42 protein-coding genes (1 of these 42 cut by a window edge) are annotated in these 48,177 nt (G+C 72.0%); 23 read left to right on the top strand and 19 right to left on the bottom strand.

Translation table 11 applies throughout. The features are described from left to right. Positions 1–142 precede the first annotated feature (142 nt). Complete coding sequence (locus tag ACZ5PB_RS13985) at positions 143–793, bottom strand: hypothetical protein (protein ID WP_468690807.1); 651 nt, start codon at positions 791–793, stop codon at positions 143–145. Positions 794–999: 206 nt separating this feature from the next. Here ACZ5PB_RS13985 and ACZ5PB_RS13980 point away from each other — a divergent pair, with 206 nt between their 5' ends. Both ACZ5PB_RS13980 and ACZ5PB_RS13975 read left to right on the top strand, forming a co-directional pair. Further along, positions 1,000–1,770 carry a class I SAM-dependent methyltransferase gene (locus ACZ5PB_RS13980; protein ID WP_468690805.1) on the top strand — a complete coding sequence of 257 codons (771 nt, stop codon included), beginning with the start codon at positions 1,000–1,002 and terminating at the stop codon, positions 1,768–1,770. A gap of 77 nt (positions 1,771–1,847) precedes the next feature. After that, positions 1,848–3,404, top strand: coding sequence for an FAD-dependent monooxygenase (locus tag ACZ5PB_RS13975; RefSeq protein WP_468690804.1), 1,557 nt, complete (start codon positions 1,848–1,850; stop codon positions 3,402–3,404). Here the strand turns inward: ACZ5PB_RS13975 and ACZ5PB_RS13970 are convergent. From ACZ5PB_RS13970 to ACZ5PB_RS13960, 3 genes are all read right to left on the bottom strand, one after another. Beyond that, positions 3,380–3,802, bottom strand: a complete 423-nt coding sequence (locus ACZ5PB_RS13970; RefSeq protein WP_468690802.1) for a DUF3052 domain-containing protein — start codon at positions 3,800–3,802, stop codon at positions 3,380–3,382. The two genes, ACZ5PB_RS13975 and ACZ5PB_RS13970, sit on opposite strands and share 25 nt — an antisense overlap. Before the next feature lie 151 nt (positions 3,803–3,953). Beyond that, positions 3,954–4,715, bottom strand: coding sequence for a bestrophin-like domain (locus ACZ5PB_RS13965; RefSeq protein ID WP_468690800.1), 762 nt, complete (start codon positions 4,713–4,715; stop codon positions 3,954–3,956). A 25-nt stretch (positions 4,716–4,740) separates the two neighbouring features. Further along, entirely contained in the window at positions 4,741–5,367 is a 627-nt protein-coding gene (locus ACZ5PB_RS13960; protein WP_468690909.1) for a hypothetical protein, read from the bottom strand. Between the two features lie 249 nt (positions 5,368–5,616). Between ACZ5PB_RS13960 and ACZ5PB_RS13955 the strand changes: the two genes are divergently transcribed. The 3 genes from ACZ5PB_RS13955 to ACZ5PB_RS13945 all read left to right on the top strand — a co-directional run bounded on the left by ACZ5PB_RS13955 (position 5,617) and on the right by ACZ5PB_RS13945 (position 10,146). Further along, positions 5,617–6,594 carry an SCO0930 family lipoprotein gene (locus tag ACZ5PB_RS13955; RefSeq protein WP_468690798.1) on the top strand — a complete coding sequence of 326 codons (978 nt, stop codon included), beginning with the start codon at positions 5,617–5,619 and terminating at the stop codon, positions 6,592–6,594. 298 nt (positions 6,595–6,892) lie between these two features. Next, the gene (locus ACZ5PB_RS13950) at positions 6,893–7,705 is read left to right on the top strand and encodes an SAM-dependent methyltransferase (RefSeq protein WP_468690796.1); all 813 of its coding nucleotides are present in this window, start codon (positions 6,893–6,895) and stop codon (positions 7,703–7,705) included. Positions 7,706–7,956: 251 nt separating this feature from the next. Then, entirely contained in the window at positions 7,957–10,146 is a 2,190-nt protein-coding gene (locus ACZ5PB_RS13945) for a putative bifunctional diguanylate cyclase/phosphodiesterase (RefSeq protein WP_468690907.1), read from the top strand. Between the two features lie 75 nt (positions 10,147–10,221). Here ACZ5PB_RS13945 and ACZ5PB_RS13940 read toward each other — a convergent pair whose 3' ends face one another. After that, a complete protein-coding gene (locus tag ACZ5PB_RS13940) occupies positions 10,222–11,103 on the bottom strand; it encodes a LysR family transcriptional regulator (protein ID WP_468690794.1) in 882 nt (293 codons plus the stop codon). A gap of 97 nt (positions 11,104–11,200) precedes the next feature. Here ACZ5PB_RS13940 and ACZ5PB_RS13935 point away from each other — a divergent pair, with 97 nt between their 5' ends. The 4 genes from ACZ5PB_RS13935 to ACZ5PB_RS13920 all read left to right on the top strand — a co-directional run bounded on the left by ACZ5PB_RS13935 (position 11,201) and on the right by ACZ5PB_RS13920 (position 16,232). Then, positions 11,201–11,935, top strand: a complete 735-nt coding sequence (locus ACZ5PB_RS13935) for a succinate dehydrogenase cytochrome b subunit (protein WP_468690793.1) — start codon at positions 11,201–11,203, stop codon at positions 11,933–11,935. 1 nt (position 11,936) lies between these two features. After that, on the top strand, positions 11,937–13,889 hold the full coding sequence (locus ACZ5PB_RS13930; protein WP_468690791.1) for a fumarate reductase/succinate dehydrogenase flavoprotein subunit: 1,953 nt from the start codon (positions 11,937–11,939) through the stop codon (positions 13,887–13,889). Next, positions 13,886–14,641 (top strand): succinate dehydrogenase/fumarate reductase iron-sulfur subunit, encoded by a 756-nt coding sequence (locus ACZ5PB_RS13925; protein ID WP_468690789.1) that lies wholly within the window; start codon positions 13,886–13,888, stop codon positions 14,639–14,641. The genes ACZ5PB_RS13930 and ACZ5PB_RS13925 overlap by 4 nt, the downstream gene beginning before the upstream one ends. Before the next feature lie 73 nt (positions 14,642–14,714). Continuing rightward, a complete protein-coding gene (locus ACZ5PB_RS13920; RefSeq protein ID WP_468690788.1) occupies positions 14,715–16,232 on the top strand; it encodes an acyl-CoA synthetase in 1,518 nt (505 codons plus the stop codon). 15 nt (positions 16,233–16,247) lie between these two features. Here ACZ5PB_RS13920 and ACZ5PB_RS13915 read toward each other — a convergent pair whose 3' ends face one another. Together ACZ5PB_RS13915 and ACZ5PB_RS13910 are read right to left on the bottom strand one after the other, a co-directional pair. Continuing rightward, complete coding sequence (locus ACZ5PB_RS13915; protein WP_468690786.1) at positions 16,248–18,623, bottom strand: ATP-binding cassette domain-containing protein; 2,376 nt, start codon at positions 18,621–18,623, stop codon at positions 16,248–16,250. A gap of 54 nt (positions 18,624–18,677) precedes the next feature. After that, complete coding sequence (locus tag ACZ5PB_RS13910; RefSeq protein ID WP_468690905.1) at positions 18,678–19,736, bottom strand: LLM class flavin-dependent oxidoreductase; 1,059 nt, start codon at positions 19,734–19,736, stop codon at positions 18,678–18,680. Between the two features lie 66 nt (positions 19,737–19,802). Here ACZ5PB_RS13910 and ACZ5PB_RS13905 point away from each other — a divergent pair, with 66 nt between their 5' ends. Further along, a complete protein-coding gene (locus ACZ5PB_RS13905) occupies positions 19,803–20,306 on the top strand; it encodes a phosphatase domain-containing protein (RefSeq protein ID WP_468690784.1) in 504 nt (167 codons plus the stop codon). 162 nt (positions 20,307–20,468) lie between these two features. Continuing rightward, on the top strand, positions 20,469–21,680 hold the full coding sequence (locus ACZ5PB_RS13900; RefSeq protein ID WP_468690903.1) for an extracellular solute-binding protein: 1,212 nt from the start codon (positions 20,469–20,471) through the stop codon (positions 21,678–21,680). Between the two features lie 104 nt (positions 21,681–21,784). On the opposite strand, the gene egtD is transcribed toward ACZ5PB_RS13900, so the two are convergent. The 4 genes from egtD to egtA are packed head-to-tail and all read right to left on the bottom strand — an operon-like array spanning position 21,785 to position 26,233. Then, positions 21,785–22,747: an L-histidine N(alpha)-methyltransferase gene (gene egtD / locus ACZ5PB_RS13895; protein WP_468690781.1), complete on the bottom strand. Its 963-nt coding sequence runs from the start codon at positions 22,745–22,747 to the stop codon at positions 21,785–21,787. Next, complete coding sequence (egtC, locus tag ACZ5PB_RS13890; protein ID WP_468690779.1) at positions 22,744–23,529, bottom strand: ergothioneine biosynthesis protein EgtC; 786 nt, start codon at positions 23,527–23,529, stop codon at positions 22,744–22,746. The genes egtD and egtC overlap by 4 nt, the downstream gene beginning before the upstream one ends. Continuing rightward, a complete protein-coding gene (gene egtB / locus ACZ5PB_RS13885; protein WP_468690778.1) occupies positions 23,529–24,872 on the bottom strand; it encodes an ergothioneine biosynthesis protein EgtB in 1,344 nt (447 codons plus the stop codon). Before egtB ends, egtC begins: the two co-directional genes overlap by 1 nt. Beyond that, positions 24,869–26,233 carry an ergothioneine biosynthesis glutamate--cysteine ligase EgtA gene (gene egtA, locus ACZ5PB_RS13880; protein WP_468690776.1) on the bottom strand — a complete coding sequence of 455 codons (1,365 nt, stop codon included), beginning with the start codon at positions 26,231–26,233 and terminating at the stop codon, positions 24,869–24,871. The genes egtB and egtA overlap by 4 nt, the downstream gene beginning before the upstream one ends. A 211-nt stretch (positions 26,234–26,444) precedes the next feature. Between egtA and ACZ5PB_RS13875 the strand changes: the two genes are divergently transcribed. Then, positions 26,445–27,278, top strand: a complete 834-nt coding sequence (locus ACZ5PB_RS13875; protein ID WP_468690774.1) for a TIGR02452 family protein — start codon at positions 26,445–26,447, stop codon at positions 27,276–27,278. 33 nt (positions 27,279–27,311) lie between these two features. Here ACZ5PB_RS13875 and ACZ5PB_RS13870 read toward each other — a convergent pair whose 3' ends face one another. Continuing rightward, a complete protein-coding gene (locus ACZ5PB_RS13870; protein WP_468690901.1) occupies positions 27,312–27,710 on the bottom strand; it encodes a type II toxin-antitoxin system PemK/MazF family toxin in 399 nt (132 codons plus the stop codon). 136 nt (positions 27,711–27,846) lie between these two features. Here ACZ5PB_RS13870 and ACZ5PB_RS13865 point away from each other — a divergent pair, with 136 nt between their 5' ends. Next, the gene (locus ACZ5PB_RS13865; protein WP_468690773.1) at positions 27,847–28,953 is read left to right on the top strand and encodes a glycosyl hydrolase family 18 protein; all 1,107 of its coding nucleotides are present in this window, start codon (positions 27,847–27,849) and stop codon (positions 28,951–28,953) included. Between the two features lie 112 nt (positions 28,954–29,065). Here the strand turns inward: ACZ5PB_RS13865 and ACZ5PB_RS13860 are convergent, their stop codons facing one another. After that, positions 29,066–29,758 carry an alpha/beta fold hydrolase gene (locus ACZ5PB_RS13860; RefSeq protein ID WP_468690771.1) on the bottom strand — a complete coding sequence of 231 codons (693 nt, stop codon included), beginning with the start codon at positions 29,756–29,758 and terminating at the stop codon, positions 29,066–29,068. Positions 29,759–29,899: 141 nt separating this feature from the next. Further along, positions 29,900–31,153 carry an MFS transporter gene (locus ACZ5PB_RS13855; RefSeq protein ID WP_468690768.1) on the bottom strand — a complete coding sequence of 418 codons (1,254 nt, stop codon included), beginning with the start codon at positions 31,151–31,153 and terminating at the stop codon, positions 29,900–29,902. A 199-nt stretch (positions 31,154–31,352) separates the two neighbouring features. Here ACZ5PB_RS13855 and ACZ5PB_RS13850 point away from each other — a divergent pair, with 199 nt between their 5' ends. Further along, positions 31,353–32,378, top strand: coding sequence for a LacI family DNA-binding transcriptional regulator (locus ACZ5PB_RS13850; RefSeq protein ID WP_468690767.1), 1,026 nt, complete (start codon positions 31,353–31,355; stop codon positions 32,376–32,378). 173 nt (positions 32,379–32,551) lie between these two features. Beyond that, the gene (locus tag ACZ5PB_RS13845; protein WP_468690765.1) at positions 32,552–33,742 is read left to right on the top strand and encodes a thiolase family protein; all 1,191 of its coding nucleotides are present in this window, start codon (positions 32,552–32,554) and stop codon (positions 33,740–33,742) included. 75 nt (positions 33,743–33,817) lie between these two features. Here the strand turns inward: ACZ5PB_RS13845 and trxA are convergent, their stop codons facing one another. Next, positions 33,818–34,210 (bottom strand): thioredoxin, encoded by a 393-nt coding sequence (trxA, locus tag ACZ5PB_RS13840; protein ID WP_468690764.1) that lies wholly within the window; start codon positions 34,208–34,210, stop codon positions 33,818–33,820. Positions 34,211–34,336: 126 nt separating this feature from the next. Between trxA and ACZ5PB_RS13835 the strand changes: the two genes are divergently transcribed. The 6 genes from ACZ5PB_RS13835 (at position 34,337) to ACZ5PB_RS13810 (ending at position 42,258) form a co-directional block, all read left to right on the top strand. After that, positions 34,337–35,788 (top strand): dihydrolipoyl dehydrogenase family protein, encoded by a 1,452-nt coding sequence (locus ACZ5PB_RS13835; protein ID WP_468690763.1) that lies wholly within the window; start codon positions 34,337–34,339, stop codon positions 35,786–35,788. A 161-nt stretch (positions 35,789–35,949) separates the two neighbouring features. After that, positions 35,950–36,978, top strand: coding sequence for an L-threonine 3-dehydrogenase (gene tdh / locus ACZ5PB_RS13830; protein WP_468690761.1), 1,029 nt, complete (start codon positions 35,950–35,952; stop codon positions 36,976–36,978). A gap of 184 nt (positions 36,979–37,162) precedes the next feature. After that, on the top strand, positions 37,163–38,356 hold the full coding sequence (locus ACZ5PB_RS13825; protein WP_468690760.1) for a glycine C-acetyltransferase: 1,194 nt from the start codon (positions 37,163–37,165) through the stop codon (positions 38,354–38,356). Beyond that, a complete protein-coding gene (locus ACZ5PB_RS13820; RefSeq protein ID WP_468690758.1) occupies positions 38,353–39,267 on the top strand; it encodes a LysR family transcriptional regulator in 915 nt (304 codons plus the stop codon). The genes ACZ5PB_RS13825 and ACZ5PB_RS13820 overlap by 4 nt, the downstream gene beginning before the upstream one ends. 170 nt (positions 39,268–39,437) lie before the next feature. After that, the gene (locus ACZ5PB_RS13815) at positions 39,438–41,348 is read left to right on the top strand and encodes an ABC transporter ATP-binding protein (RefSeq protein WP_468690756.1); all 1,911 of its coding nucleotides are present in this window, start codon (positions 39,438–39,440) and stop codon (positions 41,346–41,348) included. 43 nt (positions 41,349–41,391) lie between these two features. Then, positions 41,392–42,258, top strand: coding sequence for a winged helix-turn-helix transcriptional regulator (locus ACZ5PB_RS13810; RefSeq protein WP_468690754.1), 867 nt, complete (start codon positions 41,392–41,394; stop codon positions 42,256–42,258). Positions 42,259–42,272: 14 nt separating this feature from the next. Here the strand turns inward: ACZ5PB_RS13810 and ACZ5PB_RS13805 are convergent, their stop codons facing one another. Further along, complete coding sequence (locus ACZ5PB_RS13805; RefSeq protein WP_468690753.1) at positions 42,273–42,722, bottom strand: nucleoside deaminase; 450 nt, start codon at positions 42,720–42,722, stop codon at positions 42,273–42,275. Between the two features lie 203 nt (positions 42,723–42,925). On the opposite strand from ACZ5PB_RS13805, the gene ACZ5PB_RS13800 reads away from it, so the two are divergent. Next, positions 42,926–44,089: a methyltransferase gene (locus ACZ5PB_RS13800; RefSeq protein ID WP_468690751.1), complete on the top strand. Its 1,164-nt coding sequence runs from the start codon at positions 42,926–42,928 to the stop codon at positions 44,087–44,089. Between the two features lie 57 nt (positions 44,090–44,146). Here the strand turns inward: ACZ5PB_RS13800 and ACZ5PB_RS13795 are convergent, their stop codons facing one another. Next, positions 44,147–44,530: a tetratricopeptide repeat protein gene (locus tag ACZ5PB_RS13795; RefSeq protein WP_468690750.1), complete on the bottom strand. Its 384-nt coding sequence runs from the start codon at positions 44,528–44,530 to the stop codon at positions 44,147–44,149. Positions 44,531–44,696: 166 nt separating this feature from the next. On the opposite strand from ACZ5PB_RS13795, the gene ACZ5PB_RS13790 reads away from it, so the two are divergent. Next, on the top strand, positions 44,697–45,662 hold the full coding sequence (locus tag ACZ5PB_RS13790) for a pirin family protein (RefSeq protein ID WP_468690748.1): 966 nt from the start codon (positions 44,697–44,699) through the stop codon (positions 45,660–45,662). Between the two features lie 54 nt (positions 45,663–45,716). On the opposite strand, the gene ACZ5PB_RS13785 is transcribed toward ACZ5PB_RS13790, so the two are convergent. Beyond that, on the bottom strand, positions 45,717–47,279 hold the full coding sequence (locus ACZ5PB_RS13785; RefSeq protein ID WP_468690747.1) for a YfcC family protein: 1,563 nt from the start codon (positions 47,277–47,279) through the stop codon (positions 45,717–45,719). Next, positions 47,276–48,177, bottom strand: partial view of a M20/M25/M40 family metallo-hydrolase gene (locus tag ACZ5PB_RS13780; RefSeq protein ID WP_468690745.1) — the 3' portion only. The gene runs 478 nt beyond the window's last position; only the last 902 of its 1,380 coding nucleotides appear in the window; the start codon falls outside the window, past its right edge; it ends in the stop codon at positions 47,276–47,278. Before ACZ5PB_RS13780 ends, ACZ5PB_RS13785 begins: the two co-directional genes overlap by 4 nt.

The following is a 48,177-nucleotide window of genomic DNA, read 5'->3' as shown; positions in this document are numbered from 1 at the left end:
GGTGACAATTTGGGACGCCACCAGGAGGAGGGGTGGGGGAAGAGGGTGGGGGGGTTTCTTCTTTTGTGTGGGGGGAGCCGATGGGCCCCCCTCCCCCCTCCCACCCCCCCCCCCCCACCGGCGTGCTGTGGCCGCCGCGCGCTCAGTGGCGGTGGCCGTTCGCCGCCCGGCGGCGCACCGCGTAGAGCGAACCGCCGATCGCCAGCGCCACCAGTACCGCGCCACCCGCGACCTGGGTGGGGTCCATGCCGCCGATGCTGCCGCCGAGCCCGCCCCGTACGCCTCGGGCGGAGATCACCGGAGAGGCGGACCTGATGGGCGAGGCGGACGTGACGGGCGAGGGGGACGTGGCGGGGGAGGCGGAGGTGACCGGGGACGGCAGGGAGGTCGAGCTGGTCGTCGGCAGGCCGGAGCCCACCACGGTCAGCGAGACGGATCCCTTGGTGCCGTTGCTGCCGCAGGTGAAGGCCACGTCGTACAGGGCGCCCGGATCGGCGCGCTGACTGACCGTCGCCCTGGCGGGCTGCCCGGGTGGGACGGTGACGGTGCCGAAGGCCGCCGACGAAGCGGTGGCGGTGCCCGGGCAGCCACCGGCGCTGAGCGTGACCTGGCCACCGGCCACGATGCCGGAGGGCGTCACGCTGAACCCGTTGGCGGCACCGCCCGCCCCTGTGTCCGTGACCGCGCCGCCGACGTCGGCGGCGGCCGCCCAGGACTGCGTACCGAGGCCGGTGAGGGCGAGGGCGCAGAGTGCTGCCGCCGCCGAGGTGGACGCGAGGCGTATCGCGCGCATGGTGCTCCTTATGGGGTCCCCGAGGAGCACAGCTGCGGAACCCGTTTCCGCATATACCAGGAAATGCACCTCGATGACCGCGACGCTAGGAGCGCCCGGTGAGCCCCGCGATCACAGTCGCGCGAATGGGGGACGTATGTCCCCCGGTTGGTCCCGGCAGCGCCCGACGGGCGGTCATGGGCGGCTGCCCGGGGAAGGCTTGGGGGATGAGCAGCGTATTCGACGACATCGCGGAGCTGTACGACCGCGCCCGGCCCGCGTATCCGTCCTCGGCGGTCAACGCGCTGGTGGCCGCGACAGGGCTGGTGGACGGCTGTCAGGTACTCGAAGTCGGCCCGGGAACAGGGCAGTTGACACTTCCGCTGGTCCAGATGGGGTGCGCCGTGACGGCGGTCGAGCTGGGTCCCGGACTCGCGGCCGTCGCCCGCCGGAAGCTGGCCGCCTATCCGGCGGCCGAGGTCGTCGTCGCGGACTTCGAGACCTGGCCGCTGCCGCCGGACCCGTACGACGCGGTCGTCAGCGCGACGGCCTGGCACTGGAGCGACCCGGCGCTGCGGGTGCCGAAGGCGGCGCGGGCGCTGCGGCCCGGCGGGCACCTGGCGGTGATCACCACGCACCACGTGGCGGGCGGCAGTGCCCGCTTCTTCGACGAGGTGCAGGCCTCCTACCTGCGCCGGGACCCGGCAACGGTCCCGGGCGCCCGCCTCCCCGAACCGGCCGAGGCCCGCACGGACCTGACCGAACTCACCGCCTCTCCCGCCTTCGGCCCCCCGGTGGTCGCACGCTTCCTCCGCGAGGTCGGCTACACGGCCGAGGAGTACCGGGAGGTGCTCCGCACCCACTCGGGGCCCCTCGCCCTGACGGAGCCGTCGCGCGAAGCGCTGCTCGACGACATCGCCGCACTGATCGACGCCGGTCACGGCGGCCGGGTGACCAAGCTCTACCTCCACGAGGTGATCACCGCCGAACGAAAATAACTTTACCGAGTTGCTTTTCTTCCTCGGTCACGATTTCCTTGTCCCTGTCGACGTCGACCGGAATCCAAGGAGTGGGCATGAGTGGAGTGAGCGGCTTGAACAGCGTGCTGATCGTGGGATCCGGCCCGACCGGACTGACCCTGGCGTGCGACCTCGCCCGGCGTGGCGTGCCGGTCCGCATCGTCGACAAGTCCCCGGAGTTTCCCCGGAGTTCGCGGGCCAAGGGCCCCAATCCACGCAGCCTGGAGGTGCTGGAGGACCTGGGCGTGCTGGACCGGGTGCTCGCCGCGTCGAGCGCGCCGCTGGTGATGCGCAAGTACCGGGACGGAGTGGCCGTCGCCGACACCGACCCGCACGCGGGACAGCGGCCGACGCCCTCGGCCCCGTACGACAGGGGCCGCCTGATCGCCCAGTGGACGCTGGAGGAGATCCTCCGGGACCGGCTGGCCGAGTACGGCGTACGGGTCGAGCTGGGCACGGAGATCGTGTCGTACGAGCAGAACGCCGGCCGGATCACCGCCCGCACAAGCTCGGGCACGGACATCGACGCCGCGTACCTGGTCGGCTGCGACGGCGGCCACAGCTCGATCCGCAAGCTGATGGGCGCCACCTTCGAGGGCACCACCCAGGACACCCAGGTCATGGTCACCGGCGACGTCGAGCTGACCGGCGCGGACGGCCTGTCCCGGGACCACTGGCACCAGTGGTTCGACGAGGACGGCGCCGTGATGCTCTGTCCGATCCCGGGCACGGAGCGGGGCTGGTGGTTCCAGGCCGGAGCGGAGTCCGGGCCCGACGGCGCCCCCCAACTGCCGACCCGCGAGAGCTTCCAGCGGCTCCTCGACCGGCACGCCCGGCTGCCCGGGGTCCGGCTGACCGAGGCCGCGCTGCTCTCCACGTACCGCGTCAACGTGCGCATGGTCGACCGCTACCGCAGCGGCCGGGCGCTGCTGGCCGGTGACGCCGCGCACGTGCACCCGATCGCGGGCGGCCTCGGCATGAACACCGGCATCCAGGACGCCTTCAACCTGGGCTGGAAGCTGGCCGCCGTCCTCACCGGGCAGGCCGGTGCCGCACTCCTCGACACGTACGAGGAGGAACGGCTGCCGATCGCCGCCTGGACCCTGGACACCTCCTCGGACCGGCTCGCCGCGGTCATGGCGGCGATCCGCGAACCCGGCGGCGGACTGGACGCGGGCATCACCGAGGAGACCACGGCCCTGGCCCTCGGCTACCGCTGGAGCTCACTGGCCCGGCCGGGAGCAGCGGACGACGCCCCGCTCAGGGCGGGCGACCGCGCACCGGACGCCCCTTGTCTGAATGCCGCGACAGGCACCCCGACCCGCCTCTTCGACCTCTTCGCGGGACCGCACTTCACCCTGCTGGGCTTCGGCGGGAAGTCGGCCGGGACACTGCGCGAGGTGGCCGCCGCGGCCGGGGACACCGTACGGGCCCACGGGGTGGACGCCGCCCCGGACTCCGGCCTGATCGACGACGAGGGGCACGCCAGGGCCGCGTACGGCATCGACGGCGACGCCCTGGTCCTGGTCCGCCCCGACAACCACGTGGCGCTGGTCACCACTGCCGGGGACGGTGCCGGGGTGCTCGACTACCTCCGGGGGCTGGGGAGTTGACCGGTGCGAGGTGATACGGCCCGAGTCCCGCGCCACGCACCGAGCAGGGCGGTGCCGGTCGTGGTCAGGCCCGCCAGGGCCGCCGCTTCGGCGACCTCGCCCGGATCGAGGAAGCCGGGCCTGCCCGCGACCGGGGTGAGGACCCAGACGAAGCCGTCCTCGGGGAGAGGGGCCGCGGCCTCCTGAAGTTCGTCCGCGAGGTCGCCGTCCCCCTCCCGCCACCACAGCAGTACGGCCTGAACGGCTTCGTCGGTGGCCCAGTCCACCATCGCCCTGCCGGTGGCCCGCTCGATGTCGGCGCGGATCAAGTCGTCGGTGTCGTCGTCCGGGCCCAGCTCCTGGACCACCATGGACCTCGGCACGCCCAACTGCCGTGCGTAGTCGTGTACTTCGTTCATCGCCGCGGCCTCCCTCGCCCCCTCGCCGAACGCCTGCCCTTTCCCGGCCCAAGAGTGCCCTCGGCACCGGAACATGGAAAGGCGCCCGCAGTGCCGCCCCGTCGGACAGGGCTGCACTGCGGGCGCCTCGGTGCCCCGGGTGTGCCGGGGGTCAGCCGGTGTTCGGCAGAAGGTCGACGAAGGGATCGGGGGTGGCCGCGATGCCGTGCCCGAACGGTGCGTCGAGATCCCAGATGAGGAAGAGCAGGAACGCGATCATCACGCTGAACAGCCCCGCCAGGAGGAGTTCGCGCGCGGTGCGGCGGATCTGCAGGGTGAAGATCAGGCCGACCGTGATGAGCGCACCGGTGATGAGACCGAACCAGACGATGGTCGGCATGGTCGCCTCGGTGCTCTCGGCGCGGGTGCTGCGCGCGTCGTCGGCCGCGGCGACCTGGTCGACCAGCGGCTGGTACGCCTGGCCCTCCAGATCGGTCTTGGGCTCGTAGAGGGTGACGTCGTGGCGGACCCGCTCCAGGAGTTCGTCGCCCCGCTCGGAGACGGAGCTCTCGTCGACCATGTACTGCCACTCGGTGTCCACGACATAGGTGACGTAGGCCTCGATGTCCGAGCGGATACGGGCGCGGACCTCGGCCGGATAGACCTCGGCGCGGGCGCTGACCTCGTGCAGCGCCTGGGCCTCCTGGCGTACGGACTCCTGGGCGGCGCCCCGGCCCTCCCAGACTCCGGCGATGGCCAGGCCGAGGACGATCGCGTAGATCACGCCGATCATCATCGTCATGTATTCGAGGACGTCCGGGGTTTGGGTGGGGTCGTCGTCCTCGCCGACCCTCCGGTTGTTGATGACCACGATGGTGAGGACGATCGCGCAGGCCGAGGCCATCGCGATGGTCAGAACAAGCCATTCCGACATGGGTACCTCCGTCGGTGGAACCGCATCAGCGGGAGGAACGGGGACGCAGTACCGCGACGGCGAAGACCGCGGGCGCTGTGATCAGGAGCGTGAGGGTGAGCATCGAGGTGCGGCCCTTGGGGGGCTTGCGGACCGGCTTGCGATAGCTCGGCAGGGCGATTGACCCGGCGGCAGGCGGAACCGGCCGCGTGGACGGCGGGGGCGGGGGTGCGGGCGCGGGCGCCGGGACTTCGGGCGCGGGCAGCGGCTCGGGCGCGACCGGTGCGCGAAGGGGCGGCGGGGCCGGTGGCGCGGGTACGGGGGCAGGGGGAGGCGCGGGCGCGGGCGGAGCCGGTTTCACGGGCGGGGGCTTCGGCCTGGGGGCGGGAGCCGGCGGCTTCGGATCCGGCGGGATCGGCGTCGGCGGTGGGGGCGGCGGAGGTGCCGGCGGCGGGGGAGGCGGCGGCGCGGGCGGCGGCCAGCAGGCGGCCTCGTCACCGCCCGCCACCGCGACCGCCGTCGTCGTCCCGTCGCCCTGGCCCGTGGAGGCGTAGGCGCAACTGTCGGCCGAGGCGGGCACCGAGCCGACCAGCAGCCAGCACAGGGCGGCCGAGGAGAGCAGACGTACGAGGAGCGGACCGGGCTTCCGGCGTGATCCGTACACGAGGGGCATCATGAGTCTGCTAACGAGCGGCACGCGGCAGAAGTATGGGATTCCCCTGATAGATGCAGCCTTCCCGGATTTGCGTTCGGAACGGGATCAGGTGTCCAGGGGTCGCGCTCGGAGGGCGTACGGAGGCCGTGCGAAGTTTTTTCGGCAGGTGTTGAACACGGTGGCGTCTCCCGTACGTACCTAGGGCCGAGCGACGCACTCCGGCGTCGCGCACAGCCCTTCGGGAACCTTCGGGACACGGGAGTCGACATGAACAGCTGGCGGAACGTCTCGCTCGCGCTGACGGCGGCAGCAGTGCTCGCACTGACCACGGCATGCGGGCAGGACACCGGATCCGGCTCGCAGTCCGTCGGCAACGCCGCACCTGCGGGAGCGCCCGCCGACGACGGGTACGGCGGCGGCGACGCGTACGGCGGGAACGAGGCCGCCGCACCCCGGCCGGCCGGGCAGCTCGCCGTGCGGGAGACCGGGAAGCTGGGCAAGGTGGTCGCCGACGGCGAAGGCAGGACCCTCTACCGGTTCGACAAGGACACGGCGAAGCCGCCCAAGTCGAATTGCGACGGCGACTGTGCGAAGGCCTGGCCGGTGGTGCCCGCCGAAGGCTTCACCGCCGCCCCCGGCATGGACCCGTCCGCGATCGGCTCGGTGACCCGGACCGACGGCAGCAAGCAGCTCACGCTGGGCGGCTGGCCCATGTACCGGTTCGCCAAGGACACCAAGGCGGGCGACCTCAACGGGCAGGGCGTGGGCGGCACTTGGTTCGCGTCGGCGCCCGACGGGAAGAAGGCCGCGGCGGCGCCCGCAGCCGCGGCCCCGGATGCCCCCGACACTCCGGGCGCCCCCGACGCTGCCGCGCCCGCCGATCTCCCTGGTATGTCCGTGCGCAAGGACCCGAAGCTGGGCGAGATCGTCGTCGACTCCCGGGGGCGCACCGTCTACCGCTTCAAGAAGGACTCGGCCTGGCCCATGAAGTCCGCCTGCACCGGGGACTGCCTGAAGAAGTGGCCGGTCGTCGCACCCGTACCGAAGAACGACGCCGAAGGGATCCTCAAGAAGGGCTTCGTCGTCTTCGACCGGCCCGACGGCGCCAAGCAGCAGACGATCGACTGCTGGCCGCTCTACACCTTCGCCGGGGACACCAAGGCGGGTGACACCAACGGGCAGGGCGTGGGCGGCACTTGGTACGCCGTCTCCCCGCAGGGGAAGCTGGTGGGGGCCGCCAAGTAGCGATCGGACCCCCCTCGGATCCCCCTCGGGCCCCCCTCAGGGACCGGCGGCTCCCGGCCACCCCGAGTAGGACTCGCACGGCAGTTGCTCATAAAGTTCGGCCCGTCGTCCCCGTACCCGCGGGAACGGCGGGCCGGGCGCGTGCAGGTGCACTTGCCACTGGAGTGTGACGGAGAACGGACGGGCAATTTCCGTTTTCGCTCGCCCCACTGGCGGTGGATCAGTAGCCTCGGCTCGAACACCGGGTGCGGTCATCAGCCGTGCCCGCATTCGTCGCGGCGAGTTGTGGGAGACATTGATGGAGCGTCCCGCCTGGGCACCACCGGGCATCGACATCTCGATGCCCAGCGTGTCCCGCATCTACGACTATTACCTGGGCGGTTCGCACAACTTCGAGGTCGACCGGGACGCGGCCCGCCGGGCGATGGAGTTCATGCCCGGACTGCCCAAGATCATGCAGGCGAACCGGGCGGTGATGCGCCGCGCCGTGCGCCACGCACTGTCCGAGGGCGTCACCCAGTTCCTCGACATCGGCTCCGGCATCCCCACCTTCGGCAACGTCCACGAGGTCGCCCAGGCCGCCGATCCCACCGCCCGCGTGGTGTACGTCGACCACGACCCGGTCGCTGTCGCGCACAGCCGGGCGGTCCTGGAGGGCAACGACCTGACCTCGGTCGTCGCCGCCGACCTCCGCAAACCGCGGGACATCGTCAACAGCCCCGAGGTCGGCCAACTCCTCGACCTGGAACAGCCCGTGGCGCTGCTGCTGGTCGCGGTGCTGCACTTCATCGAGGACGCCGACGACCCGTACGCGGCGGTCGCCGAACTGCGCGACGCACTGGCGCCCGGCAGCCTGCTGATCGTCACCCACGCGTCGTACGAGGGCGTGCCGCTCACGCCCGAGCAGGCGGGCGGCGCCGTGGACGTCTACCAGGAGATCAAGAACCCGCTGGTCATGCGCTCGCGCGCCGAGGTCGCCCGGTTCTTCGAGGGGTACGAGATGGTCGAGCCCGGCCTCGTGCCGCTGGCCGAATGGCGGCCCGAGAACCCGGTGTCGCAGGAGGACCCGTACGCCTTCTCGGGCTTCGCAGGGGTGGGGCGCAAGGCGTGAGCGCGCAGGCGCAGGCACCGGACGGCGAGCGGGACGGCCAGGGCAGCACCGGGACCAAGGGCTCCGGCACCGTTCCGGCCCGGAGCACCGTCCCGCCCCAGAGCACCGTCCCGGCCACCGTCCCCGCCCGGAGCACCGGACCGGGCAAACCGCAGAGCACGGGTGCGTCCCGGGTCACGGCACAGGCCACGGCCACGACCGCCGACCCCGGCGGCGTACCGCGGCAGAGCACCGGACCCGACCGCGAGGCCGTGGAGGGTGTCGATGGCGTCGAGGCCACGGAGTCCTGCGAGGCCGCCGAGGTCCCCGGCGGACCCGAGGACCGGGTGCGGCGGTTCGCGACGATCTGGAGCCGGGCGATCTTCCCGGCCACCGCCACCTCCCTCACCCGCCCCGAGTTCGAGCAGCTCCTGCTGCCGCTCGCCCGGCGGCTCTGCAGGGCCCTGCACGAGCGGCCCTTCGACTCCGCGACCGGGCACGAGGTGGGCTCCGCCCTGATCGACGCGCACTGCACGGACCCGGACGCCCTCGTCCGTACGCTCGGCGTCGTCGAGTCGTACCTCGTGCTGTACTGCACCGACGGCGAGGGGTCCCCGGCCGCCGCCGAGGAGTTCCGGGCCCGCAGCTCCCGCCTCCAGCACGGCATCGCCGCCGGATTCGCCCGCCAGCTGCGCGAGCGCACCCTGCGCGAGCAGGAGGCCATCGCCCGCTCCGCGCTCAGCGCCCGCAGCGAGGCCCAGCAGGCCCTGCACGCCACCGAGGAACGCTTCCGCGCGGTCTTCGAGGGCGCGGCCGTCGGCATCGGCATCGCCGCCCTCGACGGCACCATCCTGGAGGTCAACGAGACCCTGGCCAGGATGTTCGGCGGCCTCGACTCCCAGGTGCGCGGCCGCAAGGTCACCGAGTGGGGGCACCCCGAGGACACCGCGCAGGTCTGGCGGATGTACGAGGAGCTGGTGCGCGGCGAGCGCGACCACTACCGCTGCGAGAAGGCCTTCTACCGGGGCGACGGCACCGTCCTGTGGACCAACCTCACCGTGTCGCTGCTGCGCGACTCCGAGGGCCGCCCGCAGTACCAGCTCGCCCTCATGGAGGACACCACCGAGCGCCGCCTGCTCAACCTGCGGCTGCGGTACGAGGCCACCCACGACGCGCTCACCGGGCTGCCCAACCGGACGCTCTTCTTCGAACGCCTGGAGAAGGCGCTGTCCACCGCCGGCGAGAACGCCCGCTTCGGCCTCTGCTACCTCGACCTCGACGGCTTCAAGGCGGTCAACGACAGCCTCGGCCACTCCGCCGGCGACCGCCTCCTGGTGGAGGTCGCCGACCGGCTCCAGTCCTGCGCCACCGCACCCGGCGAGATGGTCGCCCGGCTCGGCGGCGACGAGTTCGTGGCGCTGACCACAGGCCCCGACACCCGCCGCGAGGTCGACGACCTGGCCGCCCGGATACTGAACGCACTGGCCACCCCGATACACCTGGAGGGCCGCGAGATCACCGTGCGCGGCTCCATCGGCATCGTCGAGGGCCCGGCCGCCGAACGCGGCCCCGCCGACGTGCTGCGCAGCGCCGACATCACCATGTACCGGGCCAAGTCGGCGGGCGGCAACCGCTTCGAGTTCGCCGACGCCGAGGCCGACGAGCGGGCCATCACCCGGCACGGCCTCACCCACGCGCTGCCCGCCGCCCTGGAGCGCGGCGAGTTCTTCATCGAGTACCAGCCGCTGGTCCACCTCGGCGACGGCAGCGTGCACGGTGCGGAGGCGCTGGTCCGCTGGAGCCATCCGCAGCACGGCGTCCTCGGCCCGGACCGGTTCATTCCGCTCGCCGAGCACACCGGTCTCATCGTGCCGCTGGGCCGCTGGGTGCTCCAGGAGTCCGTACGGCAGGCCAGGTTCTGGCAGGAGAAGCACGCCGACGGCGGCCCGCTGCGCATCAACGTCAACCTCTCGCCCACCCAGCTCCACCACCCCGGCCTGGTCGCCGACACCGTGGAGGTACTGGAGCGGGCCGGCCTGGAACCGGGCGCACTGTGCCTGGAAGTCACCGAGTCCGCCCTGATAGGAGCCGACGAGGACCTCCTCAAACCGCTGCGCCAGCTCGCCGAGATGGGCGTCGACATCGCCCTCGACGACTTCGGCACCGGCTACTCCAACCTGGCCAACCTGCGCCGCCTGCCGGTGAGCGTCCTGAAGCTGGACCGGTCCTTCACCCAGAGCATGCAGCGGCTGCCCGCGGACCCCGTCGACGTGAAGATCGTCGAGGGCATCGTCTCGCTGGCCCACAGCCTGGAGCTCGCGGTGACGGTCGAGGGAGTCGAAACGGGCGCCCAGGCCGACCAGTTGCGGGAACTGGGCTGCGACACGGCCCAGGGCTGGTACTACGCCAGGCCGGGAGCACCGGACCGGATCCACTCCCTGGCGCTGACGGACGCGGTCTGAGGCCGGCGGACGTGGTGCGAGGCTGACGGACGCGGCCCGGGACAGACCGAAGCGGTCCGAGGCGTACGCCCGTGCTCAGGCGTGCGCCTCCACCAGCACCCGCTGGAGCTCCCGGGCCGCCCTGGGCGGCGCCACGTCGCTCCGGTGGGCCAGCGCGATCGTGCGCCGCAGCCCCGGTCTGGCCAGCGGGGTGACCCGCAGGCCCGTGCCGGTGCGTTCGGCGACCATGCGCGGGACCACCGCCACGCCCAACCCGGCCCGTACGAAGCCCAGTACCGCGTCCATCTCGCCGCCCTCCACCGTGAACACCGGCTCGAAGCCCTCGGCCCGGCAGGCGGCCACGGTCAGCTCCCGCAGGTCGTAGCCGTGCCGGAACATCACCATCGGGGTGTCGCGGAGATCGGCCACGCGGACCGGGCGGCGCGGGGCGCGCGCGGCCGGCGAGGAGACCACCACCAGATCCTCGTGCAGCAGCTCCACCGTGGTGAGCGCGGGCGAGGGGGTGGGCAGTGGCAGGACCACCAGGGCCAGGTCCAGCGCCCCGCGTGCCAGCTCCCGTACGAGGTCGTGCGAACCGCCCTCCTCGATCAGGAGCTGGATGCCGGGGTGGGCGTCGTGGAAGGTGCGCAGCACGTCGGGGAGCAGACCGGTGCACAGGCTCGGGGTCGCGCCCAGGCGCACCCGGCCCCGGCGCAGCTGGGCCAGCTCCTGCACCTCGCGGCGCGCGGTGTCCGTGTCGGCAAGGATGCGCCGGGCCAGCGGGAGGAGGGCCTCGCCCGCGTCGGTCAGGGCGATGTTGCCGCGTGCGCGGGTGAACAGGTCGGCGCCCAACTCCCTTTCCAGCGCGCGGATCTGCTGGGAGAGCGAGGGCTGCGCCACGTGCAGTTCCTCGGCGGCGCGGGTGAAGTGCCGCGACTCGGCGACGGCCACGAAGTAGCGGAGCTGTTGGAACTGCATGTCCCCAGCGTACGCCCGCCAGATAGGCATTGCCTATGGACTTGAGCCGCACCATGTCTTGGACCTCTGAGGTCCTTCGGCCCTAGCGTCTCTACCTATGGCTCTGGCATCGCGGCAGGACAGCCCGCCCACTCGAAAACCCCCCGTAGGACGCTCCCGGCGGACCCGGCACTCCTTCTGGGGGTCGACCGTCGGCAAGAAGACGGTGATGGCCGTCAGCGGGCTGATCATGCTGGGCTACCTCGTCGCCCACATGATCGGGAACCTGAAGATCTTCTTCGGCACCGACGAGTTCAACGGGTACGCGCACTGGCTGCGCACCATGGGCGAGCCGGTCCTGCACTACGAGTGGGCGCTGTGGCTCGTGCGCGTGGTGCTCCTCGCCGCCGTGGTGCTGCACGCCGTCTCCGCGTACCAGCTCAGCCGGCGCGACATCCGGGCCAGGCCGACCGCGTACGTCCACAAGCGCAAGCGGGCCAGCTACGCCACGCGGACCATGCGGTGGGGCGGCGTCATCCTCGTCCTGTTCATCGTCTGGCACCTGCTCGACCTGACCCTGCTGACGGTCAACGACAACGCCCAGCCCGGGCAGGCCTACCAGAACGTCGTCGCGAGCTTCTCCAACTGGTACGGCAACACGATCTACATCGTCGCGATGCTCGCCGTCGGCCTGCACGTGCGGCACGGCTTCTGGAGCGCCGCCCAGACCCTTGGCGTGGGCAACGCCACCCGCGAGCGCCTCCTGAAGGCGCTGGCCAACCTCCTCGCCCTCGTACTGACCGTGGGCTTCCTCTCCGTGCCGGTCGCGGTCATGACCGGATTGGTGGGCTGACATGACCTCGTCCTACGCCGACTACACCACGGGCGCCCCGCTCGCCGACGCCAAGGCCCCCGCCGGGCCGGTCGCCGAACGCTGGGACACCCGCCGCTTCGAGGCCAAGCTGGTCAACCCGGCCAACCGGCGCAAGCACACCGTCATCGTCGTCGGCACCGGCCTCGCGGGCGGCGCGGCCGGCGCCACGCTCGCCGAACAGGGCTACCACGTCGTCCAGTTCTGCTACCAGGACTCCCCGCGCCGCGCCCACTCCATCGCCGCCCAGGGCGGCATCAACGCCGCCAAGAACTACCGCAACGACGGCGACTCCATCCACCGCCTCTTCTACGACACCGTCAAGGGCGGCGACTTCCGGGCCCGCGAGTCCAATGTGCACCGGCTCGCGCAGATCTCGGTGGAGATCATCGACCAGTGCGTGGCCCAGGGCGTGCCCTTCGCCCGCGAGTACGGCGGACTGCTCGACACCCGCTCCTTCGGCGGCGTACAGGTCTCCAGGACCTTCTACGCACGCGGCCAGACCGGCCAGCAGCTCCTCCTCGGCGCCTACCAGGCGCTCTCGCGGCAGATCGCCGCCGGGACCGTCGAGATGCACCCGCGCACCGAGATGCTGGACCTGATCGTCATCGACGGGAAGGCGCGCGGCATCGTCGCCCGCGACCTGATCACCGGGAAGATCGACACCTACTTCGCGGATGCCGTCGTCCTCGCCTCCGGCGGCTACGGCAACGTCTTCTACCTGTCGACCAACGCCATGAACTCCAACGCCACCGCCGTCTGGCGGGCCCACCGGCGCGGTGCTTACTTCGCCAACCCGTGCTTCACCCAGATCCACCCCACCTGCATCCCGCGCACCGGCGACCACCAGTCGAAGCTGACCCTGATGAGCGAGTCGCTGCGCAACGACGGCCGCATCTGGGTGCCCAAGGCCCAGGGCGACACCCGCCCCGCCCGCGAGATCCCCGAGGACGAGCGCGACTACTACCTGGAGCGCATCTACCCGTCCTTCGGCAACCTCGTCCCCCGCGACATCGCCTCCCGCGCCGCCAAGAACGTCTGCGACGAGGGCAGGGGGGTCGGCCCCGGCGGCCAGGGCGTCTACCTGGACTTCGCCGACGCCATCGCCCGGATGGGCCGGGGCGCCGTCGAGGAGAAGTACGGCAACCTCTTCGACATGTACGCGCGGATCACCGCCGAGGACCCGTACGAGACCCCGATGCGGATCTACCCCGCCGTGCACTACACGATGGGCGGACTGTGGGTCGACTACGACCTCCAGACCACCGTCCCCGGCCTCTTCGCCATCGGCGAGGCCAACTTCTCCGACCACGGTGCCAACCGGCTCGGCGCCTCCGCGCTGATGCAGGGCCTGGCCGACGGCTACTTCGTCCTCCCGGCCACCATCAACGACTACCTGGCCCGGCACGCCCAGCAGGACACCGTGGACGCCACCCACCCGGCCGCAGCCGAAGTCGTACGGGAGACGGAGCAGCGCATCGAGAAGCTGCTGGCCGTCGACGGCGACCGCACCCCCGACTCCTTCCACCGCGAACTCGGCGAGCTGATGTGGGAGTTCTGCGGAATGGCGCGCACCGAGGAAGGGCTGCGCAAGGCCCTCGGCCGGATCCCGGAGATCCGTGAGGAGTTCTGGCGGCGGATCAAGGTGCCGGGCGTGGGGGAGGAGTTCAACCAGTCGCTGGAGAAGGCCAACCGCATCGTCGACTACCTCGAACTCGCCGAGCTGATGTGCCTCGACGCACTGCACCGCGAGGAGTCCTGCGGCGGCCACTTCCGCGAGGAGTCCCAGACCCCGGACGGCGAGGCCGCCCGCGACGACGAGCGGTTCTCCTACGCCGCCGCCTGGGAGTTCACCCCCGGGGGCGGCGCCCCCGTCCTGCACAAGGAAGACCTCGTCTTCGAGTACGTCCACCCCACCCAGCGGAGCTACGCATGAGGCTCACCCTGCGCGTCTGGCGCCAGAAGAACCCGAACACCCCCGGGGAGATGGCGAGTTACGACGTCGACGACATCTCGCCCGACATGTCCTTCCTGGAGATGCTCGACACCCTCAACGAGGAACTGATCCTCAGGGGCGACGACCCGGTCGCCTTCGACCACGACTGCCGCGAGGGCATCTGCGGCGCCTGCTCGCTCGTCATCAACGGTGACGCGCACGGCCCCGAGCGCACCACCACCTGCCAGCTCCACATGCGGTCCTTCGAAGACGGCGACACCATCGACATCGAGCCGTGGCGGGCCTCCGCGTTCCCCGTCGTCAAGGACCTCGTGGTGGACCGGTCGGCCTTCGACCGGATCATCCAGGCCGGCGGTTACGTCAGCGTGCCGACCGGCGCCGCTCCCGAGGCGCACGCCACCCCGGTGCCCAAGGCGGACGCCGACTTCGCCTTCGAGCACGCCGAGTGCATCGGCTGCGGGGCCTGCGTCGCCGCCTGCCCCAACGGCTCCGCGATGCTCTTCACCTCGGCCAAGATCAACCACCTCAACGTACTGCCGCAGGGCGCCCCGGAACGCAAGACCCGGGTACTCGACATGGTCGCGCAGATGGACGACGAGGGCTTCGGCGGCTGCACCCTCACCGGCGAGTGCGCCACCGCCTGCCCCAAGGGCATCCCGCTGCCGTCCATCGCGGCGATGAACAAGGAATGGCTCCGGGCCAACAGGACCCACAGGAAGGCGCGCGGCTGACGGGCGGGGCCGCGCGAATCCGGCGGCGTACGGACTCCTGACGTACCGTCAAAACCGGGGTAGTTTCCCCTTCATGTACCCGGGAGCGTACGACCCCGCGCATCCGGCCGTCGTCACAGCCGACGGCGGCCGGACCCTCACCTACGGACAGCTCGAAGAGCGCTCGCTGCGCCTGGCGAACCACCTCCACGAGGCCGGGCTGCGGCGGGGCGACCACCTCGCCCTCCTCTCCGACAACGACCCGCGCATGCTGGAGGTCTACTGGGCGGCCATGCGCTCGGGCCTCTACCTCACCGCCGTCAACCACCACCTCACCGCCGGGGAAGCCGCGTACATCGTCGAGGACTGTGGGGCGAGCGCCCTGATCGTCTCGACCTCGCTCGGTCAACTCGGGCGTGATGTGGGCCAGTTGGTGACACGTGCCACGCTGCGACTGGAGTACGGCACCGAACTCGGCTCCTACGAGAAGGCCCTCGCCGAGGCCTCCGCCGTGCCGCCCGACCACCAGCCGCTCGGCGCCGACATGCTCTACTCCTCCGGCACCACGGGCCGCCCCAAGGGCATCGAGGGCGACCTCACCGAGGGCGACGTCCGCGAGCAACCCACCCTCTACGTCCAGCTGTTCACCCCGATGTACGGCTTCGGCCCCGACACCGTCTACCTCTGCCCGGCACCCCTCTACCACGCGGCCCCGCTCCGCTTCTGCGGCACCGTCACCGCCGCCGGCGGCACCGTCGTCCTGATGGACGCCTTCGACGCCGAAGCGGCCCTGGCGGCCGTCGAGCGCCACCGGGTGACGCACTCGCAGTGGGTGCCCACCATGTTCGTACGGCTGCTGAAGCTGCCGCAGGAGGCCCGCGAGCGGTACGACGTGTCGTCGCTGAAGGTCGCCATCCACGCCGCCGCCCCGTGCCCCGTCGAGGTCAAGCGCCGGATGATGGAGTGGTGGGGGCCGATCCTGTACGAGTACTACAGCTCCACCGAGGGCAACGGCATCACCTTCATCGGCCCCGAGGAATGGCTCGCCAAACCGGGCTCCGTCGGCCGGGCCGGGCTCCTCGGCGAGCTCCGCATCTGCGGCCCGGACGGGGCGGTGCTGCCCGTCGGCGAGACCGGGACGGTCTACTTCGAGCGCGAGGAGACCCCGTTCCGCTACCACAACGACGACGGCCGCACCCGCGAGGCCCAGCACCCCGACCACCCCCACTGGACCACCACCGGCGACATCGGCCACGCCGACGAGGACGGCTACCTCTTCCTCACCGACCGCAAGGCATTCATGATCATCTCGGGCGGGGTGAACATCTACCCGCAGGAGTCCGAGGACTGCCTCATCCTGCACCCCGCGGTGGCCGACGCGGCGGTGATCGGGGTACCGGACCCCGAGATGGGGGAGGCCGCCAAGGCGGTGGTGCAGCTGGAGCCGGGATTCGCCCCCGGCCCCGAACTCGCCGCCGAGCTATTGGAGTTCGTACGGAACCGGATCGCGCACTACAAGGCGCCGCGCTCCGTGGACTTCGCGGCCTCGCTGCCACGCACGCCCACCGGGAAACTCGCCAAGGGGCCGCTGAGGAACGCGTACTGGCCCTAGGGCGGACTCGGCTCCTCAGGCGCCGGAGGAGGTGAGGCCGTCGGTTCCCGCGAACTCCCTTGCCAGGTACGGGGCGGTGCGGCTCTCGCGGTTGTTCGCCACCTTTCGGGGTGGGCCCGTGGCCACGATTCGGCCGCCTGCTTCGCCGCCGCCCGGGCCCAGGTCGATCACCCAGTCCGCGCCCGCCACCACGGCCATGTCGTGCTCGACCACGACCACCGAGTTCCCGGTGTCCACCAGGCCGTGCAGCTGGCGCAGCAGCACCTCGACGTCGGCGGGGTGCAGGCCGGTCGTCGGTTCGTCCAGGACGTACAGGGTGTGGCCGCGGCGGGTCGTCGCGCGTTGCAGTTCGCTCGCCAGCTTGATGCGCTGGGCCTCGCCGCCGGAGAGTTCGGTGGCGGGCTGGCCGAGGCGGAGGTAGCCAAGACCCACGTCCAGCAGCGCCCGCAGGCTGCGGGCGGCCGCTGGGGTGTCCGCGAAGAAGTCGGCCGCTGCCTCGACGGTCAGGTCGAGTACCTCGGCGATGTTCAGGCCCCGGAGCGTGACCTGGAGGGTTTCCGGGTTGTAGCGGGCGCCGTGGCAGGACGGGCACGGGGTGTACGTACTGGGCAGGAACAGCAGCTCCACCGAGACGAAGCCCTCGCCCTGGCAGGTCTCGCAGCGGCCGCCGCTCACGTTGAAGGAGAACCGGCCCGCCCGGTAGCCGCGCGCCTTCGCCTCCTCGGTGGCCGTGAACAGCTTCCGTACGACGTCGAAGAGGCCGGTGTACGTCGCCAGGTTGGAACGCGGAGTGCGGCCGATCGGTTTCTGGTCGACCGTCACCAGCCGCTCCACGCCCGGGAGTTGGTCGGTGAGTGCGGCGACCAGGGTCGACTTCCCGGAGCCTGAGACACCGGTCACGGCGGTGAACACTCCCAGTGGCAGCTCCGCCTCCAGCGCGTGGAGGTTGTGCCGTGTGACGGGGCCCAGTTTCAGCCATCCGGTGGGCTCGCGGACCTCCCGTACCGGCGCGGGCTCCCGGTCGAAGAGGAAGCGGCGGGTCACCGAGTCCGCCACCTCCGCCAGCCCGGCCGGGGGGCCGCTGTGCAGTACCAGGCCACCCCGGGTGCCCGCCGCCGGGCCGACGTCCACCAGCCAGTCCGCGCGGCGTACGACGTCGAGGTGGTGCTCGACCACGAACACCGAGTTGCCCGCCGCCTTCAGCCGGTCCAGGACCACCAGGAGGGCTTCCGCGTCCGCCGGGTGCAGGCCGGCCGACGGCTCGTCCAGGACATACACGACACCGAACAGGCCCGACCTCAACTGGGTGGCCAGACGCAGCCGTTGGAGTTCGCCGCCGGAGAGGGTGGGGGTGGTGCGGTCCAGGCCGAGATAGCCGAGGCCCAGTTCGGTGACGACGGCGATCCGGGCGCGCAGGTCGTCGGTGAGGACCCGGGCGGTCGGATCGTCCCCGGCGCCTTCGCGGAGCACCTCGGCCAGGGTGGCCAGGGGGAGTGCCGCCAGTTCCGCGATCGTACGGCCCGCGAAGGTCACCGCCAGGGCCTCCGGGCGCAGCCTGCTGCCGCCGCACACCGGGCAGGGGGCGCTGGTCAGGAAGCGTTCGGCCTTCGCCCGCAGCGACTGGCTCTTGGTGTCGGCGAAGGTGTGCAGCACATAGCGCTGGGCGCTCATGTACGTGCCCTGGTACGGGCGTTGGATGCGGCCCGCCTCGCGCACCGGGTGCACGGTGACCACCGGTTGCTCGTCCGTGAACAGGATCCAGTCGCGGTCGGCCTGCGCGAGCTCCCGCCACGGCCGGGCCACGTCGTACCCGAGAGTGTCCAGCACGTCGCGCAGGTTCTTCCCCTGCCAGGCGCCCGGCCACGCGGCGATCGCGCCGTCCCTGATCGACAGCGACGGGTCGGGCACCAGCAGCGCTTCGCTGGTGCGGTGGATCAGGCCGAGCCCGTGGCACTCGGGGCAGGCTCCGGCCGCCGTGTTCGGCGAGAAGGAGTCCGAGTCGAGGCGCTCGGCGCCCGCCGGATAGGTGCCCGCGCGGGAGAACAGCATGCGCAGTGAGTTGGAGAGGGTGGTGACCGTACCGACCGAGGACCGGGAGGAGGGTGCTGACCTGCGCTGTTCAAGGGAGACCGCAGGCGGCAGACCGCTGATTTCGCCGACCTTCGGCACCCCGACCTGGTGGATCAGCCGACGGGCGTACGGTGCCACCGACTCGAAGTAGCGGCGCTGGGCCTCGGCGAAGACCGTGCCGAAGGCGAGGGAGGACTTGCCGGAGCCCGAGACGCCCGTGAAGACCACGAGGGAGTCGCGGGGGATGTCCACGTCGACGTCACGGAGGTTGTGCTCACGGGCGCCCCGGACACGGACGTACGGGTCGTGGGGGCTGTGCATGGGGACTCCGTACGGTGCGAGGGGCAGACAGTCCGATATTCGCTCATTTCGATATTAGGTGGTGGGTGCCGGGTGCACCCGCCGCCCCGTGAGGCCCGACGGACCCGTCAGGCCCGCCACCCCCGCCAGCCTCCGGTGCGAGTCCAGCAGGCCCTCGCGGTCGTACGAGCTGGTGGTGACCAGCACCTCGTCCGCGCCGCTCGCCGCGAGCACCTCCTCCAGGGCCGCCGCGACCTGCTCCTCCGTACCGGCGATATGACCGCGCAGCCCGCTCTCGTAGAAGCCCCGCTCCTTGTCGGTCATGCCGCCCGACGCGCTGTCCGCCGCCGCGAGGCGCTCGATGCGGTCGGCGGGCAGCAGCGGCGGGAACGTGCCGTGGGTGCGCGAGTACGCCATGGACCAGGCCTCCGGGACCAGCAGCCGGCGGGCCGCCTCCTCGGTGTCCGCGACGGCGACCGACCCGGCGATCACCACGTACGGCTCGGCGGCCCATGCGGACGGCCGGAACGCGGCCCGGTAGCGCTCCACGGCGGCCAGCAGCCTGTCCCGGCCCCGCAGGTCCCCGACCACCACCGGCAGCCCCGCCTCGGCGGCGATCGTGGCACCCTCCCCGGTGGCCAGCACGAACGGCGGCACGCGCAGGCCCTCCGCCGGGTAGGCGTGCACCTGCCCGCCGCCGGTGAACCACCCGAGCAGCTCGGCGAGTTGCTCCGCGAACCGGTCCGCGTCGTCCTTGTCCCTGCCCAGCGCCCTGCGCACCCCGTTGGTGAACCCCACCGAGCGGCCGAGCCCCATGTCGATCCGGCCGGGGAACAGCGACTCCAGCACCCCGAACTGCTCCGCCACCACCAGCGGCTGGTGGTTGGGCAGCATCACCCCGCCCGTACCGACCCGGATCCGCGAGGTCGCGGCGGCGACGGCCGAGGCCAGCACCGTCGGCGCGGACCCCGCCACCCCGGGCACGCTGTGGTGCTCGGACACCCAGAACCGGAAATATCCCAGGTCCTCCAGGCGGCGGGCCAGCTCCACCGAGTCGCGCAGCGCCTGCCCGCCGTCCTGCCCCTCGCGGGTGCGGGAGCGGTCGAGTACCGAGAACCGGGTCCGTTCGATCAATGTGCTCACACAGGGTTCAACGCAGCCGCGCCGACAAGATTCCCGGCCGGTCCTTACGCTGTGACCATGACTGATGTGTCCGGCGACGCCGCCCACCGACCGCTCGCCGTGTTCGACCTCGACGGCACCCTCGCCGACAGCTCCCACCGGCAGCACCTCCTGGAGCGCAAGCCGCGCGACTGGGACGCCTTCTTCGCCAAGGCCCCCGACGACCCGCCGCTCGCCGAGGGCGTCGCGCTGGCCCTGCGCAGCGCCGAGGAGTGCGAGGTCCTCTACCTCACCGGGCGCCCCGAGCGGTGCCGCGCCGACACGGTGGCCTGGCTGGCGGAACAGGGGCTGCCCGAGGGGCGGATCCGGATGCGCCGCGACAACGACCGGAGGCCGGCCAGGCTGACCAAACTGGCGGTGCTCAGGGAGCTGGCGCGCGACCGCGAGGTACGGGTGCTGGTCGACGACGACGTCAAGGTCTGCGAGGCTGCCGAGCAGGCCGGTTTCACCGTCGTACGGGCCCGGTGGGCCGCATCCTCGCAGGCGATGAAGGACGCGCAGGAAAGGGACGGACGCACCTGATACCCCCCTTACCGGAGGTTCACAGTCCGATACATTCCGAACAACCCTTGACCCACCGAATGGTTCATGCCAATTTCTTGATCCGTGAACCTCGTACAGAAACGCTCCATAGCTGTTTCCACCGCACTTGTCGCCTGCGGAGCTCTGCTCACCGGTTGCGGAATGCTGCCGGGCTCCTCCGAGGAGGAAGCGACCAAAACGATCACGATCTGGCTGATGAAGGACAGCGCGTCCCGCGAATTCATCAAGAGGTTCACCGAATCGTTCGAGAAGGACCATCCGAACACCCGGCTCGACTTCCAGTTCCAGCCGTGGGCGGGCATCGGCCCCAAGGTGAACAAGGCCCTGGACGGCAACAGTCCGCCGGACGTCATCGAGGTCGGCAACACCCACGTCGCCCAGTACGCCGAGCGCGGCGGCCTGGAGAACCTCACCCTCGAAGCGGTACGCGACTTCGGCGGCGACGACTGGCTGCCCGGTCTGGCCCAGCCGGGCTCCGTCGACAACGCCCAGTTCGGCATCCCCTTCTACGCGGCCAGCCGCGTCGTCATCTACCGCAAGGACCTCTTCCAGAAGGCCGGCATCAAGCAGCCGCCGCGCGACCGGGAGGAGTGGCTGAGCGCCACCAAGAAGCTCAACAAGGACGGCACCCAGGGCATTTACCTGGCCGGGCAGGACTGGTACACGCTGTCGGGCTTCATCTGGGACGAGGGCGGCGACCTCGCCACCGAGTCCGCGGGCAAGTGGTCGGGCAAGCTGCACACCCCCGAGGCGATCGCGGGCATGCGCTTCTACCAGAAGCTCCAGGCGCTCGGCGACGGGCCCAAGGACGCGGACGAGGAAAAGCCCCCGCAGGCGGGCCAGTTCGCCCAGGGTGACATCGCGCAGATCGTCGCGACCCCCGGCACCGCGAACCTCATCGAGGAGAAGAACCCCGAACTCCGGGGCAAGCTGGGCTTCTTCCCGCTGCCCGGCAAGGTCACCAACACGCCCGGCGCGGTCTTCGTCGGCGGCTCCGACCTGGTGATCCCGCAGAACACCGACGAGCGGCGGACGGCGATCGAGGTGGTCAAGGCGCTGGCCAGCGAGAAGTGGCAGACCGACCTCGCCCGCACGATGAACTACGTGCCGAACAAGGGCAGTCTGGCCCACGCGGTGGCAGGCAACGAGGGCGTGGCCGCGATGGCGAAGGGCGCCCTCGAAGGACGGGCCACCCCCTCGTCGCCGAAGTGGGGCGACGTCGAGGCGGACAATCCCATCAAGCGGTACATGACGAAGGTGCTCAGCGGCGCCGACATCGAGGTTTCGGCGAAGCAGGCGTCGGGCGAGATCTCGAAGATCCTCCAGCGGATCGGACGGTCCGAGGAGGAGTAGCGGCGGCGCCGACCCACGGTGGCGGCGGCGCGGACCCGTGGCAGCGACGGCGCGGACCCGTGGCCCGGGAGGCGGCAGCACCTCCCGGGCCACGGGCACGGCGGCTAAGCCACCGTGGACAGCGACAGCGCGAAACGGCCCGCCTCGTCCGTCCACCAGTGGCTCAACTCCAGCCCCGCGCCCGCCAGTTCGTCCCGTATCCCCTCCTCGCGGAACTTCGCGGAGATCTCGGTGCGCAGCTCCTCGCCCTCCTCGAAGGAGACCGCGAGGTTCAGCTCCCGTACCTTCACGACCAGCGAAGAGCGGGCCCGCAGCCGCATCTCGATCCACTCGTGCTCGCGGTTCCAGCGGGCGACGTGGGCGAAGTCGTCCGGGTCGAACTCCGCGTTCAGCTCGCGGTTGAGGACGGCCAGGACGTTCTTGTTGAAGGCGGCCGTCACCCCCGCCGCGTCGTCGTACGCCGCGACCAGGGTGCTCTCGTCCTTCACCAGGTCCGTGCCGAGCAGCAGCGCGTCCCCCGGCAGCAGCAGCGACCGTACGGACTTCAGGAACACGGCCCGCTCGTCGGGGAGCAGGTTCCCCAGCGTGCCGCCCAGGAACGCCACCAGCCGGGGCCCCGGGGTGCCCGGCAGGGCGAGACCACGGGTGAAGTCGGCGATCAGCGCGTGCACGGACAGCGCCGGACGCTCCGCGAGCAGCGACTCGGCGGCCAGCGTCAGCGCGCTCTCGCTCACGTCCACCGGCAGATAGCTGTGCAGTCCCGGGAGCGCGTCGAGGAGTATCCGGGTCTTCTCGGAGGACCCGGAACCCAGCTCGACCAGGGTGCGCGCACCCGTCGCGGACGCGATCGCCTCCGCGCGGGCGAGCAGGATCTCCCGCTCCGCCCGCGTCGGGTAGTACTCGGGCAGCCGGGTGATCTCCTCGAACAGCTCGCTGCCGCGCGCGTCGTAGAACCACTTGGGCGGCAGCGACTTGGGGTTCCGGCCGAGCCCCTGGAGCACGTCGGTGCGCAGGTCGGCGCCGGTCGCGTCCACGGGAAGGGTACGGGTGACGAGGAACGGGCTCACGCGGCAGGCTCCTTGAGAGGGGTCAGCAGTACATCGGTACGGGTGGCGGCGAGCAGGGTGCGGTCGGGGACCTCGGTCCAGTGCGGGTCGTCGTCGTACGGCTCCGAGGCGACCACCGTGGAGCGGCCCGGCAGCGTCAGGTACCACAGGGTGTCGCCCCAGGCGGTCGCGGTGATCGTCTCGCCGTCCGTGAGCAGCAGGTTCAGCCGGGAGGCGGGCGCCGCCCCGGCCACCTCCAGCACCGTGTCGGCCAGTGCCTGCCCCGGCTCGTCGCCGTCGCGCAGCCGGTGCAGTACGAGCGCCCAGACGAGCGCCGAGTCGCAGCGCGCCTCCAGGGCGAGGAGTTCGGCGGCGGGCAGGGCGGCGGCGAGCGGCCCGAGCGAGCCCGGCCAGCCGCGCACCGCCCCGTTGTGACTGAACAGCCAGGGCCCGGACCCGAAGGGGGCCGCCGCCGCCTCCCCGTCCGCACCCGCCTCGGTGGCGTCCCTTACGGCGGCCAGCAGGGCGCCGGTACGGACGACACGGGCGAGGTCCGCGAAGTTCGCGTCCGCCCACATCGGCCCCGTGCGCCGGTAGCGGGCGGGCACCGGATCCGCCTCGGCGCCCGCGACCGCGCCGGCGACTGCGCTCGCGTACCAGCCGACGCCGAAACCGTCCGCGTTGACCGTGCCGTGCTGCTGGAACCGGGGCGCCCACGCCTGCCGGTACAGCCCGTACGCCGGATCGACCAGCACCTCCCTCAGCGGCAACTCGGGGCCCAGATAGGCCAGATGGCGACACATCAGAGATCCCCCTCCGCCGCGTCGCGCGCCGTCCTGAACCCGGCGAAGATCTGCCGTCGCACCGGCAGGTCCCAGTTGCGGAAGGACCCCCGGCAGGCCACCGCGTCCACCGCGAAGGAACCGCCGCGCAGCACCTTGTGCGCCGGACCGAAGAAGACTTCCGAGTACTCGCGGTACGGGAAGGGGACGAACCCCGGATAGGGCAGGAAGTCGGTCGACGTCCACTCCCACACGTCACCGATCAACTGCCGCACACCCAGCGGTGATTCACCTGCCGGATACGCACCGACCGGAGCCGGGCGCAGATGCCGCTGCCCCAGGTTGGCGTGCTCCGGGCCCGGGTCCGCGTCGCCCCACGGATAGCGCGTCGAGCGGCCCGACGACGGGTCGAACCGGGCCGCCTTCTCCCACTCCGCCTCCGACGGCAGCCGCCGCCCCGCCCACCGGGCGTACGCGTCCGCCTCGTACCAACTGACGTGCAGCACCGGCTCGTCGAGCGGCACCGGCTCCGTCACCCCGAACTGCCGCCGCAGCCACTCACCCCCCTCGCGCCGCCAGAACAGCGGTGCCTCGATGCCGTGCGCCCGGACCATCTCCCAGCCCGCCGGATGCCACCAGCGCGGCTCGCGGTAGCCGCCGTCGTCGATGAAGCGCAGATACGCCCCGTTGCCGACCGGCGTCGTGTCGAGGAGGAACGGCGGTACGAGGACGGTGTGCGCGGGCCGCTCGTTGTCCAGCGCCCACGGCTCGACGGACGTGCCCTGGGTGAACGGGCCGCCGGGCACCAGGACTTCGGACGGAAGCCCGGCCGCCGAGTCCGGCGCGGGCGGCGGCGGGGGAGCGGTCAGCGCCGCAGGGCCGCGCCGCAGCTGATGGGTGATCAGCATCGTCTCGTCGTGCTGCTGCTCGTGCTGGGCGACCATCCCGAAGGCGAACCCGGCGGCCACCAGGGGCTCACCGTGCAGCGGGCTCTGCTCCAGTACGTCCAGGGCCCGGCCGCGCACCTCGGCGGCGTACGCACGGGCCTCCTTCGGGGCGAGCAGCGGCAGGGTCGGGCGCTCGGAGCGGGGATGCTCGAAGGCGTCGTACACCGAGTCGATCTCGGGGCGCATCGGATCCCGTCCGGCGACATTGCGCAGGAGCCACAGCTCCTCCTGGTTGCCGATGTGGGCCAGGTCCCAGACCAGGGGCGACATCAACGGCGAGTGCTGGGCGGTCAGTTCGTCCTCGTCGACGCACGAGGTCAGCAGGGCGGTGCGGTCCCGTGCGCGGAGCAGCGCCGCGACGGCGCGGCTGCGAAGCCCCTCGGCATCGGTCTCCGGGGGCTGGGCGGTCTCGGTCATGCGGGAGGGTCCTCTCCGGGGCGCGGGACGATTCCGGGGGCGGGTGTGGATACGGGGGAGGGGGAGGGGGAGGGGAAGAGGGCCGGCGAGGGCGCGTACCGGGCGTCCAGCAGGTCGTCGGCGGGGCTGCGGCCGGGGATGACGTACCGCTCGGTGAACGCGGCGACCGCGTCGAGCACCGTACGGTCGGCGCCCAGTCGGGGCAGCGCCTCGCTCGCCGCCGCGAAGCACGTCACCGCGGCGGCGTGCAGCTCGGGGTCGGCGAGCCCGGTGCGGGCCGCCGACTCCCACAGCGGATTGCGCGGCGCGGGCTGCGAACCCGCGATCTCGGCAAGGGGCTTGACGGTGCGCCAGGCGAGCTCGGCCGCCGCCGGGTCGTCGAACAGGGCCGCCGTCACGGCCACCGGGACGAGCCAGCCGTCCGGGCCCGGCTGCGCGTCGATCATCCGCAGCTCCAGATGGCCCTGGGGGCGCACCGGCGGGAACAGGGTGGTCAGGTGGTACTCCAGATCCGCGCGGCCCGGTGGCCTGCCCACCCGGACCGCGTCACGGAGCCACGCCCGGAACGTCAGCCCCTCCGGCGCGGGCCGCAGTGCCCCGCCCTCGCCCCGTACGCACAGCACCGTCGCGTCCAGGGCGAACCGGGCCCAGGCGGCCCGGGGCTCGACCCCGGTCGGCGGGGCCAGGGAGCGGGCCGCCTCGATCCCCGTCCAGAGCGCCTGCCGGTGCGAACGCCACCCCGTGGCGACGCCCCGCGCGAACGGGGAGTGGGCGAACACGGCGACCAGCACCGCGCCGAGCAGATGGGCCAGCGCCCAGCGCCGGCCGAGCCCCAGCGGCCCCGGCTCCTCGTGCCCGGCGTCCAGGCACACCTGGACCGACGCGGAGGTGCACATCATGGCCATGCCCGAGGGTCCGCCGGTGCGGCCCAGGTGACCCTCCATGGCCTCGTACCTGGGCTCGCGCAGGAAGCGCCGGGGCGGCTGCCAGGGATCCTGGCCGTACCCGGCGAGTTCCAGGGACTGGGGGCGCAGTGCCTCGCGCAGGGCGGCCAGATCGGCGGACACGGTGCGCAGGCAGTCGGTGAGGGAGGCGGCGGGCAGCGAGCTGAGCTCCAGCTGGCCGCCGGGTTCGACGGTGACGGCCGACCGCAGGGGCAGTGCCCTGGCCGTGGCGTGGGCCGAGGCGAGACGGTCGGCGGAAACGGGCAGTTGTGGCTGGTGGGCGTCGTGGACGAGCCATTCGAGTTCGACCCCGAGCGAGCGGGGCGGGCCCGTCTTGAAGCAGATACATCGGAGGAGATCCTCCGCCTCCGTCTCGGAGATCGGCGGTCCGCCCTCCCCGAACGAGTCCTTCGGCATGGCTGTACCTCCTGTCGGAGACCGCGCCGTGGCGGTCGCCCCCGGACCGGTCGGGCCGGGGCACAGCAGACCACCTAAGCGACTGTCCCGGCCTCGCACAAGGGTGCCTTTGAGCCGCGCCGGGGGAGCGGCCGACGCCACCACAGGTAGAACTCCCGTTCGGCGCAAAAGAGTTTGCGCCCGGGCCGACGCGAGGGTGAACATCGGCCCCGTGAGTGCACGACTACGCGGTATCGCGAAAGAGACCGAAGCGATCGTCGGCGCGCGGGAGTACACCGCGCCCGGCGGCCGGACCGTATCCCTGGCCGACGCCCTGGACGCGGCCCTGGCGGGCACCCGGACGTACGGCCCCGGGCCGGTCCCCGCCGAACCCGGCACGGACCGCACCACCCGCTTCGAGGTCACCGCCGAGAGCAGCACGGCGGCCGCCCGCCGGCTGACCGCCGACCCGGCGGCCCCGGTGGCGGTACTGGTCTTCGCGTCCGCCCGCAACCCCGGCGGCGGCTACCTCAACGGCGCCCAGGCCCAGGAGGAGGCGCTCTGCCGCGCCTCGGCGCTCTACGCGTGCCTGCTGAAGGCACCGGAGTTCTACGCCCACCACCGGGCGGAGCGCGACCTGTTCTACACCGACCGGGTCATCCACGCGCCCGGTGTACCGGTGTTCCGCGACGACCGGGGCGACCTGCTGGCCGCCCCGTACACCGTCGGCTTCCTCACCTCACCGGCCCCCAACGCCGGTGCGATCCAACGGAGTTCACCGCAGGAGACGCACCGTATCCCCGGCGCGGTCGCCACGCGCGCCGAACGCGTCCTGGAGACCGCGGTGGCCTGCGGCTACCGGCGGCTGGTGCTGGGAGCGTGGGGATGCGGGGTGTTCCGGAACGACCCGCGGGTGGTGGCCGGGGCGTTCCACCGGCTCCTCACCGGAGAGGGCCGGTTCGCCGCCCACTTCGACCAAGTGGTCTTCGCGGTCCTGGACCGCACGGGCGAGGGCCCGGCCCTCAGTGCGTTCCGCGAGTCGTTCGACACGGCGGCGCGCCGCTAGCTCCACCCGTTCAACCCCCGAGTCGGCACACCGCTAGCTCCACCCGTACAACTCCCCGAGCCGGGCCACCACTTGGTCGAACCGCTCCCGGTCCAGCGCGCACGCCTCGCGCCGCATCCCTTCCTCGTGCACCCGCAGCACCCGGTCCAGGTCGACCCACGAGTCGCGGCCCGCGCTGTCCCAGGGGCCCGACCCGATCGCCAGCCACTCCCGGTCGTGGTCGTGCCGCTTGCTGGACAGGCGTACCGCGAGCAGCGTGCCCGCCTCCTCGCGGGCCACCACCAGTACGGGACGGTCCTTGCCCCGCCCGTCGTTCTCCTCGAACGGCACCCACGTCCAGACGATCTCGCCCGGATCGGGGTCGCCGTCGTGCTCCGGCGCGTACTCGGTGCGGACCGGCCCGATGTCGCGCGGTTCGGCCTCCGTCGTCATCGTCGGGCCGGAGCTGCCCGGCAGGTCCCTGTGGTCGTCGAGTGAAGTCGTCACGCCCGTCAGGGTAGGGGAACCGACCCCTCCGGTCGGCCCAGTCCACCCGGCGGCGCACCGGACTGCCCCGCAGGCTCGGACCATGCGCCACTCCACGCTCCTCGCCGCCCTGACCGCCGCCGCCCTCATAGCCGGACCCGTCGCCTCGCACGCCGACCCGGCGGGCCCGTCCGGCACCACGAGCCTGTCCGGCACCACGAGCCCGACGGGCACCGCGAGCCCCTCCGGCACCACGCTCCCCGCCCCCGCCCGCACCACCTCCGCCTGGCTGCCGTACTGGGACCAGGAGACGGGCTATCAGGACGCCCTCGCCCACGCCCGTCAGCTCCACACCGTCAGCCCCTTCTGGTACGTACTCAAGGCCGCCGACCGGGTGGACAGACACCCCGGCGCCGAGCAGAAGCGCATCGTCGACGGCCTGCATCGCGCCGGACTCAAGGTCGTCCCCACCGTCAACGAGGCACTCCCCGCAGGCCGCCTCGCCGCCCTGGTCACCAGCCCCGCACAGCGCGCCCTGCACGTCCGCACCCTCCTGGGCGTCGCCGCACGCGGTGACTACGACGGGCTCGAACTCGACTACGAGTCCATCGCCCCCACCGGCGACGCCACCTACCGCCAGGTCCGCTCCGGCTACGCCGCCCTCGTCACCGAACTCTGCGCCGCACTGCACCGCCGGTCCCTGACCTGCGCGGTCGCGGTGTCCCCGCAGACCGACGGCAGCGGCCGGATCTGGGACTACCCGGCACTCGGCCGGGCCGCCGACCGGGTCCGCATCATGGGCTACGACCTGCACTGGCGCGGCGGCCCCCCGGGCCCGCTCTCCACCCCCGCCTGGTACGACCGCACCCTCGCGCACGCCACCAAGCTGATCCCGCCCGCCAAGATCGAGATGGCGCTGCCCGGTTACGGGTGGGACTGGTCGCCCGGTACGCCGACCAGGCACGTCACCTGGAAGGAGGCGGAGGCACTGCGCAAGCGCACCGGCAGCCCGTACGCCTTCGACGCGACCGGGGGCTCGCCCCACTTCACGTACCGCGAGGGGCGGACGAAGCGGACCGTCTGGTACCAGGACGCGCGCGGCGTCGCCGCCCACCTCCCGGCGCTGCGCAGGCACGGGGTCACCCAGACCGGGCTGTGGGCCCTGGGCTTCGAGGACCCGGCGGTGTGGGACGCGCTGGCACGCGGCTGACCGGGCCCGGGCTCCCGGGTCCCCGTACTCGTACGACACCGGGAACCCGTACGGACTGCACACGATGAAGCGGCCGGAACCCGCAACGGGGGCCGGCCGCTTCGATCAGGGGTCAGATCCAGCCATCCAGGGACGACATGAAACCGTCGAAGTCGTCGCGCTGAATGGTGTGGCCCGCGCCCTTGACCGTACGGACCTCGAAGCCGCGCTCGCGCAGCAGCGCGGCCCGCTCCTCGTTGATGATCATGCTCGGGTCGGCCAGCTGCACCAGCGAGGGAACGACCGGCTTCGCGGGCAGCAGGTCCCGGTCCGCCAGGTCGGCCAGACCGAGCGCCGAAGCCTCGTCCCAGAGCGCGAGGGTCGCCACCTCGACGTCTACGTCCGCCTCAACCCAGCGCGGGTTCATCGCCGCGATCTGCTCCCGGGGGAACGCCTTGAACTGGGCGAAGACCTCCGGGCCGAAGCCGTCGGGCAGCTCCAGGTGCCACGCCGGGTCGGAGTACACCGCGCGCTTCGGGCGCAGCCGGTCCACGGCGAGCGAGAGGGTGAGTCCGCCCAGCGAGTGACCGATGGCCAGCTCGGCACCGGCCGGGAGGGTCTCCACGAGGTCGTCGGCGAAGAGCTCCGGGGTGTACTCGCCGCGCTCGCTGAGCCCGTGGCCGCGCAGGTCCACGGCGATGACGCGGTAGCCCTTGCCGGCCAGCGCGGGACCGACGGTCCGCCAGGCGCGGTGGTCGGCCATGATCCCGTGGACCAGGAGAGCGATGCGGTCGCCCTCGCCCCAGGTGTGGGTGTTCAGCTGCACGACGATGCCTTTCCGGGTGATACGAGGTGATACGGGTGGGGCAAATGCGGCGCGACGGAGCAGGTGCGACAGCGTGGCCTGGTGGGCCGGGACCGCCACCCCCGGCCGGACCGCGGCCGGGGGTGGCAGGCTGTCACACCGTCAGCGGACGCCCCGGATCGGGCGCACCGCGAGTGCTCCCAGCACCGAGAGGACCGCAGCGGCCAGGAACAGTGCGGTGTAGCCGCCGCTGAGCTGGACGATCAGACCCGCGATGAAGGGTGCGGCGATCTGCGGTCCCGCGTTGGCGACGTTGAGGATGCCCATGTCGCGGGCTGCGTCCTCGGACTTCGGCAGCACCATCGTCACCAGGGCGGTGTCCACGGCCATGTAGCAGCCGAAGCCCAGGCCGTTGACGACACCGAAGAGCAGCATCGCGGTCCAGCTCGTCGAGAGGGCCGGGAAGACCATCGCGAGGGCGGCCAGCATCGCCGAGACGCCGACGAACAGTTTGCGGCGGTTGTACTTGTCCGACAGCCAGCCGCCGAGGACCGTGGAGACCACCGAGGCAACGGAGTTGACCATCGTGAGGATCGCCGCCGCGGCCTCCGGCTTGAGCCCGGCGGGCAGCTCGGTGTGGTCCTGGAGGATGTACAGCTGGAAGCCGAGCACCGCGAAGTAGCCGAGGATGAGCAGCGCCCGGCCGATGAACGCCCAGCGGAAGTCGTGGTTCGCCAGGGCGCTCGCGAACGAGGCCAGCTGCTGCTTGACCGGCGCCGGGGCCTTGCCGGGCCGGCGCTCCTCCCGGGCACAGGTGGTGAACAGCACGGCCGCGGCCGCCACCAGCGCGCCGAACACCAGGTATCCGGTGCGGTAGCTGTCCGAGAAGGCGGCACCGATCAGGGCGCCGATGGTGGAGCCGATCGGAATGCCGAGCCCGACGGCCGCGGAAGCCTTGCCGCGCGAGGCGACCGGGATGCGGTCGGGGACGACCGAGGTGAGGGCGGCCTGGTAGAAGTTCATCGCCGCCTGACCGAGGCACCAGATGATCGTCACCAGCAGGACGGTGTTGACGCTGCCCAGCAGCGCCATCACCACGAGGGCGCCGATGCCGCCGCCGAGGATCCACGGGTTGCGGCGTCCGGAGCGGTCGGACAGCGCACCCGCTATGGGGTTGAAGAGCGTCGCGAAGATCGCTGACACACCGGAGACGACGGTCATGTTGCTGACCTTGTTCGCCGGATCGATGTTGGCGACCTGAAGCGCCATCACGAAGCCGGGAACGCCGATGTAGAGGGCGTACATCACGGTGTTGCCGACGAGCAGCAGCGGAAGCAGCCCACGGGTCGGGCGGGGCGCCTGAGCGGAATCGGTAGTGGCGTCGTTCGTGCCGGTACCGGGGGAGGAAAGGGCCACGCTGCCCTCCAGTGTCAAGAGGAGACGAATGGGATGAGGGGAGAGCTCTGGCCCGGGAATCCTGATGAGGGGTTTCGTGGCGGGAGCTCGGAAAGCTAAGGTGACACGTGTCAGTGACCCGTGTAAACGCTTTGTAGCACCCAATTCCGGCCAACCGCTAGACCCTGGGACGCACTCGTCTGGAAAGATGCCGAACGCGATGAGCCAGACACCGAAGAAGTCAGCCGATCAAACTGTCCCCACCAGCACCGATGTCGCACGCCTGGCCGGAGTTTCGCGCGCCACCGTGTCGTACGTGCTGAACAACACCTCGGCCGTACGGATCAGCGAGCCCACCCGCCGCCGGGTCCGCGAGGCGGCCGAGGAACTCGGTTACGTGCCGCACGCCGCCGCGCGCAGCCTGCGCGCCGGGCACACCCGCATAGTCCTGCTGCCCACGGCGCACATCGCCGTGGGTCCCCTCTACGGCAGGTTCTTCAACGAGCTGCACTGGGCGCTGCGCACCCTGGACTACACCGTCGTGCAGTACGGCAGCCTCGGCCTCACCAGCGACGAGGCCGCCCGCGCCTGGGCCGAACTGCGCCCCGTCGCCGTCGTGTCGCTCGGCGAGATCACCCTGAACGCGCGCGGGGTCGAGCTCCTCAAGCGCTCCGGCGCCAAGGCCGTCATCACCATGGGACCGCAGCGCGTCGAGGGCGCCCACTCCCTGGTGATGGACCAGCGCGAGGTCGGCATCGCCGCCGCCCGCCACCTCATGGAGCGCGGCTACCGGCGGATCGGTGCCGTCGTCCCGGAGGAACCCGGTCTGGACCTCTTCTCCAAGCCGCGCCTGGCGGGCCTGCGCAAGGCGGTCGCCGGTACGGAGGCGAGCGTCGAACCGCTGGGCATGCGCTACGACGAGGAGTCGGCCGCCGCACTCGCCGCGCGCTGGCCCGAGCTGGGCCTGGACGCGGTGTTCGCGTACAACGACGAGTACGCCCAGCTCCTGATGCACGCCCTCCAGGACGCCGGCATCGACGTCCCCGGCCAGGCCGCCGTGATGGGCGCCGACGACCTCCTCATGGGCAAGCTGCTGCGCCCGAGCCTCAGCACGGTGCACATGGAGCTCACGCCGGGCCAGCACCTCGCGGACCTGGTCGACCGGCTGGTGCAGCACCCCTCCGAGGCCGGCCCCGAGAGCCACGACCTGATGGGCGCACACGTGGTGGCGCGCGAATCGAGCTGACGGGTCCCGGGGCGTTGCGGGGTGTCCCGGAGCGCCCCGCTTGCCGTTGACAGCCGACGGGCGGCGGAACAGACTCGGTCGCGGGTGATCAAGGGCGATCACGGGCGGCGGCAGGGATCCGGCGCCGGTGTGGGCCCCGGCCCCAACACCCGCCATCCGGAGGAGAGTTCCCGATGCCCACCAGCATCCGTGACGTCTATGTCGTCGACGCCGTCCGCACGCCGATCGGCAAGTTCGGGGGAGCCCTCTCGGGCGTACGCCCCGACGACCTCGCCGCCCATGTGGTCCGGGCACTCGTCGGCCGCAGCCCGGACCTCGACCCGGCCCGGATCGACGACGTCTACTTCGGCGACGCCAACGGGGCCGGCGAGGACAACCGGGACGTGGCCCGCATGGCCGTGCTGCTCGCCGGACTGCCGGTGACCGTCCCGGGAGTCACTGTCAACCGGCTCTGCGGCTCGGGGCTGGAGGCCGTCGTCCAGGCCGCCCGCGCCATCGCCATGGGCGACGCCTCGGTGGCCGTCGCGGGCGGCGTCGAGTCGATGTCCCGGGCCCCGTACGTGCTCCAGAAGCCCGAGCGGGCCTTCCCCGCCGGGCACCAGCAGCTCCACTCGACGACGCTCGGCTGGCGGATGACCAACCCGGCGATGCCCGCCGAGTGGACGGTCTCGCTGGGCGAGGGCGCCGAACGGGTCGCCGACAAGCACAAGATCGGCCGCGAGGAACAGGACGCCTTCGCCCTCGCCAGCCACCACAAGGCGGCCGCCGCCTGGGCCGAGGGGCTCTACGACGGCGAGGTCGTGCCGTACGAGGGCGTCGCGCTGCTCCGCGACGAGTGCATCCGGGAGTCCTCGACGCCCGAGACCCTGGCCAAGCTGAAGCCGGTGTTCCGCCCGGACGGCACGGTCACCGCGGGCAACTCCTCGCCCCTCAACGACGGGGCCGCGGCCCTGCTCCTCGTCGACGAGGAAGGACTGCGCGCCACCGGCCGCGAACCGCTCGCCCGGATCCGCAGCTCCGCCGTCACCGGCATCGAACCGCAGCTCTTCGGCCTCGGCCCGGTCGAGGCCGTCGGCAGGGCCCTGTCCAAGGCCGGGCGCACCTTCGCCGACCTCACCACCTTCGAGCTGAACGAGGCGTTCGCCGCCCAGTCGCTGGGCTGTCTCGCCGAATGGCCGGACCTGGACCCGGCCGTGGTCAACCCGCGCGGCGGCGCGCTCGCCCTCGGACACCCGCTCGGCGCTTCCGGCGCCCGGCTGGCGGGCTCGGTCGCCCACCAGCTCGCGGCGGCGGGCTCGGGCACCGGACTGGCCGCCCTGTGCATCGGCGTCGGCCAGGGACTGGCACTGGTCCTGGAGCGCTGAAACCGTCCGGACATGCCGGTGGGCGCCGCCTCTTCGAGGTGGCGCCCCCCGGATGCCGCAGCGGGGAAGAGCGGGTCAGCCGGCGTCCTGCTGCTCGCCGGGCCCGTCCGTCTGCGTCTTCTCGATCGACTTGCGGACCTCGTCCATGTCCAGGTTGCGGGCCTGGCCGATGATGTCCTCAAGAGCCGCCTCGGGCAGTGCGCCCGGCTGGGCGAACACCGCGACGTTCTCGCGGACGATCATCAGGGTCGGGATCGACTGGATCTCGAAGGCCGCCGCGAGCTCCTGCTGCGCCTCGGTGTCGACCTTGGCGAAGACCAGGTCCTCGTGACGGCCGGAAGCGCTCTCGTATACCGGGGCGAACTGGCGGCACGGACCGCACCACGAGGCCCAGAAGTCGATCAGGACGAAGTCATTGTCGGTGACGACCGAGTCGAAATTTTCCTTCGTAAGTTCGACAGTGGCCATGTTGTGCTCCTCTTCCGTCATTCAGGGCATCGCCGTTCCGCTCTCAACGGTGCACGACAGTGCCCTATTCCGTCGGACCCCCTTCCCCTCTGGCTGCGGCGCACACCACCCAGCAGACTGAGCTTCATGACACCTGTCACAGGAACCGAAACAGACTCCACGATGCTCGCCTACGACGTGGTGGTGCTGGGCGCCGGACCGGTCGGCGAGAACGTCGCGGACCGGGCCCGCGCGGCCGGGCTGAGCGTGGCGATCGTCGAGGAGGAACTCATCGGCGGCGAGTGCTCCTACTGGGCGTGCATGCCCAGCAAGGCACTGCTGCGCCCCGTCACGGCACGCGCCGACGCCCGCCGCGTCCCCGGGCTCCAGCAGGCCGTGCAGGGCCCGCTCGACGTGCCCGCCGTCCTCGCCCACCGCGACTACTACACCTCGAACTGGAAGGACGACGGCCAGGTCGGCTGGATCGAGTCGATCGGCGTCGCGATCCACCGCGGGCACGGCCGCCTCGACGGCCCCCGCAAGGTCACGGTGGAAGCCCCCGACGGCACCCGTACCACCCTCACCGCACGCCACGCCGTCGCCGTGTGCACCGGCACCCGGGCCGTCGTCCCCGACCTGCCCGGCGTCGCCGACGCCCGCCCGTGGACCAGCCGCGAGGCGACCAGCGCCGAGTCCGTCCCCGGCCGCCTGGTGGTGGTCGGCGGGGGAGTGGTCGGCGTCGAGATGGCCACCGCCTGGCAGGCCTTCGGTTCACAGGTCACCCTCCTGGTGCGGGGCGACGGCGGACTGCTGCCGAGGATGGAGCCCTTCGCGGGCGAGTACGTGACCGAGGCACTGGAGGAGGCGGGCGCGACGGTGCGCCACGGCGCGTCGGTCGCGGCCGTCCACCGCGACGGCGCCACCCTCACCGTCACCCTGGAGGACGGCTCGACGATCGAGGCGGACGAGATCCTCTTCGCCGTGGGACGCGCACCCAGGACCGACGACATCGGCCTGGAGACGGTCGGCCTCGAACCGGGCACCTGGCTGCCGGTCGACGACACCTGCCGGGTCGAGGACTCCGACTGGCTGTACGCCGTCGGCGACGCCAACCACCGCGCCCTCCTCACCCACCAGGGCAAGTACCAGGCCCGGATCGCGGGCGACGTGATCGGCGCCCGCGCCCTCGGCAAGCCCGTCGACGACGCCCCCTGGGGCAAGCACGTGGCCACCGCCGACCACGGATGCGTTCCGCAGGTCGTCTTCAGCGACCCCGAGGCGGGCTCGGTCGGCCTCACCCTCGCCGAGGCCGAGGCGGCAGGCCGCCGGGTACGGGCCGTCGACCACGACCTGGGCGCGGTCGCCGGAGCCGGTCTCTACGCCCACGGCTACAAGGGCCGGGCCCGGATGGTCGTCGACCTCGACACCGAGACCCTCCTCGGCGTCACCTTCGTGGGCCCCGCAGTCAGCGAACTGGTGCACTCCGCGACGGTCGCGGTGGTCGGCCAGGTGCCCGTGTCGCGACTGTGGCACGCCGTCCCCTCGTACCCGACGATCAGCGAGATCTGGCTGCGACTGCTGGAAACGTACAGGTCATGAGGGTGTACGAGCGGGGCGAGCGGATGTGCGAATGAAGCTGGGCTTGGGGCCCGGTTAAGAAAACCTCGATGGACGCGGCCCGTCCCGATCGGCAGATTGGAGCCCACAAGCGATCACCACGGGATCCGTCGCCGGATGCCTCACAGCCTGGAGCCACCGCCATGAGAGCACTCGTCAAGCACAAGGCCGAGCCCGGGCTGTGGCTCATGGACGTGCCCGAGCCCGAGACCGGCCCCGGCGACGTGCTCATCAAGGTGCTGCGCACCGGCATCTGCGGCACCGACCTGCACATCCGCAACTGGGACGGCTGGGCGCAGCAGGCCGTCACCACGCCCCGGGTGCTCGGCCACGAGTTCGTCGGCGAGGTCGCGCACGTCGGCGCGGACGTGGCGGACATCAAGGCCGGCGACATCGTCAGCGGCGAGGGCCACCTGGTGTGCGGCAAGTGCCGCAACTGTCTGGCCGGGCGCCGCCACCTCTGCCGCTCCACCGTCGGACTCGGCGTCGGCGTCGACGGCGCCTTCGCCGAGTACGTCGCACTGCCCGCGTCCAACGTGTGGGTGCACCGCACCAAGGTCGACCTCGACGTCGCGGCGATCTTCGACCCGTTCGGCAACGCCGTGCACACCGCGCTGTCCTTCCCGCTGGTCGGCGAGGACGTACTGATCACCGGCGCGGGTCCGATCGGCATCATGGCCGCCGCCGTCGCCAAGCACGCCGGAGCCCGCAGCGTCGTCATCACCGACGTCAGCGAACCCCGCCTGGAGCTGGCCCGCCAGGTCGGCGCCACCCTCGCCGTCAACGTCGCGCAGAGCTCCATCGCCGAGGCACAGCAGAAGCTGGGCCTCAAGGAGGGCTTCGACATCGGCCTGGAGATGTCCGGCCGCCCCGAGGCCATGCGCGACATGGTCGACAACATGACGCACGGCGGACGCATCGCCATGCTGGGCCTGCCCGCGGAGGAGTTCGCGGTCGACTGGTCGAAGATCGTCACCTCGATGATCACCATCAAGGGGATCTACGGCCGCGAGATGTACGAGACCTGGTACGCCATGACGGTGCTGATCGAGGCCGGTCTCGACCTGCGGCCCGTGATAACCGGCAGTTACGGCTACCAGGACTTCGAGGCCGCCTTCGACGAGGCCGCCACCGCCCGCAGCGGCAAGATCATCCTCGACTGGACTGTCTAATTCCGAGGCTCGGTTCGCCTCCGGGGCGCCCGAGCGGGCGTCGACGGTCGACCGTGCTCGGCCGCTCGTTCCTCCCGGCCTGCGCGCGCTCTTCCTTTCGACGCCCGCGCGCCCCTTCGGTTCACTCGCCGGGCCCCGGCAGACACTGGAACATCCTCCACCGCGACCCCACAGGGAGCTCTCCATGTACGCGTCCGTCCGTGACGAACTGCGCGCCACCCTCGACGAGATCCGCGAAGCCGGGCTGTTCAAGCCCGAGCGCGTGATCACCAGCCCGCAGAACGCCACCGTCGGCGTCACCGCGGACGGGCAGGCCGCCGAGGTCCTCAACTTCTGCGCCAACAACTACCTCGGCCTGGCCGACCACCCCGAGGTCGTCACCGCCGCCAAGGAAGCCCTGGACCGCTGGGGCTACGGCATGGCCTCGGTCCGCTTCATCTGCGGCACCCAGGACGTCCACAAGGAGCTGGAGGCGCGGCTCTCGTCCTTCCTGGGCCAGGAGGACACGATCCTCTACTCCTCCTGCTTCGACGCCAACGGCGGTGTCTTCGAGACCCTCCTCGGCCCCGAGGACGCGGTCATCTCCGACGCCCTCAACCACGCCAGCATCATCGACGGCATCCGCCTCTCCAAGGCCGCCCGCCACCGCTACGCCAACCGCGACATGGCCGAGCTGGAGGCCAAGCTCAAGGAGACCGCGGGCGCCCGCCGCCGCCTGATCGTCACCGACGGCGTCTTCTCGATGGACGGTTACGTCGCCCCGCTGACGGAGATCTGCGACCTCGCCGACCGCTACGACGCCATGGTCATGGTCGACGACTCGCACGCGGTGGGCTTCGTCGGCCAGGGCGGCCGGGGCACCCCCGAGCTGCACGGCGTGATGGACCGCGTCGACATCATCACCGGCACCCTCGGCAAGGCGCTGGGCGGCGCCTCCGGCGGTTACGTCGCCGCCCGCGCCGAGATCGTCGCCCTGCTGCGCCAGCGCTCGCGCCCGTACCTCTTCTCCAACTCCCTCGCCCCGGTCATCGCCGCCGCCTCCCTCAAGGTCCTCGACCTGCTGGAGTCGGCCGGTGACCTGCGCGAGAAGCTGCGCGCCAACACCGAGCTGTTCCGTACGAAGATGACCGAGGCGGGCTTCGACATCCTGCCCGGCGACCACGCCATCGCCCCCGTCATGATCGGCGACGCCGCCGAGGCCGGACGCATGGCCGAGCTGCTGCTTGAGCGCGGTGTGTACGTGATCGGGTTCTCCTACCCGGTGGTCCCGATGGGCAAGGCCCGCATCCGGGTCCAGCTGTCCGCCGCGCACTCCACCGCCGACGTCGAGAGGGCGATTGCGGCGTTCGTCGACGCACGGGCGACACTGGCTGGGTGATCGACCCCAGAAGGCTGCGCATCCTGCGGGCCGTGGCGGACCACCGTACGGTGACCGCCGCGGCCCATGTGCTGTACCTGACCCCCTCGGCCGTCTCCCAGCAGCTCAACGCGCTGGAGCAGGAGACCGGCCACACCCTGCTCATCCGCAGCGGCAAGGGGGTCGAACTGACCGCGGCGGGCGAGATCCTGCTCGCCCACACCCACGCCGTCCTCGCCCAGCTGGAACGGGCCGAGGCCGAACTAGCCGACTACGCGGGCGGCGCGGCCGGCGAGGTCGCGGTCGCCTCCTTCGCCACCGGCATCGCCGAGGTCGTCGCCCCCGCCGTCGGCCGCCTGGCGGGCGAGCACCCCGGCATCCGGATGCGGGTGTGGGACGCGGAGGGCGACGAGAGCCTGCCGCTGGTGCTGAGCGGCAAGGCTGACGTGGCGGTCGCAGTCGAGTACCGGGGCGCACCCCGCGAGGACGACCGGCGCCTCGCGCGCGTGCCGCTGTACGCGGAGCCCTTCGACGCCGTACTGCCCGCCGGGCACGCCCTGTGTGCCGATGAGCATGTCGCCCTGGCGGGCCTCGCGACCAGCGACTGGATCGGCCCCTACCCGGGCAACCCGTGCCACGACATGGTGCTGCGCGCCTGCGAGCTCGCGGGCTTCGAGCCGCGCCTCAAGCACTCCTCGGACGACTTCCGCGCGGTGGTCGCACTGGCCGGGGCGGGCGCCGGTGTGGCGCTGGTGCCGAGGTCCGCGCTGCGCGGGATGGAGCTCAAGGACGCCGTCGTACGCCCGGTGACCGGGCACGCGGCGACCCGCAGGGTCTTCGCTGCCGTACGGCGGGGGGCCGAGCAGCATCCGCTGATCAAGCCGGTGCTGGACGCGCTGGTCACCTCGGCGGGCGGGCTCTCCACGGGCTGAGCGAGTGGCTCGGTGAGCGTCAATACGTGGGCGTGGTGGGCCCGTTGGGGGTGGGTCGGGGGAATTCTTTGACCTCAACTCCGGTTGAGGTCGTAGCGTGCTGACTGCTCCCCGGGCCACCACGGCCGACGGGAATTCCGAGCGTCGGCACTGCACCCCGGAGGCACCCCGTGGACATGGAAGTCACCGCCTGGACGTCGATGCACAGCGTGATGACCGCGCAGGAGGACAAACGTCCCTTCTCCCGCGTCACCCTGCGCCGCATCGCCGCATTCGCCACCCCGCACCGCAGAAAACTCCTGCTCTTCCTGCTGCTGAGCGTCGTCACCGCACTGCTCGCCGTCGCCACGCCCGTCCTCGCGGGCCGCGTCGTGGACGCCATCGTCAGCGGCAACGACACGGGCACCATCACCCGACTGGCCCTGCTCATCGCACTGATCGCCGTCGTCGAGGCGGGCCTCGCGCTCGGCACCCGGTGGCTGTCGGCGACCCTCGGCGAAGGGCTGATCCTCGATCTGCGCACGGCGGTCTTCGACCACGTCCAGCGGATGCCGGTGGCCTTCTTCACCCGTACCCGCACCGGCGCCCTGGTCAGCCGCCTCAACAACGACGTCATCGGCGCCCAGCGCGCCTTCTCCAACACCCTCTCCGGCGTCGTCTCCAACCTGGTCACCCTGCTCCTGACGCTCGCCGTGATGCTGAGCATCTCCTGGCAGATCACCCTGCTCGCCCTGGTGCTGCTGCCGGTGTTCGTGGTGCCCGCGCGGCGCATGGGCTCACGGATGGCCAGGCTCCAGCGCGAGGCGGCCGGGCACAACGCCACCATGGGCACCCAGATGACCGAGCGGTTCTCCGCCCCCGGCGCCACCCTCATCAAGCTCTTCGGCCGCCCCGCCGACGAGTCCGCCGAATTCGCCGCCCGCGCCGGCCGGGTGCGCGACATCGGCGTCCGTACCGCCATGGTGCAGGCCACCTTCATCACCGCACTCACCCTCGTCTCCGCGCTGGCCCTCGCCCTGGTCTACGGGCTCGGCGGGTACTACGCGCTGCGCGGCAGCCTGGAGGCCGGTGCGGTCGTCGCCCTGGCCCTGCTGCTGACCCGGCTCTACGCCCCGCTGACCGCCCTGGCCGGCGCCCGCGTCGAGGTGATGAGCGCACTCGTCAGCTTCGAGCGGGTCTTCGAGATCCTCGACCTCAAGCCGCTGATCGCCGAGAAGCCGGAACCCCGCAAGGTCCCCGAAGGACCGGTCTCCGTCGAGTTCGACGGCGTCACCTTCGGCTACCCGGCCGCCGACAAGGTCTCCCTCGCCTCCCTGGAGGACGTCGCCGTCCTCGACAACCGGGGCGGCACCGACGTCCTGCACGACGTCTCCTTCCGCGCCGAACCCGGCCGCATGGTCGCCCTCGTCGGCTCCTCCGGCGCCGGGAAGTCGACCATCGCGCAACTGCTGCCCCGGCTGTACGACGCCGACGCGGGCACCGTACGCATCGGTGGCGTCGACGTCCGCGACCTCAGCGCCGACTCCATCAGGCAGACCCTCGGCATGGTCACCCAGGACGGCCACCTCTTCCACGAGTCCGTACGGTCGAACCTCCTGCTGGCCCGCCCCGACGCCACCGAGGAGGACATCTGGGACGCGCTGCGCCGCTCCCGTCTGGAGGAGCTCATCACCTCCCTGCCCGACGGTCTGGACACCGTCGTCGGCGAGCGCGGCTACCGGCTCTCCGGCGGCGAACGCCAGCGGCTCACCATCGCCCGGCTGCTGCTCGCCCGGCAGCGCGTCGTCATCCTCGACGAGGCCACCGCACACCTCGACTCCACGTCCGAGGCGGCCGTCCAGGAAGCACTGGCCGAGGCACTGGACGGACGTACCGCCGTGGTCATCGCGCACCGGCTCTCCACGGTGCGGGCCGCCGATCTGATCCTGGTCGTGGAGGCCGGGCGGATCGTCGAACGGGGCACCCACACCGAACTCCTCGCGGCGGGCGGCAGGTACGAGGAGCTCTACCGCACCCAGTTCGAGCGGCCGGGCGCCGAGAACGCGCTCAGTACGGAAAGGGAACCTACTATGGGCGGATGACCCCGCCCCCAGGCAACCCGCCCCCAGGCAACGGAGCTCGCCGATGACCCGCAGGCACCAGACCGACGAGACCTGCGGCATCGCCCAGGCCGCAGGAGTCGTCGGCGACTGGTGGACCCTCCTGGTGCTGCGCGAGGTCGCCCGGGGGCAGGTCCGCTTCGACGGGCTCGCCCGCGAACTGGGCCTGTCCCGCAAGGTCCTCTCGGAGCGGCTGAGCACCCTCACCGACAACGGAGTGCTGGAACGGCGCCCGTACCAGGAGCGGCCGACGCGCTACGAGTACGTGCTCACCGAGCGTGGACGCGGTCTGATCCCGGTCCTGGTCTCACTCCAGGACTGGGCCGACCGCTGGCTGCTCGGCGACGGCACCCTCACCGGGACCGCCGACGGCGCGAGCGGCGAAGCGGCCCGGGTGGCACAGCTCGTCGGCACCCGCATCGCGCAGGACCTCGAACTGCCGGGCACCGACGGCAGCGCCCACCACCCCGTCGCACCCGACGCCCGCGCCACCGTCCTCTTCGTCTACCCGGCGACCGGCATCCCCGGCGGCCCGCCCCGGCCGGACGTCCCGGGGGCGGCGGGCTGCACCCTGGAGAACCGGCTGTTCCGTGACGCCTGGCCGCAGTTCGAGGCCGCCGGGCTCGCGGTGCGCGGGGTGAGCACCCAACTCCCGCGAGAACAGGCCGACTTCGCGAACGCCGAGGACCTGCCCTTCGTGCTGCTCTCCGACGAACGGCTCCAACTGGCCGCCGCGCTGCGCCTGCCCACCTTCCGGTCGGCCCAGGACCTCCGGCTCAAGCGGCTGATCCTGCTCGTCGACGCGCAGCGCACCGTACGGCACGCGCTGTTCCCCGTCACGGACATCCCGGCGGCGGTCGACGAAGCACTCGCGCTGGGCCGTGCCCTCTAGGGTGTGCCGAGGCGTCACTCGCCGATGTCCTCGCTCCACAGCTCCGGCTTCGCGGCGATGAAGTCCTTCATCAGCTCCACGCACTCCGGGTCGTTCAACTCGATGATCTCCACGCCGTGCTCGGCCAGCCAGTCGTGCCCGCCGTGGAAGGTCTCCGACTCGCCCACGATCACCCGCGAGATGCCGAACTGCCGCACCAGACCGCTGCAGTACCAGCACGGGGACAGCGTCGTCACCATGGTCGTGCCCCGGTACGTGCGCTGCCGCCCGGCATCGCGGAACGCCGAGGTCTCCCCGTGCATCGACGGGTCGCCGTCCTGGACGCGCCGGTTGTGGCCGCGCCCCAGGACCGTGCCGTCCGCCCCGTACAGCGCGGCGCCGATCGGGATGCCGCCCTCGGCGAGGCCCGCCCGAGCCTCCTCGACGGCGGTCGCCAGCCACTGACGGGCCTGTGCCTGATCCATGCTTCTGCTCCCAGCTCGTGAACGGGCCGGTACCAGTGTGCTCCACTGCCTGGTCAGGCGGACATCCGGCCGCTCCGCGCCTCTTCCGGCGGTGCCGCACCGACCCGCCGGCCGCCGGTAGCACGGGCCGCGTGCGCGGGTGGACCCGGGGAGCCGGCCCCGGGGTCCGCGCGCCGGGTTAGCCTGAACCCACAATGAACCGTTTGACGACGTCATGGGGCGTGTCCGAGCTCGCCCGCTTCCCCGTGGACTCCCGCGACACGCTGCGCGCGTGGGACGCCGCCGACGAGTACCTGCTGCGCCATCTGGCGGGCACCGACGAGATCCCCGCGACGGATCTGTCCGGCACCGTCGTCGCCCTGGGCGACCGGTGGGGCGCACTGGTCACCGCACTGGCCGAGCACCGGCCCGTACAGATCACGGACTCCTACCTCGGCCGCGAGGCCACCCGCGCCAACCTCGCCCGCAACGGCACGGACCCGGACGCCCTGCGCCTGCTGTCCACCCAGGACACCCCGCCCGAGCGGATCGACGTCCTCCTCGTCCGGGTGCCCAAGAGCCTCGCGCTCCTGGAGGACCAGCTGCACCGCCTCGCCCCCGCCCTGCACACCGGCACCGTCGTCGTCGGCACCGGCATGGTCAAGGAGATCCACACCTCCACGCTGCGCCTGTTCGAGCGGTTCATCGGCCCCACCCGCACCTCGCTCGCGGAGAAGAAGGCCCGCCTGATCTTCAGCACCCCCACCGCGTCGCCCGACCGCAACGGCGACCCGTGGCCGCTGACGTACACCCTGGACGCCGACGCGGGGGCGGGCGCCGGGGTGACCGTCACCAACCACGCCGGCATCTTCTGCGCCGAGCGCCTGGACATCGGCACCCGGTTCTTCCTCCAGCACCTGCCCGGGGCCCTGCCCCGGGGAGGGCGGCCCGCCAGGATCCTCGACCTCGGCTGCGGGAACGGCGTCGTCGGCACGGCGGCGGCGCTCGCCCACCCGGGGGCCGAGGTGCTGTTCGCGGACGAGTCGTACCAGGCGGTGGCCTCGGCGGAGGCGACGTACCGGGCCAATGTCCCCGAGGGCGAGGGCAAGGCCGAGTTCGGGGTGGGTGACGGCACGGCGGGGATTCCGGACGAGTCCGTCGACCTCGTACTGAACAATCCCCCCTTCCACTCGCACCAGGCGACCACCGACGCCACCGCCCGGCGGATGTTCGCGGGCGCGCGCGACGTGCTGCGCCCCGGCGGGGAACTCCTGGTCGTCGGCAACCGGCACCTCGGCTACCACGTACGGCTGCGCAGGCTCTTCGGGAACTGCGAAGTGATCGCGAGCGACCCGAAGTTCGTGGTTCTGCGTGCCGTGAAGCGGTGAAGCGCTGAGGAGCGGTCTACTCCTCAGCGCTTCACCCGCGAATCCCGCGCGGCCGGGTCAGCTGCTGGACGCCGGCTCCAGCGAGTCGAACTCACCGTTCAGCGCCGCCGCCGTCCGCAGGTACGGGGCCGCCTCGTCGTGCCGCCCCTGGCGCTCCAGGGTGCGGCCCAGCATCAGCTGCGCGTAGTGCTCGACGGGCCAGCTCTCCAGCACCGTCCGCAGCTCCTGCTCGGCCCGCTTCAGCTGGGCGGAGTGGTAGTACGAGCGGGCCAGCAGCAGCCTCGGCGAGGCCAGCTCCGGGACCTCCTCGACCAGCGGGCCGAGGATGCGCGCCGCCTTGTCGTACTCCTTCGCGTCGAAGAACAGCTGCGCACGGTCCCAGCGCTCGGCGGCGCTGCCCTGCTGGTAGTACGCGTCGTTGAGGTTGACCTGGACGTCCACTGTGCGCTCCTGCCTCGTCGTGCGGTTCCGGCCCGGGGCCCCGATCAAGGGAGCCGAGCCGTTCACCCCCTCCAACACACGAAGGTGATTGAACATTCCACTACGATTCGGGGGCGGCCGGGCGCCCCCGCGGTCCGATCCGCCCGCCCGGCAGTACGTTGACGCCATGAGCAATCTCGATCGTCAGCCCGTGCCCGCCGTCTGCGGCGGACGCGGATTCGTCGCCGCCGAACCGGTGCGCGAACTCCTCTCGCCCCGCCGGGTGCAGCTCGGCGAATCCACCGAGGTACGCCGACTGCTGCCGAACCTGGGCCGCCGCATGGTCGGCGCCTGGGCCTTCGTCGACCACTACGGCCCCGACGACATCGCCGACGAGCCCGGCATGCAGGTGGCGCCGCACCCGCACATGGGCCTTCAGACCGTGAGCTGGCTGCACGAGGGCGAGGTCCTGCACCGCGACAGCACCGGCTCCCTCGCCACCATCCGCCCCCGCGAACTCGGCCTCATGACCTCCGGCCGCGCCATCAGCCACTCCGAGGAGTCCCCCCGCGAGCACGCCCGCCTGCTGCACGGCGCACAGCTCTGGGTCGCCCTCCCCGACGCCCACCGCCACACCGAACCGCACTTCCAGCACCACGCGGACCTGCCCCGGGTCACCGCCCCCGGCCTCACCGCCACCGTCATCCTCGGCGAACTCGACGGCGCCACCTCGCCCGGCAGCACGTACTCCCCGATCGTCGGCGCGGACCTCACCCTCGCGCGCGGCGCACAGGCGTCCCTCCCGCTCGACCCGGACTTCGAGTACGCGGTCCTGTCGATGTCCGGCGAGGCGCACGTCGACGGGGTCCCGGTCCTCCCCGGCTCGATGCTCTACCTGGGCTGCGGGCGCACCGGACTCCCGCTGCGCGCCGAGTCCGACGCGAGCCTGATGCTGCTGGGCGGCGAGCCCTTCGAGGAGGAGCTCGTCATGTTCTGGAACTGGATCGGACGGTCCCACGAGGAGATCGCCCAGGCCCGCGAGGACTGGATGACCGGCACCCGCTTCGGCGAGGTCAAGGGCTACGACGGCGCCCCGATCCCGGCCCCGGAACTCCCGCCGGCCCATCTGAAACCGCGCGGCAGGGTGCGCTGACCGGGACAGGGCGCCGCGCCGCCGCCGGCCGCCTTGTCGCCAGCCTCCCCGCCGCTAGGTGAACGCCGCGCCCACCGCCAGGAACCCGCAGATCAGCACGAACAGCACCGCCAGCAACGGCCAGACGAACCGCAGGTACTTGTCGTAGCCGACCTTCGCGAGCGCCACGCCGCCGATGGTGACGGCGGTCGTCGGGATCCACAGGTTCATCCAGCCACTGGCCGCCTGCCAGGCGGTGACGACGACCGCCCGCGAGACCCCCGCGAAGTCGGCCAGTGGCGCGAGGATCGGCATGGCGAGCGTGGCGTGGCCGGAAGTGGACGGGATCAGGAAGGCCAGCGGCAGGTTCACCGCGAAGACGATGATCGCGAAGAGACCGGAGGCGGTGCCCTTCACGATGCCCTCGATCGCGTGCAGCACAGTGTCGGTGATCTTCGAGTTGTTCATGATCACGGTGACGCCGCGCGCCAGCAGGATCACCAGCGCGGGCGAGATGAAGTCCGCCGCGCCCTGGACCACCGTCGAGCTCAGCCTGGCCTCGCCCATCCGCGCGACCAGCCCGACGAGAACCGCCGCGAACAGGAAGAGCGCCGCCAACTGAGCGAACGACCAGCCGAGTTCGAAGCCGTACGGCTTGGCGTCGGCGTCCCCCGTCAGGGCACTCGCCCAGGGCACCACCGAGAAGATCATGAAGGCGAAGACCAGTGCGGTGACGATCAGGACGGCCTTGTGCGTCCCGGTCAGCTCCGGCGCCCCGGTGGCGTCCGAGACGGCCTGCTCCCGGTCGCGGTCGCCGGGCCGGAAACCGGACAGCGAGCGTGCGGGGTCCTTCCGGACGCGCTGGGCGTAGCGGATGACGTACGCGATCGTGACGGCGGTCAGCACGATCCACATCACGAAGCGCAGCGCGATGCCGTCGCCCAGCGAGATGCCCGCCGCCGAGGAGGCGACACCGGTGGCGAACGGGTTGACCGTCGAGCACATCACCCCGACGCCCGCGCCGAGGATCAGTACGCCGCAGGCCGTCATCCGGTCGTACCCGAGCGCGAGCACCAGCGGCACGATCAGCCCGTAGAACCCGAGGGTCTCCTCGGCGAAGCCCTCGACCGTGCCCAGCACCGAGAAGACCAGCATCATGCCCGCGATCAGCAGCGCTCCCCGGTCGCGCAGCCGGTGGGCGAGCCGGGCGATGCCCCGGTCGAGCGCCCCGGTGGCGAAGACCACCGTGATGAACGCGCCGATGGCGAGCACGAAGAGGAAGACGCCCGCACTGCCGTAGAGATCGCCGGAGTTGTAGGGGCCGACGAGTTGGGTCTTGGGGTCCTGGATGCCGTAGAGGCCGTTGACCGCGGACAGGAACAGGTCGTTGAGGCTGTCGACGAAGGTCCGGCCCGTGTCGACGCGGTGGTACGTGCCCTCGACGGGCGCGCCCGCCTCGTTGCGGTCGTACTGGCCCGGCGGAATGAGGAAGGCGAGCAGCCAGACCGCGAGGGTGACGATCGCCAGGATGGTCAGCGCGCTCGGGAAGGAGAACTTCCGCCTGCCGTCGGCCTGTGGGGGCTCGTCGGGATCGGTGTCCGGCGGCCGGGGCGGGGATCCCGCGTCGGCGGTGCTCATGAGGCGCTCCCCGTGCCGTGCGCGGCGGCGTACTCGCGGACGAAGGCGCACATGGCGACGACCGTGTTCCGCAGCTCGGAGAGGAGCACGCGCTCGTTGGGGGCGTGCAGGTTGCACATGCTGTCCTGGGCGCCGAAGAGCAGCACCTCGGCGTCGGGCGCCGCCTTGGAGAGCCCGTTGACCAACGGGATGGAGCCGCCGGTCGACACGTACTGGGCGTCGGTGCCCCAGGCTTCCCTGAGCGCGGTACGGGCCGCGGCGTAGGCCGGGCCGCCGGTGCGCGCCTCGAAGCCGGGGCCGGTGTCGCCCGGGGTGACGGTGAGCGGGACGCCGAACGGCTTGAGCGCCCTGAGGTGGTCGACCAGCCTGCCGCGTGCGTCGACCGGGTCCTGCTGGGGGTGGAAGCGGAGGTTCAGCTTGGCCCGCGCGTGGGGCACCACGGCGGACGCGGCACCGTCCACGGTCGGGGCGTCGATGCCGATGACGGTGATCGCCGGTCCCGTCCAGAGCCGCTCGCCCAGGGTGCCGCTGCCGATCAGCGGCATCCCCGGCTCGACGCCCGCGAGTTCGCGGAACTCCTCGTCGGTGTACCCGGCCCCGGTCCACTCCTCCCGGCGCAGCCCCTCGACGGCCACGTCCCCGTGCACGTCGTGCAGGGTGGCCAGGGCCTTGAGGAGTACGAGCAGGGCGTCGGGGGCGGCGCCGCCGAACTCCCCGCTGTGGCGCGGCTCCTGGAGCGTACGGACCTCGACCACGACCTCGCAGGCGCCGCGCAGGCCGGTGGTGAGGGTCGGGGTGCCGGGGCGGAGGTTGCCCAGGTCGGCGATGACCATGGCGTCGCAGGCGAACCGCTGTGCGTCGGTGGGCGGGTAGTCGTCGAAGGGGCTGCCGTACTCCT

The organism is Streptomyces sp. NPDC032721, from assembly GCF_055579625.1.
Note: the sequence above shows the minus strand (reverse complement) of the source record. Positions and strands in the feature narration are given on the sequence as shown.

Coding starts and splice junctions, on each gene's coding strand:
- egtA (WP_468690776.1), bottom strand. CDS start 26,233: ATGCCGAAGGACTCGTTCGGGGAGGGCGGACCGCCGATCTCCGAGACG.
- ACZ5PB_RS13915 (WP_468690786.1), bottom strand. CDS start 18,623: ATGCACAGCCCCCACGACCCGTACGTCCGTGTCCGGGGCGCCCGTGAG.
- ACZ5PB_RS13900 (WP_468690903.1), top strand. CDS start 20,469: ATGCTGCCGGGCTCCTCCGAGGAGGAAGCGACCAAAACGATCACGATC.
- ACZ5PB_RS13965 (WP_468690800.1), bottom strand. CDS start 4,715: ATGTCGGAATGGCTTGTTCTGACCATCGCGATGGCCTCGGCCTGCGCG.
- ACZ5PB_RS13930 (WP_468690791.1), top strand. CDS start 11,937: ATGACCTCGTCCTACGCCGACTACACCACGGGCGCCCCGCTCGCCGAC.
- ACZ5PB_RS13790 (WP_468690748.1), top strand. CDS start 44,697: ATGAGCAATCTCGATCGTCAGCCCGTGCCCGCCGTCTGCGGCGGACGC.
- ACZ5PB_RS13955 (WP_468690798.1), top strand. CDS start 5,617: ATGAACAGCTGGCGGAACGTCTCGCTCGCGCTGACGGCGGCAGCAGTG.
- ACZ5PB_RS13980 (WP_468690805.1), top strand. CDS start 1,000: ATGAGCAGCGTATTCGACGACATCGCGGAGCTGTACGACCGCGCCCGG.
- tdh (WP_468690761.1), top strand. CDS start 35,950: ATGAGAGCACTCGTCAAGCACAAGGCCGAGCCCGGGCTGTGGCTCATG.
- ACZ5PB_RS13825 (WP_468690760.1), top strand. CDS start 37,163: ATGTACGCGTCCGTCCGTGACGAACTGCGCGCCACCCTCGACGAGATC.
- ACZ5PB_RS13975 (WP_468690804.1), top strand. CDS start 1,848: ATGAGTGGAGTGAGCGGCTTGAACAGCGTGCTGATCGTGGGATCCGGC.
- ACZ5PB_RS13905 (WP_468690784.1), top strand. CDS start 19,803: ATGACTGATGTGTCCGGCGACGCCGCCCACCGACCGCTCGCCGTGTTC.
- ACZ5PB_RS13810 (WP_468690754.1), top strand. CDS start 41,392: ATGACCCGCAGGCACCAGACCGACGAGACCTGCGGCATCGCCCAGGCC.
- ACZ5PB_RS13805 (WP_468690753.1), bottom strand. CDS start 42,722: ATGGATCAGGCACAGGCCCGTCAGTGGCTGGCGACCGCCGTCGAGGAG.
- ACZ5PB_RS13935 (WP_468690793.1), top strand. CDS start 11,201: ATGGCTCTGGCATCGCGGCAGGACAGCCCGCCCACTCGAAAACCCCCC.
- ACZ5PB_RS13950 (WP_468690796.1), top strand. CDS start 6,893: ATGGAGCGTCCCGCCTGGGCACCACCGGGCATCGACATCTCGATGCCC.
- ACZ5PB_RS13920 (WP_468690788.1), top strand. CDS start 14,715: ATGTACCCGGGAGCGTACGACCCCGCGCATCCGGCCGTCGTCACAGCC.
- egtC (WP_468690779.1), bottom strand. CDS start 23,529: ATGTGTCGCCATCTGGCCTATCTGGGCCCCGAGTTGCCGCTGAGGGAG.
- ACZ5PB_RS13865 (WP_468690773.1), top strand. CDS start 27,847: ATGCGCCACTCCACGCTCCTCGCCGCCCTGACCGCCGCCGCCCTCATA.
- ACZ5PB_RS13970 (WP_468690802.1), bottom strand. CDS start 3,802: ATGAACGAAGTACACGACTACGCACGGCAGTTGGGCGTGCCGAGGTCC.
- ACZ5PB_RS13960 (WP_468690909.1), bottom strand. CDS start 5,367: ATGCCCCTCGTGTACGGATCACGCCGGAAGCCCGGTCCGCTCCTCGTA.
- ACZ5PB_RS13850 (WP_468690767.1), top strand. CDS start 31,353: ATGAGCCAGACACCGAAGAAGTCAGCCGATCAAACTGTCCCCACCAGC.
- egtB (WP_468690778.1), bottom strand. CDS start 24,872: ATGACCGAGACCGCCCAGCCCCCGGAGACCGATGCCGAGGGGCTTCGC.
- ACZ5PB_RS13870 (WP_468690901.1), bottom strand. CDS start 27,710: ATGACGACGGAGGCCGAACCGCGCGACATCGGGCCGGTCCGCACCGAG.
- ACZ5PB_RS13985 (WP_468690807.1), bottom strand. CDS start 793: ATGCGCGCGATACGCCTCGCGTCCACCTCGGCGGCGGCAGCACTCTGC.
- trxA (WP_468690764.1), bottom strand. CDS start 34,210: ATGGCCACTGTCGAACTTACGAAGGAAAATTTCGACTCGGTCGTCACC.
- ACZ5PB_RS13940 (WP_468690794.1), bottom strand. CDS start 11,103: ATGCAGTTCCAACAGCTCCGCTACTTCGTGGCCGTCGCCGAGTCGCGG.
- ACZ5PB_RS13925 (WP_468690789.1), top strand. CDS start 13,886: ATGAGGCTCACCCTGCGCGTCTGGCGCCAGAAGAACCCGAACACCCCC.
- ACZ5PB_RS13785 (WP_468690747.1), bottom strand. CDS start 47,279: ATGAGCACCGCCGACGCGGGATCCCCGCCCCGGCCGCCGGACACCGAT.
- ACZ5PB_RS13845 (WP_468690765.1), top strand. CDS start 32,552: ATGCCCACCAGCATCCGTGACGTCTATGTCGTCGACGCCGTCCGCACG.
- ACZ5PB_RS13835 (WP_468690763.1), top strand. CDS start 34,337: ATGACACCTGTCACAGGAACCGAAACAGACTCCACGATGCTCGCCTAC.